Origin of the sequence: Microbacterium sp. NPDC090281 (assembly GCF_044769635.1) — a bacterium.
Classification (GTDB): domain Bacteria; phylum Actinomycetota; class Actinomycetes; order Actinomycetales; family Microbacteriaceae; genus Microbacterium.
This window is the reverse complement of the sequence record NZ_JBIVYH010000001.1, coordinates 1759405-1814289: the sequence shown is the minus strand read 5'-3', so window position 1 is coordinate 1814289 and position 54885 is coordinate 1759405. Positions and strand designations below refer to the sequence as shown.

The 54885-nt window shown below is 67.2% G+C and carries 59 protein-coding genes and 1 tRNA gene (2 of these 60 cut by a window edge); 28 read left to right on the top strand and 32 right to left on the bottom strand.

Going from position 1 to position 54885, the window contains the following annotated elements:
- The 5 genes in view from ACIQTX_RS08780 to ACIQTX_RS08760 are tightly spaced (at most 40 nt apart) and all read right to left on the bottom strand, a layout consistent with a single transcriptional unit that may run on beyond the window.
- A protein-coding gene (locus ACIQTX_RS08780; protein WP_402971320.1) for an ABC transporter ATP-binding protein crosses the window boundary here: on the bottom strand, window positions 1-183 show its 5' portion. 693 nt of this gene lie to the left of the window's left edge; only the first 183 of its 876 coding nucleotides appear in the window; the start codon lies at window positions 181-183; its stop codon lies off the left edge, out of view.
- Window positions 180-1031: an ABC transporter ATP-binding protein gene (locus ACIQTX_RS08775; RefSeq protein ID WP_402971317.1), complete on the bottom strand. Its 852-nt coding sequence runs from the start codon at window positions 1029-1031 to the stop codon at window positions 180-182. The genes ACIQTX_RS08780 and ACIQTX_RS08775 overlap by 4 nt, the downstream gene beginning before the upstream one ends.
- The gene (locus ACIQTX_RS08770) at window positions 1028-2005 is read right to left on the bottom strand and encodes an ABC transporter permease (RefSeq protein WP_402971314.1); all 978 of its coding nucleotides are present in this window, start codon (window positions 2003-2005) and stop codon (window positions 1028-1030) included. Before ACIQTX_RS08770 ends, ACIQTX_RS08775 begins: the two co-directional genes overlap by 4 nt.
- Window positions 1998-2993: an ABC transporter permease gene (locus ACIQTX_RS08765; RefSeq protein ID WP_028503850.1), complete on the bottom strand. Its 996-nt coding sequence runs from the start codon at window positions 2991-2993 to the stop codon at window positions 1998-2000. The genes ACIQTX_RS08770 and ACIQTX_RS08765 overlap by 8 nt, the downstream gene beginning before the upstream one ends.
- 40 nt (window positions 2994-3033) lie before the next feature.
- Entirely contained in the window at window positions 3034-4722 is a 1689-nt protein-coding gene (locus ACIQTX_RS08760) for an ABC transporter substrate-binding protein (protein ID WP_028503849.1), read from the bottom strand.
- A gap of 269 nt (window positions 4723-4991) precedes the next feature.
- Between ACIQTX_RS08760 and ACIQTX_RS08755 the strand changes: the two genes are divergently transcribed.
- Genes ACIQTX_RS08755 through ACIQTX_RS08725 form a run of 7 tightly spaced genes read left to right on the top strand, consistent with a single transcriptional unit; the run spans window position 4992 to window position 12390 of the window.
- A complete protein-coding gene (locus ACIQTX_RS08755; RefSeq protein ID WP_402971309.1) occupies window positions 4992-5708 on the top strand; it encodes an NUDIX hydrolase in 717 nt (238 codons plus the stop codon).
- Window positions 5705-7042 carry a quinolinate synthase NadA gene (gene nadA / locus ACIQTX_RS08750; RefSeq protein ID WP_402971306.1) on the top strand — a complete coding sequence of 446 codons (1338 nt, stop codon included), beginning with the start codon at window positions 5705-5707 and terminating at the stop codon, window positions 7040-7042. Before ACIQTX_RS08755 ends, nadA begins: the two co-directional genes overlap by 4 nt.
- Window positions 7039-8589 carry an L-aspartate oxidase gene (gene nadB, locus ACIQTX_RS08745; protein ID WP_402971303.1) on the top strand — a complete coding sequence of 517 codons (1551 nt, stop codon included), beginning with the start codon at window positions 7039-7041 and terminating at the stop codon, window positions 8587-8589. The genes nadA and nadB overlap by 4 nt, the downstream gene beginning before the upstream one ends.
- Window positions 8589-9440, top strand: coding sequence for a carboxylating nicotinate-nucleotide diphosphorylase (gene nadC, locus ACIQTX_RS08740; protein ID WP_402971300.1), 852 nt, complete (start codon window positions 8589-8591; stop codon window positions 9438-9440). The genes nadB and nadC overlap by 1 nt, the downstream gene beginning before the upstream one ends.
- 34 nt (window positions 9441-9474) lie before the next feature.
- Window positions 9475-10611, top strand: a complete 1137-nt coding sequence (locus ACIQTX_RS08735; protein WP_402971297.1) for a cysteine desulfurase family protein — start codon at window positions 9475-9477, stop codon at window positions 10609-10611.
- A 22-nt stretch (window positions 10612-10633) separates the two neighbouring features.
- Window positions 10634-11581 carry a glycosyltransferase family 2 protein gene (locus tag ACIQTX_RS08730; protein ID WP_402971294.1) on the top strand — a complete coding sequence of 316 codons (948 nt, stop codon included), beginning with the start codon at window positions 10634-10636 and terminating at the stop codon, window positions 11579-11581.
- 35 nt (window positions 11582-11616) lie between these two features.
- Window positions 11617-12390, top strand: coding sequence for an SDR family NAD(P)-dependent oxidoreductase (locus tag ACIQTX_RS08725; protein ID WP_402971291.1), 774 nt, complete (start codon window positions 11617-11619; stop codon window positions 12388-12390).
- 39 nt (window positions 12391-12429) lie between these two features.
- On the opposite strand, the gene ACIQTX_RS08720 is transcribed toward ACIQTX_RS08725, so the two are convergent.
- Window positions 12430-14484 (bottom strand): ABC transporter ATP-binding protein, encoded by a 2055-nt coding sequence (locus tag ACIQTX_RS08720; protein ID WP_402972998.1) that lies wholly within the window; start codon window positions 14482-14484, stop codon window positions 12430-12432.
- A 165-nt stretch (window positions 14485-14649) separates the two neighbouring features.
- Here ACIQTX_RS08720 and ACIQTX_RS08715 point away from each other — a divergent pair, with 165 nt between their 5' ends.
- Entirely contained in the window at window positions 14650-16128 is a 1479-nt protein-coding gene (locus tag ACIQTX_RS08715; protein ID WP_028503841.1) for a DHA2 family efflux MFS transporter permease subunit, read from the top strand.
- 34 nt (window positions 16129-16162) lie between these two features.
- Here ACIQTX_RS08715 and ACIQTX_RS08710 read toward each other — a convergent pair whose 3' ends face one another.
- Entirely contained in the window at window positions 16163-16309 is a 147-nt protein-coding gene (locus ACIQTX_RS08710) for a hypothetical protein (protein ID WP_402971287.1), read from the bottom strand.
- Between the two features lie 95 nt (window positions 16310-16404).
- On the opposite strand from ACIQTX_RS08710, the gene ACIQTX_RS08705 reads away from it, so the two are divergent.
- Window positions 16405-16998 (top strand): 1-acyl-sn-glycerol-3-phosphate acyltransferase, encoded by a 594-nt coding sequence (locus ACIQTX_RS08705; RefSeq protein ID WP_402971284.1) that lies wholly within the window; start codon window positions 16405-16407, stop codon window positions 16996-16998.
- 18 nt (window positions 16999-17016) lie between these two features.
- On the opposite strand, the gene ACIQTX_RS08700 is transcribed toward ACIQTX_RS08705, so the two are convergent.
- Window positions 17017-17220 carry a hypothetical protein gene (locus ACIQTX_RS08700; protein ID WP_402971282.1) on the bottom strand — a complete coding sequence of 68 codons (204 nt, stop codon included), beginning with the start codon at window positions 17218-17220 and terminating at the stop codon, window positions 17017-17019.
- A 69-nt stretch (window positions 17221-17289) separates the two neighbouring features.
- Between ACIQTX_RS08700 and ACIQTX_RS08695 the strand changes: the two genes are divergently transcribed.
- Window positions 17290-17817: a DUF6328 family protein gene (locus ACIQTX_RS08695; RefSeq protein WP_402971279.1), complete on the top strand. Its 528-nt coding sequence runs from the start codon at window positions 17290-17292 to the stop codon at window positions 17815-17817.
- Between the two features lie 27 nt (window positions 17818-17844).
- On the opposite strand, the gene ACIQTX_RS08690 is transcribed toward ACIQTX_RS08695, so the two are convergent.
- Entirely contained in the window at window positions 17845-18390 is a 546-nt protein-coding gene (locus ACIQTX_RS08690; RefSeq protein WP_028503837.1) for a Dps family protein, read from the bottom strand.
- A gap of 91 nt (window positions 18391-18481) precedes the next feature.
- Here ACIQTX_RS08690 and ACIQTX_RS08685 point away from each other — a divergent pair, with 91 nt between their 5' ends.
- The 3 genes from ACIQTX_RS08685 (at window position 18482) to ACIQTX_RS08675 (ending at window position 19850) form a co-directional block, all read left to right on the top strand.
- Window positions 18482-18991, top strand: a complete 510-nt coding sequence (locus ACIQTX_RS08685; protein ID WP_402971276.1) for a GNAT family N-acetyltransferase — start codon at window positions 18482-18484, stop codon at window positions 18989-18991.
- A gap of 107 nt (window positions 18992-19098) precedes the next feature.
- On the top strand, window positions 19099-19398 hold the full coding sequence (locus ACIQTX_RS08680; RefSeq protein ID WP_028503835.1) for a Fe-S cluster assembly protein HesB: 300 nt from the start codon (window positions 19099-19101) through the stop codon (window positions 19396-19398).
- A gap of 107 nt (window positions 19399-19505) precedes the next feature.
- Window positions 19506-19850: a LysR family transcriptional regulator gene (locus tag ACIQTX_RS08675; protein WP_105526633.1), complete on the top strand. Its 345-nt coding sequence runs from the start codon at window positions 19506-19508 to the stop codon at window positions 19848-19850.
- Between the two features lie 38 nt (window positions 19851-19888).
- Here ACIQTX_RS08675 and ACIQTX_RS08670 read toward each other — a convergent pair whose 3' ends face one another.
- The 4 genes from ACIQTX_RS08670 to ACIQTX_RS08655 all read right to left on the bottom strand — a co-directional run bounded on the left by ACIQTX_RS08670 (window position 19889) and on the right by ACIQTX_RS08655 (window position 23416).
- Window positions 19889-20464, bottom strand: a complete 576-nt coding sequence (locus ACIQTX_RS08670) for an alpha/beta fold hydrolase (protein WP_402971271.1) — start codon at window positions 20462-20464, stop codon at window positions 19889-19891.
- 156 nt (window positions 20465-20620) lie between these two features.
- Window positions 20621-21175: a GNAT family N-acetyltransferase gene (locus ACIQTX_RS08665; RefSeq protein ID WP_402971268.1), complete on the bottom strand. Its 555-nt coding sequence runs from the start codon at window positions 21173-21175 to the stop codon at window positions 20621-20623.
- Window positions 21172-22833 (bottom strand): ABC-F family ATP-binding cassette domain-containing protein, encoded by a 1662-nt coding sequence (locus ACIQTX_RS08660; RefSeq protein WP_402971265.1) that lies wholly within the window; start codon window positions 22831-22833, stop codon window positions 21172-21174. Before ACIQTX_RS08660 ends, ACIQTX_RS08665 begins: the two co-directional genes overlap by 4 nt.
- Before the next feature lie 46 nt (window positions 22834-22879).
- Window positions 22880-23416: a hypothetical protein gene (locus tag ACIQTX_RS08655; RefSeq protein ID WP_402971262.1), complete on the bottom strand. Its 537-nt coding sequence runs from the start codon at window positions 23414-23416 to the stop codon at window positions 22880-22882.
- 287 nt (window positions 23417-23703) lie between these two features.
- Between ACIQTX_RS08655 and ACIQTX_RS08650 the strand changes: the two genes are divergently transcribed.
- Window positions 23704-25032 carry a hypothetical protein gene (locus ACIQTX_RS08650; RefSeq protein WP_402971259.1) on the top strand — a complete coding sequence of 443 codons (1329 nt, stop codon included), beginning with the start codon at window positions 23704-23706 and terminating at the stop codon, window positions 25030-25032.
- Between the two features lie 146 nt (window positions 25033-25178).
- Here the strand turns inward: ACIQTX_RS08650 and ychF are convergent, their stop codons facing one another.
- Both ychF and ACIQTX_RS08640 read right to left on the bottom strand, forming a co-directional pair.
- Window positions 25179-26252 (bottom strand): redox-regulated ATPase YchF, encoded by a 1074-nt coding sequence (ychF, locus tag ACIQTX_RS08645; RefSeq protein ID WP_105526640.1) that lies wholly within the window; start codon window positions 26250-26252, stop codon window positions 25179-25181.
- 51 nt (window positions 26253-26303) lie between these two features.
- Window positions 26304-27044 (bottom strand): class I SAM-dependent methyltransferase, encoded by a 741-nt coding sequence (locus ACIQTX_RS08640; protein ID WP_402971256.1) that lies wholly within the window; start codon window positions 27042-27044, stop codon window positions 26304-26306.
- Between the two features lie 59 nt (window positions 27045-27103).
- On the opposite strand from ACIQTX_RS08640, the gene ACIQTX_RS08635 reads away from it, so the two are divergent.
- Window positions 27104-27706: a 3'-5' exonuclease gene (locus tag ACIQTX_RS08635; protein WP_402971253.1), complete on the top strand. Its 603-nt coding sequence runs from the start codon at window positions 27104-27106 to the stop codon at window positions 27704-27706.
- Between the two features lie 64 nt (window positions 27707-27770).
- Window positions 27771-29063 (top strand): DNA recombination protein RmuC, encoded by a 1293-nt coding sequence (rmuC, locus tag ACIQTX_RS08630; protein WP_402971250.1) that lies wholly within the window; start codon window positions 27771-27773, stop codon window positions 29061-29063.
- A gap of 69 nt (window positions 29064-29132) precedes the next feature.
- Here rmuC and ACIQTX_RS08625 read toward each other — a convergent pair whose 3' ends face one another.
- On the bottom strand, window positions 29133-29420 hold the full coding sequence (locus ACIQTX_RS08625) for a hypothetical protein (RefSeq protein ID WP_028503822.1): 288 nt from the start codon (window positions 29418-29420) through the stop codon (window positions 29133-29135).
- 180 nt (window positions 29421-29600) lie between these two features.
- Window positions 29601-30587: a class II fructose-bisphosphatase gene (gene glpX / locus ACIQTX_RS08620; RefSeq protein ID WP_028503821.1), complete on the bottom strand. Its 987-nt coding sequence runs from the start codon at window positions 30585-30587 to the stop codon at window positions 29601-29603.
- A 184-nt stretch (window positions 30588-30771) separates the two neighbouring features.
- Between glpX and fbaA the strand changes: the two genes are divergently transcribed.
- Window positions 30772-31800: a class II fructose-bisphosphate aldolase gene (gene fbaA, locus ACIQTX_RS08615; RefSeq protein WP_028503820.1), complete on the top strand. Its 1029-nt coding sequence runs from the start codon at window positions 30772-30774 to the stop codon at window positions 31798-31800.
- A gap of 96 nt (window positions 31801-31896) precedes the next feature.
- On the opposite strand, the gene ACIQTX_RS08610 is transcribed toward fbaA, so the two are convergent.
- From ACIQTX_RS08610 to ACIQTX_RS08600, 3 genes are all read right to left on the bottom strand, one after another.
- Complete coding sequence (locus ACIQTX_RS08610) at window positions 31897-32457, bottom strand: DUF6264 family protein (protein WP_402971245.1); 561 nt, start codon at window positions 32455-32457, stop codon at window positions 31897-31899.
- A gap of 235 nt (window positions 32458-32692) precedes the next feature.
- Window positions 32693-33484 carry an IclR family transcriptional regulator gene (locus ACIQTX_RS08605; RefSeq protein WP_402971242.1) on the bottom strand — a complete coding sequence of 264 codons (792 nt, stop codon included), beginning with the start codon at window positions 33482-33484 and terminating at the stop codon, window positions 32693-32695.
- A gap of 2 nt (window positions 33485-33486) precedes the next feature.
- On the bottom strand, window positions 33487-34539 hold the full coding sequence (locus ACIQTX_RS08600; protein WP_374954128.1) for a 4-hydroxy-3-methylbut-2-enyl diphosphate reductase: 1053 nt from the start codon (window positions 34537-34539) through the stop codon (window positions 33487-33489).
- A gap of 93 nt (window positions 34540-34632) precedes the next feature.
- On the opposite strand from ACIQTX_RS08600, the gene xseA reads away from it, so the two are divergent.
- Genes xseA through ACIQTX_RS08575 form a run of 5 tightly spaced genes read left to right on the top strand, consistent with a single transcriptional unit; the run spans window position 34633 to window position 38907 of the window.
- Window positions 34633-35910, top strand: coding sequence for an exodeoxyribonuclease VII large subunit (gene xseA, locus ACIQTX_RS08595; protein ID WP_402971239.1), 1278 nt, complete (start codon window positions 34633-34635; stop codon window positions 35908-35910).
- Window positions 35911-35946: 36 nt separating this feature from the next.
- Window positions 35947-36189 (top strand): exodeoxyribonuclease VII small subunit, encoded by a 243-nt coding sequence (locus ACIQTX_RS08590; protein WP_028503815.1) that lies wholly within the window; start codon window positions 35947-35949, stop codon window positions 36187-36189.
- The gene (locus ACIQTX_RS08585) at window positions 36186-36830 is read left to right on the top strand and encodes a DUF4245 family protein (protein ID WP_028503814.1); all 645 of its coding nucleotides are present in this window, start codon (window positions 36186-36188) and stop codon (window positions 36828-36830) included. Before ACIQTX_RS08590 ends, ACIQTX_RS08585 begins: the two co-directional genes overlap by 4 nt.
- Window positions 36827-37516 (top strand): carbonic anhydrase, encoded by a 690-nt coding sequence (locus ACIQTX_RS08580; protein WP_028503813.1) that lies wholly within the window; start codon window positions 36827-36829, stop codon window positions 37514-37516. Before ACIQTX_RS08585 ends, ACIQTX_RS08580 begins: the two co-directional genes overlap by 4 nt.
- On the top strand, window positions 37513-38907 hold the full coding sequence (locus ACIQTX_RS08575; protein WP_402971234.1) for a class II fumarate hydratase: 1395 nt from the start codon (window positions 37513-37515) through the stop codon (window positions 38905-38907). The genes ACIQTX_RS08580 and ACIQTX_RS08575 overlap by 4 nt, the downstream gene beginning before the upstream one ends.
- Window positions 38908-39049: 142 nt before the next feature.
- Here ACIQTX_RS08575 and ACIQTX_RS08570 read toward each other — a convergent pair whose 3' ends face one another.
- From ACIQTX_RS08570 to ACIQTX_RS08560, 3 genes are all read right to left on the bottom strand, one after another.
- Window positions 39050-40432 carry a PhoH family protein gene (locus ACIQTX_RS08570; protein ID WP_028503810.1) on the bottom strand — a complete coding sequence of 461 codons (1383 nt, stop codon included), beginning with the start codon at window positions 40430-40432 and terminating at the stop codon, window positions 39050-39052.
- 158 nt (window positions 40433-40590) lie between these two features.
- Complete coding sequence (locus tag ACIQTX_RS08565; protein WP_402971231.1) at window positions 40591-41721, bottom strand: aminotransferase class V-fold PLP-dependent enzyme; 1131 nt, start codon at window positions 41719-41721, stop codon at window positions 40591-40593.
- 41 nt (window positions 41722-41762) lie between these two features.
- Entirely contained in the window at window positions 41763-42542 is a 780-nt protein-coding gene (locus tag ACIQTX_RS08560; RefSeq protein ID WP_028503808.1) for an isoprenyl transferase, read from the bottom strand.
- A 97-nt stretch (window positions 42543-42639) separates the two neighbouring features.
- On the opposite strand from ACIQTX_RS08560, the gene ACIQTX_RS08555 reads away from it, so the two are divergent.
- Window positions 42640-43371, top strand: a complete 732-nt coding sequence (locus ACIQTX_RS08555; RefSeq protein ID WP_105526653.1) for a hemolysin III family protein — start codon at window positions 42640-42642, stop codon at window positions 43369-43371.
- A gap of 7 nt (window positions 43372-43378) precedes the next feature.
- Here the strand turns inward: ACIQTX_RS08555 and ACIQTX_RS08550 are convergent, their stop codons facing one another.
- Complete coding sequence (locus tag ACIQTX_RS08550; RefSeq protein WP_402971226.1) at window positions 43379-43678, bottom strand: hypothetical protein; 300 nt, start codon at window positions 43676-43678, stop codon at window positions 43379-43381.
- A 67-nt stretch (window positions 43679-43745) separates the two neighbouring features.
- Here ACIQTX_RS08550 and ACIQTX_RS08545 point away from each other — a divergent pair, with 67 nt between their 5' ends.
- Both ACIQTX_RS08545 and greA read left to right on the top strand, forming a co-directional pair.
- Window positions 43746-44132 (top strand): DUF4307 domain-containing protein, encoded by a 387-nt coding sequence (locus tag ACIQTX_RS08545; protein WP_028503805.1) that lies wholly within the window; start codon window positions 43746-43748, stop codon window positions 44130-44132.
- A 97-nt stretch (window positions 44133-44229) separates the two neighbouring features.
- Window positions 44230-44718, top strand: a complete 489-nt coding sequence (greA, locus tag ACIQTX_RS08540; RefSeq protein ID WP_028503804.1) for a transcription elongation factor GreA — start codon at window positions 44230-44232, stop codon at window positions 44716-44718.
- Window positions 44719-44788: 70 nt separating this feature from the next.
- Here greA and ilvA read toward each other — a convergent pair whose 3' ends face one another.
- A complete protein-coding gene (gene ilvA / locus ACIQTX_RS08535) occupies window positions 44789-46018 on the bottom strand; it encodes a threonine ammonia-lyase (RefSeq protein WP_402971222.1) in 1230 nt (409 codons plus the stop codon).
- A complete protein-coding gene (locus tag ACIQTX_RS08530) occupies window positions 46015-47211 on the bottom strand; it encodes an AI-2E family transporter (protein WP_028503802.1) in 1197 nt (398 codons plus the stop codon). Before ACIQTX_RS08530 ends, ilvA begins: the two co-directional genes overlap by 4 nt.
- A gap of 86 nt (window positions 47212-47297) precedes the next feature.
- On the opposite strand from ACIQTX_RS08530, the gene ACIQTX_RS08525 reads away from it, so the two are divergent.
- The gene (locus tag ACIQTX_RS08525) at window positions 47298-48563 is read left to right on the top strand and encodes a winged helix-turn-helix domain-containing protein (RefSeq protein ID WP_402971219.1); all 1266 of its coding nucleotides are present in this window, start codon (window positions 47298-47300) and stop codon (window positions 48561-48563) included.
- On the top strand, window positions 48560-49459 hold the full coding sequence (locus tag ACIQTX_RS08520) for a hypothetical protein (protein ID WP_402971216.1): 900 nt from the start codon (window positions 48560-48562) through the stop codon (window positions 49457-49459). The genes ACIQTX_RS08525 and ACIQTX_RS08520 overlap by 4 nt, the downstream gene beginning before the upstream one ends.
- Window positions 49460-49471: 12 nt before the next feature.
- Here the strand turns inward: ACIQTX_RS08520 and ACIQTX_RS08515 are convergent, their stop codons facing one another.
- The 3 genes from ACIQTX_RS08515 to ACIQTX_RS08505 form a co-directional block, all read right to left on the bottom strand.
- The gene (locus tag ACIQTX_RS08515) at window positions 49472-50038 is read right to left on the bottom strand and encodes a LemA family protein (RefSeq protein WP_021199536.1); all 567 of its coding nucleotides are present in this window, start codon (window positions 50036-50038) and stop codon (window positions 49472-49474) included.
- A gap of 88 nt (window positions 50039-50126) precedes the next feature.
- Window positions 50127-51440 carry a D-arabinono-1,4-lactone oxidase gene (locus tag ACIQTX_RS08510; RefSeq protein WP_402971212.1) on the bottom strand — a complete coding sequence of 438 codons (1314 nt, stop codon included), beginning with the start codon at window positions 51438-51440 and terminating at the stop codon, window positions 50127-50129.
- A complete protein-coding gene (locus tag ACIQTX_RS08505; protein ID WP_402971209.1) occupies window positions 51437-52684 on the bottom strand; it encodes an amino acid deaminase/aldolase in 1248 nt (415 codons plus the stop codon). Before ACIQTX_RS08505 ends, ACIQTX_RS08510 begins: the two co-directional genes overlap by 4 nt.
- Before the next feature lie 86 nt (window positions 52685-52770).
- Between ACIQTX_RS08505 and ACIQTX_RS08500 the strand changes: the two genes are divergently transcribed.
- A tRNA-Leu gene (locus ACIQTX_RS08500) sits at window positions 52771-52846 on the top strand.
- 6 nt (window positions 52847-52852) lie between these two features.
- On the opposite strand, the gene ACIQTX_RS08495 is transcribed toward ACIQTX_RS08500, so the two are convergent.
- The 3 genes from ACIQTX_RS08495 to ACIQTX_RS08485 all read right to left on the bottom strand — a co-directional run.
- Window positions 52853-53518: a DedA family protein gene (locus ACIQTX_RS08495; protein WP_402971206.1), complete on the bottom strand. Its 666-nt coding sequence runs from the start codon at window positions 53516-53518 to the stop codon at window positions 52853-52855.
- 6 nt (window positions 53519-53524) lie between these two features.
- A complete protein-coding gene (locus ACIQTX_RS08490) occupies window positions 53525-54451 on the bottom strand; it encodes a cation-transporting ATPase (protein WP_402971203.1) in 927 nt (308 codons plus the stop codon).
- 293 nt (window positions 54452-54744) lie between these two features.
- Window positions 54745-54885 carry the 3' portion of an NAD(P)/FAD-dependent oxidoreductase gene (locus tag ACIQTX_RS08485; RefSeq protein ID WP_402971200.1) on the bottom strand. 1389 nt of this gene lie beyond the right edge of the window, so the window shows 141 of its 1530 coding nt (coding positions 1390-1530); its start codon lies off the right edge, out of view — the gene reads right to left on this strand; it ends in the stop codon at window positions 54745-54747.

Below are 54885 nucleotides of genomic sequence, written 5' to 3'. Positions count from 1 at the left end.
CCCCGACTCCCCCACCAGAGCGACCGTCTTCCCCGCCTCGATCGTGAACGACACATCCTTCACCGCATGCAACACGCTCGTCTTGAACCCGGAACGCAGATGGAAGTCCTTCACCAGATTCCGCGCCTCCAACGACGCCGTCCCCGGCACCGTCGTCCCGGCGCTATTCGTATTCGCGTTCATCGGACGCCCTCCTGGCTGACACCGGTGCGCACGAAATCGCCCCGCTCGCCCTTGAGCGACGGGAAACTCGACAACAACCGTCGCGTGTACTCATGCTGCGGGGACCGGTAGATCTCCTCCGCCGTCCCCTCCTCCACGATCTGCCCCTGCAACATGATCGCGATCCGGTCACTGATCTCGATCAGCATCGGCAGGTCGTGCGTGATGAAGATCACCGCGAATCCGAGCTTCTCCCGCAACCGCATGATCTCGCGGATGATGCCCCGCTGCACGACCACGTCCAGCGCCGTGGTCGGCTCGTCCATGATCATCACCTGCGGGTCGAGGGCGAGGGCCATCGCGATCATCATCCGCTGCCGCATCCCACCCGAGAGCTCGTGAGGGAAACTCGTCAGCCGGGCAGGATCCACACCCACCAACGTGAGCAGCTCCTCCGCCCGCGCCGTCTTCGCCTTCTTCGACATCCCGGGCCGGTGCGTGTCGAAGATGTCGAAGATCTGCGCCTTCACCGAGATCACCGGGTTCAACGAGTTCATCGCGCCCTGGAACACCATCGAGATCTTGTCCCACCGGAACGCCCGAAGACCCTCGCCGTCCAGGCCGACGATGTCGATGTCATGACCATCCCGGTCATGGAACACGATCTCCCCACCCGTCATCAACGCCGGAGCCTTCAGTAGACGGTTCATCCCGTAGGCGAGCGTCGTCTTTCCGCAGCCCGACTCTCCGGCGAGCCCGAGGATCTCGCCGCGGTTCAGCGTCAGCGACACATCCCGCACGGCTTTGACCGGCGGATCCACCTCATACTCGATCGACACATTCCGCGCCGTCAACACCGGCTCACTCATGCGGTGACTCCCTTGGTCTTGGCAGCCTTGCGCACACGGCGCGCGGCTTCGGGCGCATTGCGCAGCTTCGGGTTGATGACTTCGTCGATGGCGAAGTTGATGAGCGACAGACCTGCGCCGAGGAGTGCGATCATGAGCCCCGGCGGGACGAACCACCACCAGGCTCCGCGGCCGAGGGCCTGCCCCGACTGCGCGTCGTTGAGGATCGAGCCCCAGGTGATCGACGAGTTGGGTCCGAGGCCGAGGTAGGAGAGCCCCGCCTCGCCGAGGATCGCGAAGATGATCGCGAAGAGGAGCTGCGCCGCGAGCAGCGGCAGCAGGTTCGGCATGATCTCGACGAGGATCACTCGGAACGACCGCTCCCCCGCGACCTTCGAGGCATACACGTAGTCACGGGTGCGGAGCGACCGCGTCTGGAGCCGGAGGACGTAGGCGGCCCCGGCCCAGGACGTGATGCCGAGCACGAAGGCGACGAGCTGCCAGCTGCGCTGCGGCACGAACGAGGCGATCACCATGACGAGCGGCAGACCCGGGATCACGATCATCACGTTGGTGAGAAGCGCGAGGCCGTCTTCACGCCACCCACCCAGGTAGCCGGCGAGCACGCCGAACAGGAGCGAGAGGACGATGGCGATGCTGCCTGCCGTGACGCCGATGAGCAGCGAGCCCTGCGCCCCGATCGCGAGCTGGGCGAACATGTCGTTGCCGAGCTTGGTGGTCCCCAGCCAATGCTCCGCCGAGGGCGGCTGGAGCGCGGGGTTCGCCGTGCTGCGCGGATCCTGCGAGAAGATCGGCGCGATGATCGCGAACAGTACTATCGCCACCACAATGCACACACCGATGATGAACTTCGGCGAGGTGCTGGGCAGGATGCGACGGCGCTTGCGTCCCTGTTGCGTGGCCAGCGAGATCGTGCTGGCCGGCGCCGTGACGGGCGGCTCTTGAGTCAGGAGCGGGTTCTTCGTGTCAGACATTCTGGCGAGCCCTCGGGTCGATGAAGCCATAGACGAGGTCCATGATGAAGTTGGCGGCGAGCACCGTGAGCGTGATGACGAGGAACAGCCCCTGCATCAGCGCGTAGTCGTTGTTGGTCACGGCCTGGAACATCAGCTTGCCGATGCCCGGGTAGGTGAACACCTGCTCCATCACGATGGAGCCGGCGACCACGAACCCGAGGGTGATCGAGAAGCCGGCGATCGAGGGGATCGCGGCGTTGCGGGCAGCGTACGTGGTGAGCACGCGGCGGGGCCGCAGACCCTTCGCCTCGGCCGTGAGCACGTAGTCCTCGGCCAGCGTCGACACCATCATGTTGCGCATGCCGAACATCCAGCCACCGACCGAGCTGATCACGATCGTGACGGCCGGAAGGATCGCGTGGGCCACTGCGTCGCTGAAGAACGCCCAGGTCGGCTCAGGGCCGTCCGGGAAGTCGAAGACGTCGTAACCCCCGAAGATCGGGAACCAGCCGAGTCCGACCGCGAAGACGGCGACCAGGATCAGAGCCATCCAGAAGTACGGGATCGACTGCAGCACGGTGGTGGCCGGGATCAGGTGGTCGACCCAGGTGCCGCGCTTCCACCCGGCCCAGGCGCCGAGCACGACGCCGAGGACGAAGGAGATGACGGTCGCGGTCCCGACGAGGATGAGCGTCCACGGCAGGGCTCCCGCGATGAGTTCCGTCACCGGGGTGGGGAACTTCGTGACCGAGACCCCCAGATCGCCTTGGAACATGCGACCCCAGTAGGAGAGGTACTGCTCCCAGAGTGAGGAGTCGTCACCGCCGAGCAGGAGCTTGATGTTGCGGATGGCTGTCTCGGAGACCTCACCGCCGGCCCGCTGCATCTTGGCGATCATGATGTCGGCCGGGTTCCCCGGCATGAGCCGGGGAAGAAGGAAGTTGATGGAGATCGCGGCCCAGAGCGTGAACGCGTAGAACCCGATTCTTCGTGCATAGAACTTCATGTCACTGTTTTCCTGACTTCCTTCTTCCCCGACTCCTTTACTACTTGACCGGCTGCAGCTGCGTCAGGACGTAACCTGCCGCGATCGCACCCCAGGACGGCGGGAAGGCGTAGAGGTCCTCCTCGGTCGGCCAGCCCGTGTAGTCCTTCGTGTTGTAGAAGGTCTGGGTCGCGTTGATGACGAGCGGGATGTAGGGCAGGTCACGGACGATCTCGGTCTGGATCGTGCCGTACAGCTCCTTCTTCGTGGCCTCGTCGTTCGTGCTGACCGCGGCCTGGATCGCTGTGTCCACGACCGGGTTGCTGTACCGGCTGAAGTTCCAGCGGCCTGCCGGAACCTCGGTGCCGACGGGGCTCGTCGACTCGACGGCGGTGCCGCCGAACCAGTCACGGTAGATCTGGAAAGGGTCGGCGACAGACGTGCCGATCACACCACCCATGATCAACTGGAACTCGCCGCCCTGACGTGCGTCGGAGAACTCCTGCCACTGCACGGTCGAGGCCGTGATCTTGATTCCGGCTGCCTCGGCCTGCTCGGCGATCAGCTTCGCAGCGTCGTTGTAGTCGGTCCAGCCGTCGACCGAGGTCAGCGTGAGCTCGAGCGGAACGCCGCCCTTCTCGTAAATGCCGCTGGAGCCCTTGGTGTAGCCGGCCGCCTCGAGGATCGATCCGGCCTCGGCGACGTTGGCCTCCTGCGGGCTGACCTCGTTGGCGGGGTCGGCGACCCACTTCTCGTCACGCGGCAGCAGCGCGAACGTGGGCGAGATGTCGCCGGTGAGCCCGACGAACGCCTTGTCCTTGATGGTGGCGCGATCGATCGCGACGTTGAGCGCCTGGCGCACGGCCACGTCGGTCTGCGGACCGGTGCAGCCGAGGTCGGCGTTCGAGCAGGTGTAGAGCACCGTCGGGTCCTGCGGCGTGTTGATCCAGTCGATCTTGCCGTTGGAGGTGACGTCATCCGGGTTCGGGATGAACATGCCGGTCCAGTCGAGCTTGCCCGCGGCGAGCAGGTCCTGCGCGGTCTGGTTGTTGTCGACGGCGATGTACTGGACCTTCTTGACACCGAGCTTGTCGGCGTCGCGGAAGTTCTTGTTCGCGACGAGGGTGTACGACTCGCTCGTGGTCTTGTCGACGACGTAGGCGCCGGATCCGACCGGGTCTTCATTCGTGAAGTTCGCGAAGTCGGTGACGTCCGCCCAGACATGCTCCGGAAGGATGTAGGTCGAGCCGAGACGCTGGAACTCGGTCGTGTACTGCGCCGACGAGTAGGTCAGAACGACGGTGGTGTCGTCCGTGGCCTCGGCGGAGACCAGTCCGTTGCCCTCGGGGTTGTTGGCCTCGTAGTTGAAGGAGAAAGCGACGTCCTTCGCGGTGAGCGGCTTGCCGTCGCTCCACTTGAGGTCGGGCTTGATGGTGATCGTGATCGCCGTGCCGTCCTCGTTGTACTCGAACGAGTCGCCGATCAGGCCGACCGGCTCGGAGTCCGCCGTCTTGTTGTAGAAGAACAGGGGCTCGTAGATCGGTCCGAGCGCGCCGTGGAGCACGGTCGGTGCGAACGGGTTGTAATTCGCGGCGATCGGGGTCTGGCTGCCGGCCCAGACACGCAGGGCCCGGTCGCCATCGGCGTTGCCGCTATCGCTACCGCCACCACAGGCCGTGAGGCCCAGGGCGAGGACGGATGCTCCGGCAATCGCGGTGAGCGCAATCTTGCGCCTTCCGTTACGGATCATTTCTCTTTTTTCCTCTCGGTGCTGCACTGCAGGAGGGATCGCTCCGGATGGAGCAGAACCCCGGAGGTGGGGTTCTTGGGCCCGGGGAGGCAGCCGGTCGGCCACTCCCGAAGGGGTTTGTTAGGACAGTAACCTAACAAACCCTGCGGCAGCGAACAAGCCTCCCCACGCTCCCGAGATAACGTTTCGGCCTCGACCGGGATTGACGTCATCTGCGCCCACTAAGAGTCCGAATGACACTAAGATCGATCTCGGAGGTTAAGGTACTAATGACTCAAAGCACGGACATCCGGGTCGCCGTCTCGACGGTCATCCTGACGTTGCGACGCACGGAGGACGGGCGCGCCGTGCTCGCGCTGCCGCTCGTGCTGCGCACGCGAGAGCCCTTCGCCGAACAGTGGGCGCTCCCCGGCGGATGGCTCACGGCCACCGAATCTCCCGTCGACGCCTCAGCGCGCACTCTGGCCGAGACCACCGGCCTCGCGCCCAGCTACCTCGAGCAGCTGTACGCCTTCGGAGCCGTCGACCGCTCCCCCACTCGCGTCGTGTCGGTCGTGTACTGGGCGTTGCTGCGACAGGACGACGTGACAGCACAGATCGCCGCCCACCGTGCATCCGGCCACGCCCCGGAGAACGTGCAATGGTTCGACGTCGATCAGCTCCCCCAGTTGGCCTTCGATCACGCCAAGATCATCGAGTACGCGCTGTGGCGGCTGCGCAACAAGGTCGGCTACAGCCGCGTCGCCCAGGGCTTCCTCCCCGAGGAGTTCACTCTCGCCGAGCTGCGCGAGGCCTATGAGGCGATCCTCGGCCGGAACCTCGATCCCGCCAACTTCCGTCGTCAGGTCGAGGCCGCGGGCAATCTGCTCGCCACCGATCGATTCCGCACCGGAAGTCACCGTCCTGCACGTCTGTACCGCGACAACACCGATGTCGAGCTGGCCGATCGCGGCCCGCTCGGTCCCGAAGAAACGAGCACCCGATGAGCATCACCTTCGTACCCGCTCCCGCTGTCCCGCCGTTGGATGCCTCGGTCGATCATGCGATCCAGGCGATCGTCAGCGGCACCTCGACCGATGCCACCTGCGCCACGGACCTCGCCGCGGGGCCATGGGACTTCGACGCACGACCGGGGTACGGTCCCGGCTCATCGATGGGCGACGTCATCCCGACGGGCGCCCCGCGGCAGGGCGAGCTTCCGGTCGAGTACCGGGAGGCCGCGGAAGAAGACCTCGACGAGCGGATCCGCGCGGCGAAGGCGACCCTCGGCGATCGAGTCGTGATCCTCGGCCACTTCTACCAGCGCGAAGAGGTGGTGCAGCATGCGGACTACGTGGGCGACTCCTTCCAGCTCGCGACAGCGGCCAAGGGGCGCGCAGATGCCGAAGCGATCGTGTTCTGCGGTGTGCACTTCATGGCCGAGACCGCCGACCTGCTCTCCAAGCCCGACCAGGCGGTGATCCTGCCCAACCTCGCTGCCGGATGCTCGATGGCGGACATGGCAGACATCGACCAGGTCGAGGAATGCTGGGAGCAGCTCGAAGACGTGCTCGGTGACCTCGACACCGCCGATGCCGATGGCCGCGTGCCCGTGATCCCGGTGACCTACATGAACTCCTCGGCCGCGATCAAGGGCTTCGTCGGACGACACGGCGGGATCGTGTGCACCTCCTCCAACGCCCAGACGGTGCTGGAGTGGGCCTTCGAACGCGGCCAGCGGGTGCTCTTCTTCCCCGACCAGCACCTCGGCCGCAACACCGCGAAGGCGATGGGTGTGCCACTGGAACAGATGCCGATGTGGAACCCGCGGCGAGCGCTCGGGGGATCCTCCGCCGCCGATCTGGTCGATTCCCGCGTGATCCTCTGGCACGGCTTCTGCTCGGTGCACCGGCGGTTCACGGTCGGACAGATCGAGCAGGCTCGCGCCGAGCACCCCGGAGTTCGCGTGATCGTGCACCCGGAATGCCCGATGGAGGTCGTCGACGCCGCAGACGAGGCGGGCTCGACCGAGTACATCCGACGTGCGATCGACTCGGCCACCGAGCCGACCACCTTCGCGATCGGCACCGAGATCAACCTCGTCCGCCGACTCGCGGCCCAGTACCCGCAGCACGAGATCTTCTGCCTCGACCCGGTCGTCTGCCCGTGTTCGACGATGTACCGCATCCATCCCGGCTACCTGGCCTGGGTGCTGGAAGAGCTCGTCGCCGGCCGCACTCCGAACCGGATCACGGTCTCCGCCGACGTCGCCGACCCCGCGCGCGTGGCATTGGAGCGGATGCTCGCAGCGAAGCCTCCGGTGGTCGCAGGCGTGCGATGAACGTCGTCGTCATCGGATCGGGCATCGCCGGGATCACCGCAGCGCTCCACGCGCACGAGGCCGGTCACACGGTGACGATCGTCACCAAGGGCGCCATGGGCGACGGATGCACCAGGCTCGCGCAGGGCGGCGTCGCCGGGATCTACGGGCCGGACGACTCAGCGGCGCAGCATGCGGCCGACACGGTGGATGCCGGCGCTGGACTGTCGGACCCGGATGCCGTGCAGGTGCTCGTGGCGGACGGCGCCGCACGGATCGCCGAGCTGATCGCACGCGGCGTCGCCTTCGATCGGATGCCGGACGGTTCACTGCAACTCGGACGTGAGGCGGCGCACCGGCACGCGCGCATCGTGCACGCGGGAGGGGACGCGACGGGGGCCGCGATCTCCACGGCACTCGTCGCGGCGGTCCGGCGCACGGCGATCACCGTCGTCGAGTACGCCTTCCTGACAGACCTCATCGTGATCGACCACGCGGTGCGCGGCATCCGCACCCTGACCGATGGCGCGATCGCGGAGACCTCGGCCGATGCCGTCGTCCTCGCCAGCGGTGGTGCCGGGCATCTCTACGCGCACACGACCAACCCGGTCGGGACCGCGGGCGACGGCATCGCTGCAGCGCTTCGGGCGGGCGCAGCAGTCGCCGACCTGGAGTTCGTGCAGTTCCACCCGACGATCCTGGCGTCGGGCCCGGCGTTCCTCATCTCCGAGGCCGTGCGCGGCGAAGGGGCGACGCTGCTCGACGACGACAACCGCCGCTTCGTGTTCGACACCCACCCCGACGGCGAACTCGCGCCGCGTGATGTGGTGTCACGAGCGATCGCACGGCGCGCCGCCGCGCAGGGTTCCCCCGTGCGGCTGGATGCCACCATGCTCGGCGCCGAGACTCTCGCACGACGCTTCCCGACCATCGACCGGGTGACGCGGGAACGAGGTTTCGACTGGTCGCGCGAACCGATTCCCGTCACACCGGCTGCGCACTACCTGATGGGCGGTGTCGTCACCGATCTCGACGGCCGGACGACGCTTCCCGGACTCTTCGCTGTCGGCGAGGTCGCTCGCACGGGCGTTCACGGAGCCAACCGGCTCGCATCCAACTCGTTGCTCGAAGGCGCGGTGTTCGGGGCTCGCGCCGCTGCCGCGCTGACCACAGAGCGCTCCGTCCCGCCGCGCTCGTTCGACGACCGAACCCGCTCGACTTCGCCCCTCCCTCCGATCTCCGTACGAGGAACGCAGCGGCGAGAAGCCCTTGGCGTCTTCTCCCGCGCCGACCTGCAACAGCTCATGTGGGATGAGGTCGGACTGCTGCGCACCGACGACGGGCTCGCGCATGCGCTCGACACCGTACGCGCGTGGGCTGCGTCGACCCCCGATCCATCGACCGTGGCCGCGCATGAGGACGCGAACCTGCTGCTCCTCGCCGAAGCGACGGCCGCGGCGGCGCTGAGCCGCACCGAGTCGGTCGGCGCCCACCATCGCATCGACGCCCGCCCGCCAGGCGACACCCCGACGCCGCAGTCCCGTCCATCGATCCTGGAGACCGTCTGATGCTCACGAAAGCCACCCTCACCCGCGTCGTCGGCGCCGCTCTCGAAGAGGATGCTCCCTGGGGCGACCTCACCAGCACGACGCTGCTGCCCGCGGATGCCACCGCCACCGCCGATCTCGTCGCGCGCGAGCCTGGGGTCTTCAGCGGTGGAGAGGTCTTCACCGCGGGCTTCCTGCTCACCGACCCGGCCCTCGCGGTCGACCTCCATGTCGGCGACGGCGATGACTTCGGGGCGGGCGACGTCCTCGCCTCCGTCTCGGGCTCGGCGCGCAGCATCCTCACCGCCGAGCGCGTGGCGCTGAACTTCACACAGCGGATGAGCGGCATCGCGACTCTCACCGCCGCCTACGTCGCCGCGATCGACGGCACGGATGCGCGTATCGCCGACACCCGCAAGACGACCCCGGGTCTGCGCGCCTTCGAACGGCACGCAGTGGCATCGGGCGGTGGCCGCAACCACCGCTACTCACTGTCGGATGCCGTGATGGCCAAGGACAACCACCTCGCCGTGCTCATGCGTTCGGGGCTCGACCTGGCGACGGCGTTGCGCGAAGCACTGTCGCAGCTGCCGCACACGACGCACGTCGTCGTCGAGGTCGACCGTCTCGACCAGATCCCGGCGGTCCTCGACGGAGGCGCCCACACCGTGCTGCTCGACAACTTCTCCCTCGACGATCTCCGTGAGGGAGTGAGGCTGATCGGCGACCGGGCAACGGTCGAGGCATCGGGAGGAGTGAGTCTCGATACCGTCGGCGACATCGCCCGCACCGGCGTCGATGTGATCTCGGTCGGCGCGCTGACCCACTCGGCGCGCGCACTCGACCTGGGCCTGGATCTGCGGATCGACTGAGCACACCCTGAACCTCGACATCCTGAACCTCGACATGCTCTATCTCGACAATGCCGCGACATCCCCGGTGCGACCGGAGGTGCTGGAAGCGATGCGTCCATATCTCACCGGAGTCTTCGGCAACCCGTCCAGCCATCACACGGCAGGCGAAGCCGCGGCGAGCGCTCTCGACGACGCCCGTGCGCGGGTCGCCCGCGTGCTGGGGATGCGAACGGGTGATGTCGTGTTCACCGCAGGGGGCACCGAAGCGAACAACCTCGCGGTGAAGGGCATCGTGCTCGCGGCCTTGGAGGCGGGTCGACGACATCTGGTGATCTCGCCGATCGAGCATGAGTCGATCCTCGAATCGGCCGACTATCTGAGACGCTTCCATGCGGTCGAGGTCACGCTCCTGCCGGTCGACTCCGGTGGCCGGATCGCACCGGAGTCCGTCGCCGAGTCGATCAGGCACGACACCGCCCTGGTCTCGATCGGCCACGCGAACAACGAGATCGGCACGGTCCAGGACGTGGCGGCGCTGGCATCGGTCACTCGTGCCGCCCGCGTGCCGCTGCACCTGGATGCCGTGCAGTCTGCCGGGTGGCTTCCCCTGAGCGGGCTCGGAGCCGATGCCGTGTCGATCGCCGGACACAAGCTCGGCGCTCCGAAGGGCATCGGCGCCCTGGCCGTGCGCGGACGCGTGCCCGTGGAGCCGCTGCTGCACGGCGGCGGTCAGGAACGCGGACGACGCTCCGGCACCGAGAACGTGGCGGGGGCCGTGGGGCTCGCGACCGCCCTGGAGCTCGCAGAACATGGACGGGAAGACGCGAGCGCTCGCGTCGGATCCGCCACGGCGCGGTTCGTCTCCCTGGTGCTCGCCGGCGTCCCCGAGGCCGCACTCACCGGCGACCCCGTGCAGCGCCTTCCCGGGACCGCGAGTTTCACGTTCGCCGGCACCAGCGGAGAGTCCGTGCTCCTCGAGCTGGAGCGCCGCGGGGTCATCTCGTCGAGCGGCTCGGCGTGCGCTGCGGGCAGCGACGAGCCCTCGCACGTTCTCCTCGCCTGCGGCGTGCCCGCTGATGTGGCGCAGACCTCTGTCCGATTCACTTTCGGACACGAGACGCTGCCCGAAGATGCTCCGGAGCGGCTGGCAGCACTCGTCGCGGAATCCGTGCGCGCGGCCCAGGGATGATGCACGGCCATAGACTCGGCTGGTGACCGCCTCCGCCCCGATCGTGACGCTGATCGTTCCAGGGCGTGACATCGCCGCCTTCGCTCCGGCCGCACTCGAATCCCTCCGCGCGCAGACCGAGTCGCGGTGGCATGCGATCCTCATCGACGACGGCTCGACAGATGAGACGGGAGCGATCTTCGACGCGGCCGCAGCCATCGACAGCAGGTTCACGACGATCCACCATGCAGCGTCCCGCGGCCTCGGCGCCGCTCGAAACATCGGGCTCGAGCGGGTCGACACCGGGTATCTCGGGTTCCTCGACGCCGACGACGAGTTGGCTCCGGATGCCCTCGCCCGGATGACGGGAACTCTCGAGGAGACCGGGAGCGACTTCGTCGCCGGCGCCTACGTGCGCTCGCGTGCGCAGGGCGTGGGATACGTCGCCGGCCGCGTGCAGCCCTGGGTGACGGCGGCGACGGCCCCGGAGAGGCTCGGTATCACTCTCGCCGCCCACCCGCAGGCGGTGTCGAACATCGTCGCGTGGTCGAAGGTGAGCCGCACCGCGTTCTGGCACGACCTCCGCTTCCCCGAGGGTGTCGCGTACGAGGATCAGGTGGTCGCACAGCTCATGTACACCAGAGCACGCACCTTCGATGTGATCCCCGACGTCGTGGTGCAGTGGCGCCTCCGGGCCGACGGCACCTCGATCACACAGGGCAAAGCGCAGCTGCCGGTGCTGCGCGACTACCTGGCGGCTCTTCGTGGGGGCATCCGGGTGTTGCACGAAGCCGGGGCGCGCGCGTCGGTCACCGCCCGGATCGAACTGATCCTCGCGATGGACGTCGCGCCGCTTCTCGAGATCGCGAATGACCACCCCGACCCGGCCTACGCGGCCGAGGTCGGCACTTTCATCGCCGAGCTGCGGGCACTCCCCGAGTTCGCTGATGCGGTGCCCGACCCCGCCATCGCCGCCGCGCTCGCGTGGTGACGCTGCTCCCCTGATCGACGGACCCTGGTGAACCCATGAACGATTACATCGCCTCCCTCTTCTCCCTCGAAGGCCGCACCGCGGTCGTGACCGGCGGCAGTTCCGGCATCGGCCGCGGCATCGCCACCGCACTCGCCCGCGCCGGAGCAGCGACAGTCGTCGTCGCCCGCGGCGAGGACCGCATCCGGGAGACCGTCGACGAGCTGCGCGGGCACGGTTGTCGTGTCGCCGGGATCGTCGGAGACCTCAGCACGCGGGACGGAATCCACGCCGTCGCCGATGCAGCCGTCGAGCCCTTCGGCGAACCGGACATCCTGGTGAACTCCGCAGGGATCAACATCCGCCCGCCGTTCGCGGAGATCACCGAATCCGACTGGGATGCGACCATGACGGTCAACGCCCTCGCACCGTTCCTGCTCGGCCAACGGTATGCGCAGGGCATGGCTGCACGCGGGTACGGCCGGCTCATCCACATCAGCTCCCAGCAGGCCCACCGCGCGTTCGTCGGCAGTGGCGTCTACGGTGCCTCGAAAGGCGCGGTCGAATCGTTGATGCGCTCAGAGGCCGAAGCCTGGGGTGGCACCGGAGTGACGAGCAACACGTTGGTTCCCGGGTTCGTGCTCACCCCGCTGAACGCCCGCCTGCAGCAGGATCCGGTGAAGATCGCGGAGCTCGCCGCTCGCACGATGATCGGCCGAAACGGCTTGCCGAGCGACTTCGCCGGCGCCGCCGTCTTCCTCGCAGGCGCGGGCTCAGGCTACGTCACCGGTCACTCGCTGTTCGTCGACGGCGGGCTGTCGGTGCACTGAGCCAGAAACACCTGCACCGGCAGGGCCCAGGGCTCAGGCTCAGGGCTCAGGCGGATAGACCCGCTCGTCGGGACGGGGCTCGGCGAGCAGGGGCACCGCCGCGGTTATCGCGGCTACCGCGTCGGCACCGGCGGAGTCGAGAGGTGCCCGATCGGCACGTCGATCTGCGAGCGGCGCACGGGCGCCACCGGTCGCGGCCTCCTCCAGCGCGACCTCGGTGTCGAGCACGCGTGACGCCGCCACCTGCTGGGCTGCGAGCTCGGCGTAGAGTCCGCCCAGCGCCAAGAGCTCGGGATGTGTGCCGGACTCGACGATCCTGCCCGCTTCGATGACATGGATGATGTCCGCACCCATGACGGTCGAGAGCCGATGCGCGATCGACAGCGTCGTGCGCCCCTTCGCCGCCTCGTCGAGTGCTTCCTGCACGACACGCTCCGAGACGGTGTCGAGCGCGGAGGTGGCCTCGTCGAGAAGGAGTACCGGTGGGTCTTTCAGGAGCACACGGGCGATCGCGATGCGCTGCTTCTCGCCGCCCGAGAGCCGGTATCCGCGCTCACCGACCACGGTGTCGTACCCCTGCTCGAACCCGGCGATGATGTGGTGGATGTTGGCGGCCGTGCACGCCCTGATCAGCTCTTCCTCCGTGGCGTCGGGCTTGGCGTAGCGAAGATTCTCGCGGATCGTCGCGTGGAACAGGTACGTCTCCTGCGACACGATGCCGACGTGGTCGATGATCGACTCCTGCGTGAGCGCGCGCACGTCGGCACCGGCGAACAGCACAGCGCCGCCCTTCGCCTCGTACAGTCGTGGGGCCAGGTAGAGGATCGTGGTCTTGCCCGCACCAGACGGCCCGACGAACGCGACATGCTGCCCCGGCTCCGCCACGAACGAGACCCCGTCGAGCGTCGGGCGGGCGTCGACAGACGCGTCCGGATAGCGGAACACGACGTCGGCGAACTCCAGGCGCCCTCTCGGTCCCGGTGCTTCGTCGACCGTGATCGCGTCCGGTGCATCCTCGATCTCGGGCACCAGGTCGAGGTACTCGAAGATGCGCGCGAACAGGGCAGACGATGTCTGCAGATCGAGCGATACCCGCATGAGCCCCATCAGCGGCATGAGCAGTCGCGCCTGCACCGTGGTGAAGGCGACGACCGTTCCCGCGGTGATCGCCCCGGTGCCCCCGGCGATCAGATAACCGGAGACGAGGTAGATGACCGCCGGCACGCTCGCCATCAGCACCTGGACGACCGCGAAGAATCCCTGCCCGCTCATGGCCCGGCGCACCTGCAACGTCACCTGATTGCGGTTCTCGGCCTGGTAGCGCGCCGACTCGGTGCGCTGGCGGTTGAAGGCCTTCGACAGCAGCATGCCCGAGACGCTCAGGGTCTCCTGCGTGATGGAGGTGAGCTCTGACAGCGACTCCTGCGTCTCCCCCGCGATGCGCGCCCGCACCTGACCGACCCGACGCTGCACGAAGATGAGGAACGGCATCATGATCACCGCGATGAGCGTCAGACGCCAGTCGATCAGGATCATCGCGACGAGCGAGGCGATGACGGTCACGACGTTGCCGAGGATGCTGGTGACGGTGTTGGTCAGCACCCCTGAGACGCCGCCGACGTCGTTCTGCAGCCGGGACTGGATGACTCCGGTCTTGGTGCGCGTGAAGAAGCCGAGTTCCATCGCCTGCAGGTGTTCGAACAGTTTCACGCGCAGGTCGCCGGTGACGCTGTTGCCGACGGTCGAGGTCAGCCACGTCTGCCCGACTCCGAGGACGGCGGAGATCAAGAACAACCCGATCATCGCGGCGACGAGCCAGCCCAGCAGCTCGAGGTGCGGGCCTCCTCCGGCGACCGGGAAGAGCGCGTCGTCGAAGATGCGCTGCACGATTAGAGGAGGGACCACGGCGATGGCTGCACCGATGACGACGAGGATGCCGGTGAAGACGATGCGCCACTTGTAAGGACGGAACAGAGACACCACTCGCGTTCCGAGGCCGCTGATGCGCGGGGCCTCGGCGTTGAGCTTGCGCTGTGCACCCTCGTCGACGCCGCGGAAGCCGCCGCGTTGCCCGCCGCCCATACCGCCACCCATAGTCATGGCGCCAGCGTACTCAGGCGCGACGACATCGAGGGCCGGTGTCTCCGCCGTCAGCGGATATCTGTGAGTTCGGAATGAAATGTCCGTGGTGGCCGTTACGCTGAATGACTCTTGCGAACTCTCGCGATTTCCACTTCTTCTTCGCCCTGGAGGCCGCCCATGTCTGCCGTCGATACCGGCTCCATCTCGACGACCCCCGCACCGGCAGGGGGCGAGATCTCACGCAAGGACATGCGGGTGATCTGGCTGCTGCTCGTCGCCGCCTTCGTCGCCATCCTCAACGAGACCACGATGGGGATCGCGATCCCGCATCTGAACACTGACCTCGGCATCCCGCCCGAGCTCGGCCAGTGGCTCACCAGTGCGTTCATGCTCACCATGGCCGTGGTCATCCCGACGACCGGATTCATCCTGCAGCGGTTCACGACCCGCCAGGTGTTCATCGCCGCGATGATCGCCTTCTCACTCGGCACTCTCGTCGCACTGGTCGCGCCCGGCTTCGGCGTGTTGCTCGTCGGCCGTGTGATCCAGGCGGCAGGTACCGGCATCATGATGCCGCTGCTGATGACGACGATCATGAACGTGGTCCCGCCGCAGTCCCGTGGTCGCATGATGGGCCGTGTCGGTCTCGTCATCTCGCTCGCCCCGGCTATCGGTCCGACCCTCGCCGGTGCGGTGCTCGAGCTCGCCAGCTGGCGCGCACTGTTCGCGATCATCCTCCCGATCTCCCTCATCGCACTCTTCATGGGTGTGAAGTGGATGACCAACCTCGGCGAGACCCGCAAGGTGCCGCTCGATGTGCTCTCGATCCCGCTCGCCGCTCTCGGCTTCGGCGGCATCGTGTTCGGACTCAGCCAGTTCGGCGGCGAGGGTGGATCAGGCGAGACCACCGGCATCATCTCGCTGGTCGTCGGCGCACTGTCGCTCGGACTGTTCGTCTGGCGTCAGCTCGTGCTGCAGCGCATCGACGATGCTCTGCTCGACCTGCGCGTGTTCCGCTCCAGCAACTTCACGCTGTCCGTGATCATCATGTCGATCCTGGCGCTGTCGATGTTCGGCACCCTGACACTGCTTCCGCAGTACCTGCAGAACGTGGCCGGCCTCAACCCGCTCCAGTCCGGCTTGATCCTGCTCCCCGGCTCGCTGCTGATGGGTCTGCTCGGTCCGATCATGGGGCGCGTCTACGATGCGCGCGGCACCCGTCCGCTGCTCATCCCCGGCACGATCATGGTCTCCGCTGCGCTGTTCTACTACTCGACCGTCGGCGAGCACACCGTGTGGTGGGTGCTCATCATCGTGCAGGCAGTCATGTCCGTCGGACTCGCGATGTCGTTCACGCCGCTGTTCTCCGCATCGCTCGGTTCGCTCCAGCGCTCGCTGTACTCGCACGGGTCGGCGGTGCTGAACACGCTGCAGCAGGTCGGCGGCGCTGCCGGTGTGGCGCTGCTGCTGGTGACGTACTCGTCGATCCTGCACGCGGGCGAGCAGGAGGGCCTGTCGACCGCGGTCGCCGGTGCTCCCGGCGCACGCATGGCATTCCTGATCGCGGCGATCATCTCGCTCGCGGCAGTGGCGCTCAGCCCGTTCGTCCGCAAGCCCGCCGACGACGCCGGCGAGGGCTTCCACGGCGGCCACTGACCGCCCGTAGACGGCCTGCGATGGCGTCTGCCTCTTACTCGCTCTTCGGGGCGGGGAACTGGCAGACGCCATTGCTGCAATAGCCGGCGGCGTCGCCCTCGAGCAGGTTCAGGGAGTCCAGGAGCGGCTGCAGCCCGATGGGCGCTTCCTGCTGCACGGAGTCCTGCTGCGTCTTCTTCATCCCTCGATCGTACGCCTGCGCAGAGCGGGTGGCGCCGAACCCGCCCGAGGTACGTCGACAGCGGGCGAACAGCCGTTCTCCCCTACGGTTGATCCATGGTCAAACGAGTTCTCGCCCGCATGTTCTGGGCGTTCAGCAGATGGACGCTCGTGAGCGAGGCTGCACCGACCCGCCCGACAGTGCTCGTGGGGGCGCCCCATACCTCGAACTGGGATTTCGTCCTGATGCTCGCGATCGCGTGGCAGCTCGACATCGACGTGCACTGGCTCGGCAAGAAGAGCCTCTTCCGCGGCTGGCGAGGCCCGATCATGCGGCGCCTCGGCGGCATCCCCGTCGACCGCACTGACCCTGCGCGCGTGGTGAAAGACGTCGTCGGGCAGGTCCATAACGGCACTGTCTTCGGCCTCGTCGTCACGCCCGATGGAACCCGAGGGGGCAATGAGTACTGGAAATCGGGCTTCTACCGGATCGCACGTGAGACGGGCATGCCGGTGACCCTGGGATTCGTCGATCGAACCACCATGACGAGCGGCCTGGGCCCGACGATCGACCTGACCGGCGATGTCGCGGCAGACATGGACCGGATCCGTGCGTTCTACGCCGACAAGGCCGGCGTGCGTCCGGAGCGTCGCACCGAGCCGCGGTTGCGCGAAGAGGGGTCGGAGACGACGGAGCCCGACGCCGCATAAGCGGCACAGCCGGGGCGCTCAGCCCTCCGGCGCGGCGTGCGCGCGAGCGTACTCGAGGTCGTCGTCGCTGAGGGGCTCCACCATGCCGACCACGGCACCGGTGATCACACGGATCTCCTCGCGCACCGCCTCATCGAGATGCGGGGCCTCACTGTCGAGCACCGCTCGGCGTCCCTCGTCAGTGAGTTCGGTCCACCAGTCGCGGATCGGCGGGAGCGTCATCATGCCTTCTTTCGTTCTGCGGGGGCACACGTCTGGACAGCACCCGAGCGAGGAAACCACACTGAGTCCATGACATCAGAACCATCTGGTCGTGAGGACGGTCTCGACGACCGTGCCGACGGGCGGGACGAGACCGCGAACGAGCGCGCGGATCGCAACTGGGACGAGCTGCTGCAGGAGTTGCGCGTCATGCAGACGGGTACGCAGATCCTGACCGGGTTCCTCCTCGCCGTCGCCTTCCAACCGCGATTCACCGACATGGACGAACTCCAGCGCGATCTGTATGTCGTCCTCGTCGCTCTCGCGGCGGTGGCGACCATCCTCGCCCTCGCACCGGTGGGGATGCATCGGGCACTGTTCGGGCGTCGTCGCAAGCCCGACCTCGTCCGCATCGCCGCCCGGATCGTACGCATCGACCTGATCGTGATCGGTGCCCTGACCATCGGCGTGACCACCCTGATCGTCGACTTCACGGTGAACCGCACCGCGGGGATCATCGCTCTCGTCGCAGCGCTCATTCTGGTGGCAGCCCTGTGGGTGGCGCTGCCTCGGGTCATGCGGGGCAAGCCCCTCCCCCGCGGAACCGCGCCGGAATGACGCGGTTCTTCGCGGGAGCGAGGACGCTCAGCGTCCCGCTGGGCTCCGGTTCTCCGCACTGACCATCCAGGCGAACTGCTCGAGCCGCTCGATGATGGCGTGCAGGAGGTCGGCCGAGGTCGGGTCCTCTTCGTCGACGGCGTCGTGCACGTCGCGCACCGTTCCCACCGCAGCTTCGAGGCGCTCGGTGACGAGGTCGATCGTCTCCGTCGTCGACACCTCGCCCGCGGGGAACTCAGGAAGCGACGTGGTCTTCGCGATGGTTGCGCTGCGCCCATCGGGAACGGCATGCAGGGCGCGCATGCGCTCTGCGATCGTGTCGCTGAACGTCCGTGCATCGTCGATGATCTCGTCGAGCTGACGGTGCGTGTCGCGGAAGTTGCGCCCCACGACGTTCCAGTGCGCCTGCTTTCCTTGGATCGCCAGATCCAACAGGTCGACGAGCACCGCCTGCAGGTTGTTCGCCAACGTCGTCGAGGCCGTGAACCCCTTCTCGGCGTTCTGCTGTCTGGTCGTCTTCGCCGCGCCCTTCGTCGAGCCGCCGGTCTTCTTGGTCGTCGTGCTTTCAGCCATGGTGTGACCTCCTGCCGGTGACGCTAGCTCGCACCGCGAACCCGGGCGAGGGGGTTGACACCGAGCGGACGCAACCCGGAATGTGACTCGAGTGAGTGACGCAGACATCGTGAACCAAGACCACCGCACAACACACCCGGAGATCACCATCTCCCCCATCAGCGACGACGACGCCGGCGAGGTGCTGACCGTGCAGCGCGCGGCCTTCGTGTCGGAGGCGGCGATCTACGGAAGCGTCGATATGCCGCCGCTCACGCAGACGCTCACGGAACTGGAGGCGGAGCTCCGATCCGAGTCCGGACTGACCGCGCGCATCCACGGTCGCCTCGTCGGCGCGATCCGCTACGTCGTGAGGGACGGTCTGCTCCTGACCGGCAGGATCGCGATCGCTCCCGACATGCAGGGCGAGGGAATCGGAAAGCTGCTGCTCGAAAGCGCCGAGAAGGAATCGGGGGCGGATGTCGCCGAGCTGTTCACCGGAAGCCTGAGCGAGGCGAACATCCGCCTCTACGAGTCCTGCGGGTACAAGGAGCACGAGCGTGTTCCCGACGGCGACGGTACCGAGCAGGTGTTTCTGCGCAAGCAGCTGCGAGCAGGGTAAGAGCCTCCTCCGAATCCGCGCAAGGGGGTTGAGCCGATCTCCGAGGTCGGGCATCGTAGCCCGGACATGTCGCGACCGTGGCATGCCCCAACCGGAAGGAGAGTCTCGTGCTCACCCTCACCGACAACGCCTCCGCCATCGTGACGACCCTCGTGAGCCGTCAGACCGACGCCCCTGATGCGGGGCTCCGCATCCACTCCACCGAGCCTCAGGGCGCAGAAGGCGGTGCGCGTCTCGCCGTGCTCGTCGCTGCGGACCCGGAGCCCCAGGATCAGGTCGTGGAGATCTCAGGCACCCGCCTCTTCCTCGATGAGTCCGCTGTGGCGGCGCTCGACGACAAGATCCTCGATGCCGGCGTCGACGACGAAGGCTCCGTGTCCTTCGCGGTCATGCCACAGGTCGCCTGACCGAAGAATTCCGGATGCCGCGGCCGACTCGGTCGCGGCATCCGTTTGTGTAGACCGCGTAACCTGGAAAGGCTTCGCAATCTCGTGCGAACCGTCGAAAGGCCACCGTGAAGATCTCCCTGCTCCGCCGTTTCGTCGTCCTTGCAGAGGAGCAGCACTTTCCGCGAGCGGCCGAGAAGCTTGGCATCCCCCTGGCCTCGCTCTACACGTCGATCGACAAGATCGAGGAAGAGATCGGGCACCCGGTCATCCATCGTGAAGGTCAGACGAGACTGACCGCCGTCGGAGAACTCCTCCTGGTGGAGGCGAAGGCCGAGGTCGCTGCAGCTCCGGAGCCGGTTCGCAACGCGCCCGCCCCTGCGGGAGGCAAGGCCAGGGCATCGAAGGGCAAGGGTCGCACCCCCGCAGTGAAGGGGCAGCCGAAGCCGTACAAGAAGCGACAGGGCCGTTAGAGCAACAGGGCCGTTAGAGCAACAGGGCCGCTAGGGACTCAGTCCCAGTCGAGGTACTCCTCGATGACGACCGCGGTCTCGATCGGGTGCGTCATCGGGAACAGGTGATCTGCACCGTCGATGCTCTTCACGCTCGCGCGCTCCGGTGCCGTGGACTGCAGCTGCTCGCCGTTGGCGAACGGAGTGACCAAGTCGCCCGTGCCCTGGATGATCAGAACCGGCATGACCGGTGCGAGCGGGGTCTCGTTCTCTTCCACAGCCAGCAGCGCCAGACCGTTCACGCGATCGGCATGTGCCAGGGCGAAGGCCCGCGCGACGGTGCCACCGAAGCCATGACCGCCGATCCAGGTGTCGCCCAGTCCGACGTGATCGATCACGGCGAGAGCATCTTCGACCCGATCGTCGAGGGAAACCTCTTCATGCTTGGTCTCGGCACGGTGGCCGATCCGCAGCACGTGGAAGCCCGCTTCCTCAGCGAGGTAGTGCGCGACGACGCCGAGAACATCAGCCGCCAGATCGCGCTCCTGGATGAGGACGAGCTTGACGGGCCCGTCACCCTCATCGACGAAGGGGATCGCGCGGCCGTCGGGCTCGAAGATCTGGGTGTCGGTCATCGGCGTCAATCTCCTCGTGCCTTCGGTGTCAGGTACTCAGGCGGAACGTCCACGGCGGACGCCAGCGACCGAACCGCGGCCGGAGCCGCCGTGTTCCAGCGTATCCCGAGCGGGCGGTCAGTGAGACGCGGACGCCGGATCGGCTTCGACCGACGGCTACCAGGCCCGCCCGCGAAGATCGATCGTGCCCGCGGGCCACCGGCGTGGTGGGGAATCGAGCGCGAGTGTCAGAATCGGCGGCCCCGGAGGCTGCGTGCTCGGCAGACCGGCGCGACCCATCGAGTGCTCCGCTGCGGAGACGCGGTGCCACCCGCACGACTCGTAGAAGGCGACCACCTCCTCACGGCACCCGAGATACCCGAACTCGATGCCCCCGGCCTCCGTCATCGATGCGGCTGCGCGCTCCAAGAGCCGCGCACCGGCCCGCCGCCCTCGTGCGTGCGGGGAGATCAGCACCCCACCGACACCCGCGACCACGACCTCCGCCGCACCGACGCCGATCGTCCGCCGCGCCCAACCGACGTGTCCCACCACGTCGTCGCCGAGTCTGGCGATGTGGTGAAAGCCATGGGGTGCATAGCCGTAGGGCTGATCGGGATCCCACACGCCGAACTCGGAGAAGTATTCGGCGTCGAACAGCGCCCGTAGCCGTGCCAGGTCGTTCGGGGTCAAACTCTCGTGCGGGACACTGTCGATGACGAAGCTCGTCATACCTCGCTGACCTGCCCGGCCTCCACCCGCCACTGGCGGTCGGTCTGCACGGTGGCGAGCATCCGCCGATCGTGGGTGACCAGCAGCAGCGTTCCCTCGTAGGACTCGAGCGCCTGTTCGAGCTGTTCGATCGCGGGCAGGTCGAGGTGGTTGGTCGGCTCGTCGAGCACGAGCAGGTTGATGCCGCGTGCCTGCAGCAGTGCCAGACCCGCGCGCGTGCGCTCACCCGGCGAGAGCTCATCGACGGCGCGTGTCACGTGATCGGCTTTGAGCCCGAACTTTGCGAGGAGGGTACGGACCTCGCCCGACGCCATCTCCGGAACGAGCTCCTCGAAGGCGACGGCGAGCGGCTGCGTGCCGACCAGCAGTGCACGGGCCTGGTCGATCTCGCCGATCTGCACACTCGCACCGAGGCTCGCCGTTCCCTCGTCCGGAGCCTGCCGCCCCAGCAGTCCACGCAGCAGCGTCGACTTCCCGGCGCCGTTAGGGCCGGTGATGCCGATCCGCTCCCCCGCGTTCACCTGGAGCGACACGGGCCCGAGCTGGAAGCTCCCCTGCCGGAACACGGCCGAGCTCAGCGTCGACACGACGGAGCTGGAACGCGGCGCCGAGCCGATCGTGAACTCGAGCTGCCACTCCTTGCGCGGCTCCTCGACCTCTTCGAGTCGGGCGATCCTGCTCTCCATCTGGCGCACCTTCTGCGCCTGCTTCTCGCTCGACTCGGCCGAGGCCTTGCGTTTGATCTTGTCGTTGTCGGGCGCCTTCTTCATCGCGTTGCGCACGCCCTGGCTCGACCACTCCCGCTGCGTGCGGGCGCGCGAGACGAGGTCGGCCTTCTTGTCGGCGAACTCGTCGTACTTCTCGCGCTGGTGGCGACGGAGCGTGGCCCGCTCCTCCAGGTACGCGTCGTAGCCGCCGCCGAACACCCGGTTGCTGCCCTGCGCGAGATCGAGTTCCAGCACCCTGGTCACGCAGCGGGCGAGGAACTCGCGGTCGTGGCTCACCACCACGACACCGCCGCGGAGCCCCCGCACGAATGCCTCGAGCCGCTCGATCCCGTCGAGGTCGAGGTCGTTCGTCGGCTCGTCCAGCAGCGCGATGTCGAAGCGCGAGAGCAGCAACGCGGCGAGACCGACGCGAGCCGCCTGCCCGCCTGACAGAGAGGTCATCAGGGCGTCGGCCGGGTCGTCGCCCAGGTCGAGTCCGAGATCGGCGAGCACGACGGGAAGCCGCTCATCGAGGTCGGCGGCACCGCTCGCCAGCCAGCGATCCAGCGCGACCGAGTAGGTGTCGGCGGGGTCTGTGCCGGGAGCAGCAAGACTCGGGTCGCCCAGGGCAGCAGCGGCGGCATCCATGTCTCTGGTCGCAGCCGTGCAGCCCGTGCGACGGCCGATGTAGTCGGCGACGGTCTCACCGACGATCCGCTCGTGCTCCTGCGGAAGCCAGCCGACGAAGGCGTCTGCCGGTGCGAGGCGGATCGTCCCGGCCTGCGGCTCGTCGACACCCGCCAGCAGCTTGAGAAGGGTCGACTTCCCGGCTCCGTTGGCTCCGACGAGGCCGACCACATCACCCGCGGTGACGGTCAGGTCGAGCGAGTCGAACAGCGTGCGGTGGCCGTACCCGCCGGCCAGCCCTTGGGCCACGAGTGTTGCGGTCATCCGTCAATCCTGTCACCCCACGGGGGTGGCACGCGGACGCACTCTCTCAGAGAGCGGCGGCTTTCGCTCTCACGATTCGGCGCGTCAGCACGAGCGCGATGGTGAGAGGCACGGCCGCGACGACGCCGAAGGAGATGTCGATGAGCTGCCAGCCGAGCGGGAGGCCTCGAATCGCACCGGCGATCAGCGCCAGCGGAACGATGCCCGCGCACATGATGAGACCCCAGATGGTGACCCAGACGTTGCGGACCGGATCGATGAGCGGCCCGACGAAGGCGACCGCGATCGCCAGGTGCGCGAATGCCAGCCAGTCCGTTCCGTAAGCGAGGAACGGATAGTCGGTGCCCGTGACGTCGAGTCCTTCGGCGACCCGCTGCACCCAGAGGGCGAGGTCGGGGAAGACCGTGCTCAGACCGGTGCCGTTGAGGATGTCGCGCCCGAGCATCAGTTCTTCGCGTAGTGGGAAGGCGGTGACCCCGCTCACGACGAGGCCGAGGATCACGATGATCAGGCAGATGCGGATGAGGAGTGTGTCTGTTCTCTTCTGCGAAGACAGAGTCACACTTAGCGAGTCATCGCCCATCCGTTGCTCCTGAGGCTAAGCCGAACCGGATTCCGCTCCATAGTGGGGCCCAGTCCCCAACCAGGACCAACTGCGAATCTACACGCGCCGCCCGCACCCGCACGCAGCACAACCGTCTTCCGTGCAGAGCTGGGACACGGTACTTGCCTCCCTGGTAGACACCTATGAATCGCACTGACTGTTGAGGCGGAACTCTCAGGACGTTGATGTGCGTCGGGCGATGCCGCCCACACCCAATAGGCTTGCCGCGTACTTCCGAGGTAGGCAATTCTGAGATCGGAGAGCCGATGAAGGCCCAGGTCCGTCATGTCGGCACTCGTGCCCGACGCACAGCGATCGAGCTGGCCGTCGCGCTTGACAAGATGCGGGATGATGAAGAGTTCGATGGGAACTCCCCGTGGGGAGAGCCGTCCGAGCTTGCCGCCGGGATCGACTCCGATTGGGCCTCGATCGTTCTGCTCGCATTTTGGAACTCCCTCCGCGAGCCCACGGAACCGGTCCGTCCGCATGTGAAGCGGGCGCTGGCGTTACTAAGAAGCACTTCCGATACTGGTAGCTCCAGAGCCCTGAACGACGTCGCCCAACTCATCGCGACATGTTGGCTTAGCCACGAAGAAAACGCGATCGAACTCGCCCCTATCTGGGAATCGAAAGACTCCGACCAAGCCGTATCGATTCTCATCAGCGGCTCAAGCCTGCCCACTGCAATCGACGCGGTGTCGCTGATGTCTAATCCACACAGCAGTCTTCTCGCAATAGCGGAGATCATTTCGAGAAAGACTGATCCTGAAAGCTTGTTCACCACCGAAGAGTTCCCCCATCTGTCGCAACTTCCTGCAGCCGGCGAAGCGGGACCAATCTGGTTGGGTTTATACCTCCGGATATCTCTGATCATTCACCTGGCGCCGCTCGAACCAGACTTAGCACCTATCTCCGAACAATTCTCCACGCAGTTCTACTCAGAGGTCGGCGGCTCGAGAGCGCTGGGATATCCGGAAATCCGATCAATGCTTCTCAACCTCGACGAGGATATCGCGGCATATCCAGTCGTAGAGTCTGCTGGCGTTTGCTGGAGCAGCGCGTATCTGCTCGCGGATTCGATAGCACCCTGGCTTCTCTCTGCAATTCAGCAAACAAATTTACGTGAGCTGGCTATCTCGCAGCCTTTCGAAGACAAGGTTGTCCAACTCATGCGTGCCCATGGGTTCAAGGCTGGGTCAGTCGACGACAAGGGGACGTGGTCGACGCAGTCAGGAAAGGAGCGCCTTCATTGCGGTGAACGCCTCCCGGGTCAGATCGACGTACTTGCGACCCGCGACGACGCCGTTTTCGTTCTTGAGTGCAAATCGATCTTCTCGATGGGCAAAATTCGCAACATCGCGGAGAAACTAGGCCTCGACGGTCACGACTGGCGGACCCGGCTAGGCAAGAAACGAGATTGGTCAAGAAAAGTACTCGAACGTGAAATCGACTTATCCATGATCGTTGTTGAGGGAATCGAGATATACGCGTCCGAACGTGAGTTGACGGTCGAGATTCCCTTACTGACGTTTGAGTCCCTGTCAGAGGTCCTCGACACGGCACATGAGATGCAAGTCGATCATCTTGATACGTAGCATCTCGACAACTCAGCTTCCTTTAGACCCCGCACGCCGTGAACAAGGCGAACGAATGACGGCGAGCCGCCAAGTCGAAATCGCGAACTTCTAGTTCGCTCGAAAACTGCTGCGCACACCAGCGCAACCGATCGCCGCAGCGAACCTCAGTTGTTGAAGCGGAACTCCACCACGTCGCCGTCCTGCATGACGTAGTCCTTGCCTTCGAGGCGTGCCTTGCCCTTGGCGCGGGCCTCGACGACGGAGCCGGTCTCGACCATGTCGTCGAACGAGACGATCTCGGCCTTGATGAAGCCCTTCTCGAAGTCGGTGTGGATCACACCGGCGGCCTGCGGCGCCTTCGAGCCCTTGGGGATCGTCCAGGCGCGGGCTTCCTTCGGGCCTGCGGTGAGGTACGTCTGCAGGCCGAGGGTGTCGAACCCGATGCGGGCGAGCTGATCCAGGCCGGACTCATCCTGGCCGGTCGACGCGAGCAGTTCCGCCGCATCCTCGGGATCGAGGTCGATGAGCTCGGATTCGATCTTCGCGTCGAGGAAGATCGCCTTCGCAGGGGCGACGAGGGCTGCGAGCTCCGCCTTGCGCGCGTCGTTCGTCAGCACGGCCTCGTCGACGTTGAAGACGAAGATGACGGGCTTCGCGGTGAGCAGACCCAGCTCGCGGATCGGTGTCAGGTCGATGCCGGAGGCTGAGAGCAGCACGCCGCGCTCGAGAGCATCCTTCGCGGCATTCGCGGTCTCGAGCACGATGGGCTCGATCTTCTTGCCGCGCACTTCCTTCTCGTACCGCGAGATCGCCTTGTCGACGGTCTCGAGGTCGGCGAGCATGAGCTCCGCGTTGATCGTCTCCATGTCGGAGGCCGGATTCACCGCACCGTCCACATGTACGACGTCATCATCGGCGAATCCGCGAACGACCTGCGCGATGGCGTCGGCCTCACGGATGTTCGCGAGGAACTTGTTGCCGAGCCCCTCGCCCTCGCTCGCGCCGCGCACGATGCCGGCGATGTCGACGAACGACACCGCTGCGGGGAGGATCCGCTCGCTGCCGAAGATCTCCGCGAGCTTCTCCAGGCGCGGGTCAGGCAGGTTCACCACACCGACGTTGGGCTCGATCGTCGCGAACGGATAGTTCGCCGCGAGCACGTCGTTCTTGGTGAGTGCGTTGAAGAGGGTGGACTTGCCGACGTTGGGCAGGCCGACGATGCCGATAGTGAGAGCCACGGGGCACGAGTCTACCTGGCTGGCGCTGGGTGTCCCACGGAAGGCTGTACCTCAGTCACGCACAGCGCGGTACGCCCTCGTCACGTAGGGAAGGTCGATCGTCGCGTCGCCGTGCAGGTCGAGCTCGTCGAAGAGCTCGTCGAGGTCGCGGCGGATGCGCGCCTTCTCCTCGTCCGGAGCGGTGATGATGTAGCTGCGCGATGCCGCCATCCGGTGCAGCACGTCTCGGGTGACGGGCCGCACCCATTCCCAGCGTTCCTGCTCGAGCGGGCCGAACGGAACGGCGACGACCGGGTCTCCCTCGGCGAGCATGATCTCGGCGTGGCTGCCGTGCATGATCTCGGTGAGCCGCCGCACCCATTCGACACGGTCGTCGCGGATGTTCCAGATGAGGCCGAGCACTCCCCCGCTGCGCACCGCGCGACCGATCTCTGCGGACCCCGCGACCGGATCGACCCAGTGCCACGCCTGCCCCAGCACGACCGCATCGACGCTCGCATCCGGCAGCGGCAACTGCTCCGCCGTCCCGACGAACGTGGGGACTCCCGGCACCGCGCCACGGAGGGTCGCGAGCATCTCGGAATCGGGGTCGATCGCGACGACCTCTGCGTCAGGCGCCTGGGCGAGCACCCGGGTGAGCTTGCCCGTTCCGGCGCCGACATCGGCGACACGGCGGGAATCAGCCGGCATCCGCTCGAGCATCCAGGCCACCGCCTCGAAGGGGTACTCGGGCCTGCCGAGCTCGTAATCCCCGGCCTGCGCTCCGAACGACGTCGCCATGTCCTCAGCCATGTCGCCAGCATACGGCGAGTCTCCGACCCGTCTCCGAGCGCGCGGGGGAAAGTGGGGATGTGCCACTGGACTTCACTGCGATCGACTTCGAGACCGCGAACTCCAGTCCGGCCTCCGCCTGCTCCGTCGGACTCGTCCGTGTGCGCGGCGGTGAAGTCGTCGCGACCACCGGATGGCTGATCCAGCCCCCGCCCGGACACGACGAATTTCAGGAATGGAACGTGCGCATCCACGGCATCCAGCCCGAAGACGTGCTTTCCGCTGCTACCTGGGTCGACCAGTTCGACCGCCTGTGTGCCTTCGCCGGAGCAGACGTGCTCGTCGCCCACAACGCCGGCTTCGACCTCAACGTGCTCCGTCGCGCCTCAGAGGCGACAGGGCAGCTCTGCCCGCCCTACCGCTCGCTGTGCAGCCTGCAGGTCGCCCGCAAGACGTACACGCTCGATTCCTACCGTCTGCCGATCGCCGCTGCGGCCGCCGGGTTCGAGGAGTTCTCGCACCACGACGCCCTCGCCGACGCCCGCGCCTGTGCCCAGATCGTCATCGACGCGGCAGCCAGGGCAGGTGCGGCCGATGTCTTCGCGCTCGCAGATGCCTTGAGCCTGCGCGTCACCGCGCCCGTGGCACCCGTCGTGCCGGCGATGGAGCGCGCCGTCGCCTGACCCTCCGCGCCGCGTCTGTGCGCGGCGACCTCGGAATGTCGGATGCCGGCCGCATCATGAACACATGGATGCTCTGGCTGTCGTTCTTCTCCTCGTCGCTCTCGCGGCGGGTGTCGCCGTCGGCTGGTTCCTGCGTGCCGCACGCGGGGCCGCTGATCTCGCACGCACTCAGGCCGAGCTGGCGGCTGCCCGCGATGACCGCGACCGCCAGTACGACCTGTATCGCGACGCCGTCGAACATGCACGAGACGAGCAGCGCGCCGAGGCGCAGCGGGTGCAGCAGCAGAACGCCGTGCTGACGGCGCTGGCACCGGTCAGGGAGAGCCTGCAGCAGATGCAGACCAAGGTCACTGCGATCGAGCGGGAGCGGCACGCGCAGTTCGGCACGCTCGAAGAGCAGCTGCGCCGCGCTCAGGAGTCCGACGAGGCGCTGCGAGCGACCACGGAGTCACTTGCAGGTGCATTGCGCTCCACCGCCACGCGCGGCGTGTGGGGTGAGACCCAGTTGCGCCGCGTGGTCGAGGCTGCGGGTCTCACACGGCACATCGACTTCGACCTGCAGGCCACGATCTCGTCCGACCGCGGACAGGGACGGCCCGACATGGTGATCCGGCTCGCGGGCGGCAGCTCGATCGCCGTCGACGCCAAGGTCCCGCTCGACGCGTACCTCGAGGCCTCCGCCCTCCCTGGCGGCGACGCCAACGAGCCGCAGCGCCGCAGCCTGATGCAGAAGCACGTCAAGGCTGTCCGCGCGCACATCGATGCACTGGCCAAGAAGGCCTACTGGAGCGGTCTCGACGCGAGTCCCGAGTTCGTGATCTGCTTCCTGCCGACCGAGTCTCTGCTGTCAGCGGCCATCGATGAAGACCCGACCCTCCTCGACTACGCCTTCAGCCGACGGGTGGCGCTCGCCTCCCCCGTCAACCTGTGGGCGGTTCTGAAGACAGTGGCCTTCACCTGGACGCAGCAAGAGGTGTCGACCGAGGCACGCACCCTGCTCGCATTGGGAACGCAGCTGTACGACCGCCTGGGCACTCTCGCCGGACACGCCGACGATCTGCGCCGTGCCCTGGAGCGGACGGTCGACAGCTACAACCGATTCGCGGGATCACTCGAGACTCGTGTGCTCGTCACCGCACGTCAGTTCCCCGGCGTCGATGCGTCTGCTCTCGCGACTGCTCCCGCGGTGGCCACGAGTGCAGCCAGACGATTCACCGCACCGGAGCTGATCGCGGCGGAAGACGACGCCCCACGCGACTATGCGGCGGAGGGCAACGCACTCGAGCCGGAGAGCACGCGGCCCGCGACAGCCCGTGCAGATGTGGGCGACGTGCGGCTTCGGTTCGACGAAGAGTGACGCGGTCGGCTGCGGTTCAGAATACGGCCGGCGATGCGCCGATTCCGCGAACGGCCGGCGACGAGTCGATCAGGCGATGCCAGGGACACCGCTGAGCAGCAGGATGACGAGACCGCTGGTGGCGAGGAAGGCCCCGATCATCCACCATGCACTGATCTCGTGACCCTCGTCGCGTCGGACGCGGAAGAGCACGTCGGCGCGGCGCGCGGGGTCGACGACCGGGGCGGCCGGAGCCGTGACCGAAGGCATAGGGGCCACAGACTCGGCATCGGCGCTCACACGGAGAATGCGCCCCGTGTTCGTCGTGACGATCTTCGTCGGGGCGGCCTTCGAACCACTCGTGTGCTGCGTTGCCATCTGTTCGCCCTCCTGTGCCTGCGGTGCCTGGCGGCTCCGTCGACGGCGACAAACCCAGTGACAATTGTGACACGGCGCTCCCGAGAACCGTGGATCGTGCCGCTGCGAGGCGATACCGGCTCGATAACGATGCCGCAGTTCTCGCCGCCGATCGTCAGGCGCCGCGAATCGTGCGAACGATCACAACCACTTCGAGACGAGATGCTCCGAGGCGATGCGGCGGAGGGTTCCGGAAGCACCACGGAGCACGACGCTCTCGGTGTAGACGAAGCCGCGCTCACGGCGCACGCCGGCCACGAGCTGCCCGTCGGTGACGCCGGTGGCGACGAAGATGGTGTTGTTTCCCTGCACCAGGTCGTCGGCCTCGTAAACCTTGTCCATGTCGAGACCTGCATCGATCCCGCGCTGGCGCTCATCGTCGTCACGCGGCCAGAGGCGCCCCTGGATGTGTCCGCCGAGCGCCTTGATGGCACAGGCTGTGACGATGCCCTCCGGGCTGCCGCCGACGCCGACGCACATGTCGGTGCGAGCGTCGTGACGCGCGGCGTTGATGCCGCCGGCCACATCGCCGTCGCTCATCAGGCGAGTGCCGGCGCCCGCATCGCGGATCTCCTGGATCAGCTGCTCGTGACGCGGTCTGTTCAACACGGACACGACGATCTCATCGACCGGCTTGTCGAGCGCACCGGCGAGCTTGCGGATGTTCTCGCCGATGGGCAGGCGGATGTCGACGACCCCGACTCCTGCCGGGCCGGTGACGAGCTTGTCCATGTAGAAGACCGTTGATGCGTCGAGCATCGTGCCGCGGTCTGAGACGGCGATCACCGAGAGGGCGTTCTGTCGGCCCGCAGCGGTGAGGGAAGTGCCGTCGATCGGGTCGACCGCGATGTCGCACAGCGGGCCGCGGCCGGTGCCGACGACCTCGCCGTTGAAGAGCATGGGGGCGTTGTCCTTCTCGCCCTCGCCGATCACGACCCGCCCCTGGAAGTCGACCGTGCCGAGGAACGCGCGCATGGCGTCGACGGCAGCACCGTCGGCTGCCTCCTTCGCGCCGCGCCCGATGAACGGCACCGCGCGGATGGCCGCTGCCTCGGTCGCACGCACCAGCTCCATCGCGAGGTTACGGTCGGGACGAAGAGGGCTCAGATCCGCTGTCAGACTCACCATGCGGTCAGCCTAGTCATCCACGATTCCGAACAGCCCGGTTTTCGGGGAGGATCCGAAGAAGGAATTGCGATTCTTAACAACTGAACAGATGCCGTGGCGCACAGGCGAGTCTCCGGCTTCGGTACCAGCGCGCACGCCCCGATAGAGTGGCAATTGTCCCGGCTTCCCTATCGCAGGAGTTCTCATGCCCGTCGCCACCCCGGATCAGTACGCCGAAATGCTCGACCGCGCGAAGGCCGGCGGCTTCGCGTACCCCGCATTCAACGTCTCCAGCTCGCAGACGATCAACTCCGTCCTCCAGGGCCTCACAGAGGCCGGCTCCGACGGCATCATCCAGGTCACCACGGGTGGCGCCGACTACTTCGCCGGCCAGACCGTGAAGGCTCGCGCGACGGGGGCTCTCGCCTTCGCCCGCTTCGCGACCGAGGTCGCGAAGAACTACCCGGTCACGGTCGCACTGCACACCGACCACTGCCCGAAGGATGCACTTGCCGGCTTCGTCGAGCCGCTGATCGCCGCTTCTGAGGAAGAGGTCAAGGCGGGTCGCAACCCGATCTTCCAGTCCCACATGTGGGACGGCTCGGCAGTTCCCCTCGCGGAGAACATCGAGATCGCGAAGGATCTCCTCCCCCGCATGAAGAACATCAATGCCATCCTCGAGGTCGAGATCGGCGTCGTCGGCGGCGAAGAGGACGGCGTGCAGCACGAGGGTTCCAACGACGCCCTGTACACGACCTTCGCCGACGTCGACCAGGCCGTGCAGGCACTCGGTCTCGGCGAGCAGGGACGCTACATCGCGGCCCTCACCTTCGGCAACGTGCACGGCGTCTACAAGCCCGGCGGCGTGAAGCTGCGTCCTGAGCTCCTCGGCGAGATCCAGGCCCAGGTCGCCGCGAAGTACAACACGGGTGCGAAGCCCCTCGACCTGGTCTTCCACGGCGGCTCGGGTTCCACCGACGAAGAGATCGCCCTCGCGGTCGCCAACGGCGTCATCAAGATGAACATCGACACCGACACCCAGTACGCGTACACGCGTGCGATCGCCGACTACATGTTCAAGAACTACGACGGCGTCCTGAAGGTCGATGGCGAGGTCGGCAACAAGAAGCAGTACGACCCGCGCGCCTGGGGCAAGGTCGCCGAGACGGCTATGGCTGCACGCGTGGTCGAGTCGACCCGTCAGCTCGGTTCCTACGGCCAGTCCAAGAGCTGATCCGTCGCGAGACATGAGGAAGGGCCCGGCATGATTGCCGGGCCCTTCCTGTATGTCTCAGCTGGCCCCCGTCGAGCAGACAGCAACGGGGTGAGGTCAGGGAGTCGTCATCTGCTCGAGATGGGCGATGAAAGCGGGGTCGTTCATCATCGGCACTGCGATGCAGATCGACACCACGATCATGGTCACGACCGCGCCCGTGATCGGGATCCACCAGGTGATACGACCGCGACGCAGACGTCGGATCGAGAGTGCAGCGGTGACAGACCATCCGACGGCGAGCAGCACTGCAGCGATCGTCCCCCATGTCTTGCCCTGGGCGAAGTTCGTGAACTCCCCCTCGATGCCGAGAACCTTCATGGTCTCGTTCATCACGCTGGGCAGGTCGAGGTATGACAAGCCCGTGATGACGATGTTGATCAATCCGTAGGCGAGCATCGCGATCGTCGCGAAGCGGTCGATCGGATGAGACCGCTTCGTGGAAGGGTCGCTCGCCGGCTGCTCCACTCGCGCTGAGCTCGAAGCCGGCGCTGAACTCGTAGCCGGTGCGGCAGCGAGCGGCTCGACCACGATCTCCTCGAGAGGCGGCAGACCTGCGGCTCGTCGCTGCTCCTCGGGGGTCGCGAGTTCGCCGTATTGGGGCCGCTGATCGGTCATCCCGCAATGCTAACGGCACAACCTCGGGCCGGCTCACAGCGTGTGAGGCCCGGAGACGATAGCGGCCCCGGAGAAGTGGGGACTTCTCGGGGCCGCGGATGTGGTGCGCTGGGGACGCTCCTCATCCAGATTGACCGCCAGCGCTGGGGACGCTTGAGGCGATCGGTAGCGTTCATGTATGCCGCTACTCTCTCCATAGTAGGAAAACGCATGCCGAAGCACCAGGGGCCTTACTTCAGATAGTGAACTCTGCTCCGGAGTCTCCGCCGCCGAGCAGGTCTGCCCCCAGTTGCAGCGAGAGCCGTCTGGCGGTGCGCTGGAGAGTCGACACGAGCTCACGGTTGACGACGGCGCGATCCGCGGACAGCGAGATCGCCAGCGACGCGGTGATACCGGGAGCGATCACCGGCACGGCCACACAAGTCGCGCCGATCGCGTACTCCTCCTGATCGATCGCCCACCCCGGCGATCGCTCCAGCTGCGTCAACAGCGTCCGACGATCGCTGATCGTGCGCGGCGTGAGCTCCACCAGTCGGTGCCTGGAGAGGTAGTCCAGCCGGTCGGCCGCCGGCAGGTCCGCGAGGATCTGCTTCCCCAACGCGGTCGCATGAGCGCTGGACTGCAGTCCCACCCACAGCTCTATCCGGGGGTTGCGGACCGCGTCGACGATGTCGACCAGGTGCATCTCCCCGTCGTCGAACCGCGACAGGTACGCCGTCGCACCCACATCTTCCGTCACCTCGCGCAGCGCCGCTCGCACCCGAGCGAGGAAGACGCCCCGTGCGCCGATCTGCTGCTGGAAGGAGGGAAACCGGGTGCCGAGCAGGAGCCCGTCCGGCTCAGAGGTGAGGTAGCCCTCGTGAACGAGGGTGCGGACGAGGTTGTAGGTGGTCCCGGGGGTCAGACCGGTGATCGCCGCGAGCATCTTGGGCGGAAGCGGGCGGGGCGAGTTGGCGACGATGTCGACCAGTCGCAGCGCGCGTTGCACCGACCCGATGAGGGTGGGCTCCGCCTCCGCGGCGCTCAACGCTAAGCGCCTCCTCCAGAAGCACGACCGCCGAGAGCCCGAGCATCACGCTGACCCGCAGAGTCCTGACGGAGTTCCTTGGGCAGTGAGAACATGAGGTCTTCCTCTGCCGTCTTCACCTCTTCGACGTCGCGGTAGCCGGCATCGCCGATCGCATCGAGCACCTCGCGCACCAGCACCTCGGGCACGGATGCACCGCTGGTGACGCCCACGGTCTCGACACCGTCGAGCCACTCCTGCTCGATCTCCTCGGCGTAGTCGACCCGATAGGCGGCCTTCGCCCCGTATTCGAGTGCGACCTCGACCAGACGCACGCTGTTGGACGAGTTGGAAGAGCCGACGACGATCACGAGGTCTGCTCCGGCGGCGACCTTCTTGATCGCGACCTGGCGGTTCTGCGTGGCGTAGCAGATGTCGTCGGACGGCGGGTTGTGCAGGTCGGGGAAGCGCGCGCGCAGGCGGTTGACCGTCTCCATGGTCTCGTCGACCGAGAGGGTGGTCTGCGAGAGCCAGACGACCTTGCTCGGGTCTTTCACGACGACCGTGTCGGCCTCTTCCGGTGAGTTCACGACGGTGACGTGATCGGGAGCCTCACCTGCGGTGCCCTCGACCTCCTCATGCCACTCGTGGCCGATGAGCAGGATCTCGAAGTCGTCTCGTGCGAAGCGCACGGCCTCGCGGTGCACCTTGGTGACGAGCGGGCAGGTGGCATCGATCGCGTGGAGTCCGCGATCGGAGGCTGCGTTGACGACCGCCGGCGAGACACCGTGCGCGCTGAAGACGACGTGCGCTCCTTCTGGGACCTCGTCGACCTCTTCGACGAAGATGGCACCCTTCGTCTCCAGCTCGGTCACGACGTGGATGTTGTGCACGATCTGCTTGCGCACGTAGACGGGGGCGCCATAGCGCTCGAGCGCCTTCTCGACGGCCACGACGGCACGGTCGACACCGGCGCAGTATCCACGCGGTGCGGCGAGCAGAACCCGCTTGTGTCCGGCCACCGGGTTATCCTGAAGCCGCCCGGCCGCCGCACGCACTCGTGGAAGGCGGGGCACGGGGAGATGAACGGCAGTCGAAGTCACCCTTGAATTCTACCGTCGTGCAGCTGTGCGGGGCCGGAGAGGTTCAGGGGTCGGGAACGGGAGCGGATGACAGTCTTCGAAGCGACGACGGGCCAGGGCGAGACGCCGCCGGCCGACTCCGTCGCACCCCGCGATTCCAGTGCCGACGCTCCCACCTCTGTAACGAGGTTGAACGCGACCATCCGCGACTTCATCGCGCGGTGGAACACCGTCTGGGTCGAGGGCGAGATCACCTCCTGGAATGTGCGCGCGGGCAACGTCTTCGCGCGGTTGAAGGACACCCGCTCCGACGCGCAGATCTCCATCCGGGTGTGGTCGAGCGTGCGCGGGCGCATCCCCTCCGATATCGGGGTCGGCGATCATGTCGTGGCCGCGGTCAAGGCCGACTACTTCGTCAAGGCCGGCGACTTCAGCTTCGCGGTCTCTGCGATGAAGCATGTAGGACTGGGCGATCAGCTCGAGCGCCTCGAGAAGCTTCGCGCGCAGCTGCGACAGGAGGGTCTGTTCGACCCCTCCCGCAAGAAACGTCTGCCGTTCCTTCCGCATGTGATCGGACTGATCACCGGCGAACGCTCCGACGCCGAGAAAGACGTGCATCGCAACGCCGAGCTGCGCTGGCCGCAGGTGCGCTTTCGCACCGAGTACGCCGCCGTACAGGGCGAGCGCTGCGTGCCCGACACCCTCGCAGCCCTCGCTCGGCTCGATGCCGACCCCGAGGTCGACGTCATCATCATCGCTCGCGGTGGCGGCGATCCGCAGACCCTCCTCGGCTTCAGTGACGAGAAGCTCGTGCGAGCGGTCGCGGCGGTATCGACTCCCGTCGTCAGCGCGATCGGGCATGAGAACGATCATCCGCTTCTGGACGACGTCGCCGACCTCCGAGCATCGACACCGACCGATGCCGCGAAGCGAGTGGTGCCCGATGTCGGAGAGCAGCGTGCACTCATCGCACAACTGCGCTCCCGCGCGACCACGCGCCTCACACAGCGCCTCTCACACGACATCGCCCAGTTGGATCAGTTGCGCTCGCGCCCTGTCCTGCGCTCCCCCGCCCCGATCATCGATGCACGCGCCCAGGAGACCTGGCTCCTGCTCGCCCGCGGCCGGGACACCGTGAGCAGGCACATCGACGAAGCCGGACGCCGTACCGGCGAGCTTCGCGCGTCGCTTCGAGCACTCTCCCCCGCAGCGACTCTCGCACGCGGCTACGCGATCGCCCACCTCGACGGCGGTGTCATCCTGCGCGACGCCGCCGATGCTCCAGCCGGAAGCGTGCTCACGATCACCCTCGATCGGGGCTCGCTGACCGCCCGCTCCGAGGGCGAGATCGCCGAAGACGTCTGAGCCGAGCGCCGGCGACGCACGACGTAAGATGGAGGAGTGAGCGCCCTGAACGACACCCCCGTGGACACGCTGTCGTTCGAGGCGGCCCGTGACGAGCTGGTCAAGGTCGTCGCGGAGCTCGAACAGGGATCCCCGACCCTCGAGCATTCTCTCGCCCTCTGGGAGCGCGGCGAAGCACTGGCCGCCCGCTGCGAGGAGTGGCTCCTCGGTGCGAAGCGCCGACTGGATGCCGCGCGAGCCGCAGCGTCCGATGCCGATGCACCGGCTGGAGAGTCATGAGCAAGCAGCCCCCCATCATCGCCGAACTCGGCCGCCCCGAGACCGCGGACGAAACAGCCGCCCGCAAGGCAGCCTCCAGCAAGGCGTACCGCTCCAGCCAGACTTTCCGGAACCTCATCGCCGCCCTCCTGGTCACCGTCGCCGTGGTCGCCGTCATCATCTTCGCGGTACCTCGCGGTGAGCCGGTGCAGCCCAAGCCTCTCGACGTCGCCGGGATCGCCGCGGGAGTCGAGTCCTCGATGGACAGCCCTGTCCTCATCCCCGAGCTGGGCGACTTCTGGCGTGCGAACGGCGCGGAGATGCAGGGCGGCGCGACCGTCGTGTGGGAGGTCACTCTCGCCCCCAAGTCCGACAAGGAGCGCGGCTTCATCAAGGTCACGCAGGCCTTCGACGCCGATTCCTCGTGGGCGCCGCAACGACTGAACGGCATCGCTCCGACCGACACGGTGCGCATCGGCGGCCTCGACTGGGACGTCTACAAGCCGGGCAGCGCAGAATCCAACGCCAACGTCACCTACGCCATCGGCACGCAGGCCGGCGACGACTACATCCTGCTCTACGGCTCGCGCTCCGCGGATTCGACCGCCGAACTCGCCGAGTCGCTCATTCCGCAGATCCGCACCATCTCGGAGGCTTCATGACGCACCCGCTCACGCCTGCCGCCGCCTGGCAGCAGATGCAGGAGGGCAACCGTCGCTTCGTCAGCGATGAGCCGCGACACCCCAACCAGGACGTCGCCCGCCGCAAGGATCTGACCGCCGCGCAGCATCCGGTCGCGACGCTGTTCGGATGCTCCGACTCGCGTCTCGCCGCCGAGATCATCTTCGACCTGGGCCTCGGCGACCTGTTCGTGGTGCGCAACGCCGGACAGGTCATCGGCGAGTCGATCGTCGCGAGCCTCGAGTATGCCGTCGCGATGCTCGAGGTGCCGCTGATCGTGGTGCTCGCACATGACTCCTGCGGAGCGGTGCGCGCCGCCATCGACGGCACGGCGATCGACGCCGCTCCCCTGCCTCCGCACATCTGGAAGCTGATCGCACCGATCGTCCCTGCGGCACGGAAGGTCCTGGCCGAGAACGGCGGCACCACCGTCGCCGAAATCGACTCGGAACTCGTCGGCATCGAGCACCTGCGCAACACGGTGAGCGATCTGCTGCAGTCGTCCGAGGTCATCAGCAACGCCGTCGCCGCCGGCCGCCTGGGCATCGTCGGCGCCAACTACCGTCTGGCCGAGGGCACCGCCGTGCCCGTGATCACGGTCGGGATCGACACCGATGACGCCGTTATCCAGGGGACTGACCCCGCAACCAAGGAGGGTTCGGAATGACCGACACCGAGTACCGCATCGAACACGACACCATGGGTGAGGTGCGGGTGCCCGTGAATGCGCTCTACGGAGCGCAGACGCAGCGCGCCGTGGAGAACTTCCCGATCTCGGGTAAGGGGCTGGAATCGACGCAGATCGCCGCCCTGGCCCGGATCAAGAAGGCCGCAGCGCTCGCCAACAAAGAGCTCGGCACCCTCGACGGGGCCATCGCCGACGCGATCGCCCAGGCCGCCGACCAGGTCGCCGCAGGCAGCTTCGATGCCGAGTTCCCGGTCGACACGTACCAGACCGGCTCCGGCACCTCGTCGAACATGAACATGAACGAGGTGCTCGCGACCCTCGCGACGCGCATCCTCGGTGCGACCGTTCACCCCAACGACCATGTCAATGCCTCGCAGTCGTCGAACGACGTGTTCCCGACCTCGGTGCACATCGCGGTCACCCAGGCGCTCATCGACACGCTCATCCCCGCGCTCGACCACCTCGCCGTGGCCCTCGAGGCGAAGGCTGAGCTGTGGAAGGACGCCGTCAAATCCGGCCGCACCCACCTCATGGACGCGACACCGGTGACCCTGGGCCAGGAGTTCGGCGGCTACGCCCGTCAGATCCGCCTGGGCATCGAGCGCGTGCAGTCGGCCCTCCCCCGCGTCGCCGAGGTTCCGCTAGGCGGCACCGCGGTCGGCACCGGCATCAACACGCCTCTCGGCTTCCCGCAGAAGGTCATCGCGCTTCTCGCGGCCGAGACCGAGCTGCCCATCACCGAGGCCAAGGATCACTTCGAGGCGCAGGCCAACCGCGACGGCCTGGTCGAGGCCTCCGGCGCACTGCGCACGATCGCGGTCTCGCTGACCAAGATCAACAACGACCTGCGCTGGATGGGTTCCGGTCCCAACACCGGTCTCGGCGAGCTGCACATCCCCGACCTGCAGCCGGGTTCCTCGATCATGCCCGGCAAGGTCAACCCGGTCGTTCCCGAGGCCGTGCTGATGGTGTGCGCCCGCGTGATCGGCAACGACGCGACGGTCGCCTGGGCCGGGGCTTCCGGTTCCTTCGAGCTGAACGTCGCCATCCCGGTCATGGGCACGGCCGTGCTCGAGTCGATCCGTCTGCTCTCGAACGCCTCGCGCGTGCTCGCCGACAAGACGATCGACGGCCTGCAGGCCAACGTCGAGCGCGCCGCCGCATTCGCGGGCATGAGCCCCTCGATCGTGACGCCGCTGAACAAGCTCATCGGCTACGAGGCCGCGGCGAAGATCGCCAAGCACTCGGTCGCCAAGGGCATCACGGTGCGCGACGCCGTGATCGACCTCGGCTACGTCGAGCGCGGCGACCTCACCCTCGATCAGCTCGACGAGAAGCTCGACCTGCTGTCGATGACGCACCCGGGCTGATCCGCCCACACGCATCGCCGGATGCCGCGAGGACTCGTTCCTCGCGGCATCCTTCGTCTCCGGGCCCGCGCACCCACCGCGCACGCACGAAACAGCGGATGCCGCGGAGCTCTGCCCACGCGGCATCCGCTGTCATCCGTCGTCAGCTGAGCTCTCCACCCTCCAGGAGCTCGGTGACGAGGGCTGCGATCGCCGAGCGCTCGGAACGCGTCAGGGTCACGTGACCGAAGAGGTCGTGTCCCTTCAACGTCTCGATCACGCTGGCGATACCGTCGTGCCGGCCGACGCGGAGATTGTCCCGCTGGCCGACGTCGTGGGTGAGGATGACGCGCGAGTTCTGCCCCATGCGGCTCAACACCGTCAGGAGCACATTGCGTTCGAGCGATTGCGCCTCGTCGACGATCACGAAAGCGTCGTGGAGTGAACGTCCGCGGATGTGGGTCAGCGGGAGCACCTCGAGCAGTCCGCGCTCGATGACCTCCTCGACCACGTTTCCGGAGACGACCGAACCCAGCGTGTCGAACACCGCCTGCCCCCAGGGGCCCATCTTCTCGCCCTGGTCACCGGGGAGGTAGCCGAGCTCCTGCCCACCGACGGCGAACAGGGGCCGGAACACGATGATCTTCTTCTGCTGCTGCCGCTCCAGCACCGCCTCGAGTCCTGCGCAGAGCGCGAGCGCCGACTTGCCGGTGCCGGCGCGGCCGCCGAGGGAGACGATGCCGACCTCCTGATCGAGAAGCAGGTCGATCGCGATTCGCTGCTCTGCCGAACGGCCGTGCATGCCGAAGATGTCGCGGTCTCCGCGCACCAGTCGATACTCGCCGTCGCCGGTGACCCGGCCGAGCGCGGAGCCGCGCTCGGAGTGGATGATCAGTCCGGTGTTCACCGGCAGCCCGCGTGCCTCCTCGCTGATGCCGACCTCGCTCTCGTACAGGTCGCTGATGTCGTCGCCGGTGAGGTTGAGCGTCGAGATGCCGGTCCACCCGGAGTCCACCGCCTGCTCGGCGAGGTACTCCTCGGCGCGCAGGCCGAGAGATGCCGCCTTGACCCGCATGGGCAGATCTTTCGAGACGATCGTGACGTCCTGTCCATCCTGCGCGAGGTGCATGGCCACGGAGAGGATGCGCGTGTCGTTGTCGCTGAGCCTGATGCCCGCCGGGAGAACCGAGGAGTCGGTGTTCGCGAGTTCGACGCGGAGGGTCCCTCCCTCACCGACCTCGACCGGGAAATCCAACCGCCCGTGCTCGATGCGCAGGTCGTCGAGGTGGCGAAGGGCCTGCCGCGCGAAGTAGCCGATCTCCGGATCGTGACGTTTGCCCTCGAGCTCCGAGATCACGACGACAGGAAGGACGACGGAGTGCTCGGCGAACCGGAAGAACGCCTGCGGATCGCTCAGGAGCACGGAGGTGTCGAGCACATAGGTGCGCAGATCCTGATCAGAATCAGCGGAGGTTGCTCGCCTCGATGTCTTACGGGTGGACTGCTGCGCGGTGCTGGTGGACTGCTGCGCTGTACGTGTGGTCACGACCCACTCCCGACCCGGGGAATCCCGGCTATTCGAACGAGTCGACCAGGGGGTCACGAGCCGTCAACCTGAGGCCGACTCGATCGGGCTCCTTGCCCGATGCCTAGAACGTACGACCGCGACGGTGCTTAACCCGATTTCGACACGCCAGCGTTTCGTTACGCGCTCGTGAACGTCTCGTTGCCGAATGCCTGCAGAGTCTCGTCGAGGAGGTCGAAGGTCGCCGCATCCGTGCCCGCATGCGGCGCGATCCGTACCGAGGAGCCGCGAGCCGTGACGATGATCCCGGCGTTCGCGAGGGCGGCGGCCAGCCTTGCGGGCTCCTCCGGGGCGAGCGCGACGATCCCCGCCCGCTGTGAGCGCTCACGCGGCGAGCTCACGTCGATTCCGTGCCGATCGGCGATCTCGATCACGGCGTCGACGTGTTCCGCGACCCGTTCCTCGATGGCGGCGACACCGGCGTCGCGCACGTCGCGCACCCCGATGGCTAGTCGACCGGCGGCGAGTGTGTCCGGCTGACTGATCGTGAAGGCCCGGGCGGATGGCGCGGGCGCCGGGAGTTCGTCGACGAACAGACCGCTGGCCGTCGTGCCGGTGATCCCGGAGAGGACGGGGACGATGCGCTCCCTGGCCTGGGGCGAGAACCACGCGAACGCGCTGCCGCGACCGGCGCGCAGCCACTTGTAGCCATGACCGACCACTACATCGGCCGCCGCGTAGTCGACGTCGATCACGCCGAACGACTGGACGGCATCGACGATGAGCAGACGATCGGGGCCGATGACCTCGCGCAGCGCCGCGAGATCCGCGCGGTACCCGGTGCGGAAGTCGACGTGGCTCACAGCCAGCGCGACCACCTCGTCATCGAGCGCCTCGGCGATGGCATCCGGGGTCACCCGTCCGTCGTGTGGCGTGATCCACCGCGGGGTCACGGCGTGATTCGATGCGGTCGCGGCACGCTCCACCGTCAGGCTGACGCTCGGGAACTCCGCCGTGCTCGCGATCACCGCCCCGGACAGGCCGAACAGCGCATGCATCAGGCCGTTGGTCGATGATGGCTGCAGCGTGACGTCGTCGGCTTCTCCGCCGAGCAACTCGGCGACGAGCTCCTGTGCCTGATCGATGCGCTCGGCGACCAGGGAGAGAGAGGAAGGCCGTCCGCTTCCGAGCAGGTCGGCGTCGGCGAAGACCTCTTCGCGGACCGACGGCGACAGCGGTCCGAAAGCCGCCCAGTTCAGATAGCCGGACTCGTTGTCGAAGGTGTCGACATAGTCCTGGAAAGTGCTCACTGCGTCATTCTGGCACGGGGACAGCTCCCGCAGGTGCCCACTCAGCGACCGTAGCGCCGGTCCCGATCGGCGTAGTCGCGGATCGCGCGCAGGAAGTCGACCTGACGGAGATCCGGCCCCAAAGCCTCGACGAAGTAGAACTCACTGTGCGCACTCTGCCAGAGGAGGAAGTCGCTGAGCCGCTGCTCCCCACTGGTGCGGATCACGAGGTCGGGGTCAGGCTGCCCACCGGTGTAGAGATGTTCGCCGATCATCTCGGGAGTCAGGTGTGCGGCGAGATCCTCCATCGTGCCGCCGGAGGCCTCATGCTTCGTGATGATGCTGCGCACCGCGTCGACGATCTCGTTGCGGCCGCCGTAGCCGACGGCCAGATTCACGTGCAGACCCGTGTGATCCTTCGTGCGCTCCTCGGCGTCGGCGAGCACGCGAGCGAGTTCGTCCGGCAGGATGTCGGCGCGACCGACATGCTTCACGCGCCAGTTCTCCTCCTGGGACACCGCCACTGCGAGTTCGGCGATGATCTCGATGAGGTCGGCGAGCTCACCGGAGTCGCGTTTGCGCAGATTGTCGCTGGAGAGGAGGTACAGCGACACGACGCGCACACCCAGCTCATCGCACCAGCCCAGGAATTCGCGCATCTTCGCGGCGCCGGCCCGATGCCCCTCGGCGGGAGTGTCCAACCCGAGCTGACGCGCCCATCGACGATTGCCGTCGATCATCATCGCGACATGATGCGGCACCGATGCGGAATCGAGGTGGCGGCGCAGCCGGTTGGTGTAGAGCCGATACAGCGGCCCTCGCCCCGGGCTCTCGCGTGACATCACCTCCCTACGCTATCGTGCCGGAGCGTTCGGCACCCTGCGCGGACGCCGAGGATATGTGCCCTGCCGGGTATGCGCATCGGCTTAGAGTGAGCACGTGAGCACTCCTGAGCCCTCCGGCCCCGACGTCCCCCAGCTGCCTCTGCTGGAAGCTGCGGAAGTGGATGCGGCGGTCGATATCAAGCCGACCTGGCGAGGGTGGATCCACGCCGGGACCTTCCCCGTGGCCGTCATCGCGGGGATCGTGCTGATCATCGTGGCCGACGGCGCACCGGCGAAATGGGCCTCCGCCGTGTTCATGCTCACATCGCTGCTGTTGTTCGGCAATTCTGCGCTGTACCACCGCTTCGATTGGCAGCCGAAGGTCAAGGTGCTGCTGAAGCGCATCGACCATGCCAACATCCTGCTGCTCATCGCCGGTACGTACACCCCGCTCGCCGTCCTGGCACTGCCGCCGGAGAAGGGCGTGCTGCTGCTCTGTCTGGTCTGGGGAGGAACGCTGGTGGGCATCCTCTTCCGCGTCTTCTGGATCAACGCCCCGCGCTGGCTGTATGTCGCCCTCTATCTGCTGCTCGGCTGGGCCGCGGTGATGTACATCGTCGACCTCATGAACGCGAACTTCGCGATGATGGTGCTGGTCATCGTGGGCGGACTCCTCTACACGGGAGGCGCGATCGTCTACGCACTCAAGAAGCCCAACCCCTGGCCCGGCCACTTCGGCTTCCACGAGATCTTCCACGTGTGCACGGTGCTCGCGTTCCTGTGCCACTGGACGGCATGCCTGCTCATCGCGCTGGCACCGCTGTCGCCCTCGCTGGGCGCGCCGTAACGGCCGGTCAGCGGGCGGGCTTCTCGCCGTCGACGTCAGGAGCGGCAGTGCCGTCGGATGTCGGCGAACCCTTTTCGGGAGCAGCGGTGTCGCCCCCGGCCCGCGCGGCCTCTTCGGCATCCAGCTCGTCACGAACCTCTTCGCGGTACCGGACACGACGAATGCGGCGGTTCATGTCCCAGATCAGCAGGATCACTGCGATCACGACCACGACGATCGCGGCGAAGCCGACGAAACCCGGAGTGACGGACACCGGATCGACCGTCATGCTCGGTGTCGGCATCGGGGTCTCGGACAGAGCGAGCATGAATCGACCTTTCGTACGCAGGTCGCATAACCTGGTAACACCAGCCTAACGACCGGAAGACCCACCTGTGACGACCGCACAAGAGCTCGACGAACGCTATGGCCGAACCCGACGACGGCGGACGCCATGGATCATCGGCGGCGCGATCGCACTGCTGATCGTCGGTGCCTTCAGCTGGATGACCGTCGCCCAGTCGATGGCATCCGTCGACGCCGACGATCTGGGCTTCGAGCTCGTCGACGAGCACTCCGTGAACATCAGCTTCCAGGTGACCGGCGTGCAGGGCAAGAACGTCGTGTGCGCCGTCGAAGCACTCGATGAGGAGTTCGGCGTCGTCGGCTGGAAGATCGTCGAGATCGAGGCCGGAGACAGCCACTCGCAGGCGCGATCGGTCACCATCCCGACCGTCGCCGAGGCCACCACAGGTTTGGTGAACACCTGCTGGGTCGCCTAGACTCGTGCCAGACAGACGACGCCCTGGCACCGTGCCAGGGCGTCTTGGCATATCCCCCGCAGCACGTCGGAGGGATACCGAAAGAAGGAGCTTCGTCATGTCCACCGACGCTCAGGTTCCCTTCCTCACGCAGGAAGCGTATGACCGGCTCGTCGCCGAGCTGGAGCACCTGTCCACCTTCGGCCGCGACGAGATCGCCAAGCGCATCGAGGCGGCTCGCGAAGAGGGCGACCTCAAGGAGAACGGCGGATACCACGCCGCGAAGGATGAGCAGGGCAAGCAGGAGGCCCGCATCCGCACGCTCGAGGGCCTGCTGAAGACCGCCAAGGTCGGCGAGGCTCCGGCCAGCCGCGGAATCGTCGAGCCCGGCACCGTGGTCACCGCGCTGGTCGCCGGTGGCGAAGAGGTCTTCCTCCTCGGCAGCCGTGAGATCGCCGCAGGCAGCGACCACGACGTATACAGCGAAGCCAGCCCTCTCGGACAGGCCATCCTCGGCCTCAAGGTCGGCGAGAAGTCTTCGTACGAGGCTCCGAACGGCCGCTCGATCAGCGTCGAGATCGTGAACGTCGAGACCTACACGGGCTGAGCCGCCACGCAGAAGCGCCCCCGCATCCTCTCGGACGCGGGGGCGCTTCTGCGTGATCGGGCGGTCGTGCTCAGTCGGCGATGAGGATGGGCTCGAAGCCGGCACGGCGCAGCGTGTCGAGCGTGTGCTCCGAATGCTCGGGGCCACGCGTCTCGACGCTGAGCTCGAGGATGACGTCGCTGATCTGCAGTCCGTGACCATGCCGCGTGTGCATCGCCTCGATCACGTTCGCCCCGGCTTCGGCGACGAGCTCGGACACTCGGGCGAGCTGACCTGGACGGTCGGGCAACGGGATGCGGATGGTGAGGTAGCGGCCGGAGGCCGCGAGCCCGTGCGAGACCACGCGCTGGAGCAGGAGCGGATCGATGTTGCCACCGGACAGCACCGCCATCGTGGTCCCCGTCGCGGACACCTTGCCGGCCAGGATCGCGGCCACGCCGGCGGCTCCTGCGGGTTCGACCACGACCTTCGCCTGCTCCAGCAGGATGAGGATCGCGCGCGCCAGGTCGTCGTCGGAGACCGTGACCACCTCGTCGACGAGATCTTTGATGATCTCGAACGGGATCGCGCCAGGGCGCGCGACCAGGATCCCGTCGGCGATCGTCGGACGTGTGACGATGTCGACAGGTTCGCCCGCCACGAGCGAAGGCGGCACTGCGGCGGCGTTCTCCGCCTGCACACCGATGATGCGGACCGTGCGCCCGAGCTCGGCGGCGCGCGCCTTCACGGCGGCGGCGACACCGGCGATGAGCCCGCCACCCCCGATGCCCAGGACGACGGTGTCGACGTCGGGCGCATCCTCCAGCAGCTCGAGCCCGAGAGTTCCCTGCCCGATCACGACGTCGCGATGGTCGAACGGGTGGATCAGCATGGCACCGGTGCGCTCGGAGAACTCGGCGGCGAGGCGCAGCGAAGTCGCCACCGTCTCACCCTCGAGCACGACCTCTGCGCCATAGCCACGCGTGGCGAGCAGCTTCGGCACCGGAACGCCCAGCGGCATGAAGATCGTGGCGGAGATGCCGAGCTCCTGCGCCGCGAGCGCGACGCCCTGTGCATGGTTTCCAGCCGAGGCCGCGACGACTCCGCGAGAGCGCTCCTCAGCACTCAGCTTCGACAACCGGTACGCCGCACCACGGATCTTGAACGACCCCGTGCGCTGAAGATTCTCCATCTTCAACAGGACGGGGACTCCGAGGATGTCGGAGAGAGCTCGCGACGGCAGCGTCGGCGTGTGCGAGATCACCTCAGCCAGACTCTGAGCTGCTTGTTCGAACTCGGTCAGGCTGGGGACTTCGCTCATCGATTCCTCCGTCTCCGCTCGCGCGGTACTGTGCTCCAGATAAGGTCTCCGCCAGGGCCGGCGCCGGTGCGCCACGACCCGGTGCTGATGGTCACTGCCGCGACGTTCACGAAGGCCGCGAGCGGCACGGCGAAGAGAGCTCCCGGGATGCCGGCGATCATCGCGCCTCCGGCAACCACGAGGACGACGGCGAGCGGATGCACCTTGACCGCTGAGCCCATCAGGATCGGCTGCAGGATGTGTCCCTCGATCTGCTGGACCGCCAGGACGACCACGAGCATCCAGAGCGCGATCCAGGGCCCGTTGTAGACGAGCGCCAGGAACACGGCGACCGCGCCGGTCACCACCGCTCCCACGATCGGGATGAAGGAGCCGAGGAACACCAATACCGCGACCGGCAGCGCGAGAGGCACCTGGAGCAGGAAAGCCCCGAGCCCGATGCCGATCGCATCGATCGTCGCCACGAACATCTGCGTACGCGCGTAGTTCACGATGGTGGTCCAGCCGTTGCGGGCTGCACCGTCGACGGCCGGGCGGGCGTTGCGCGGGAAGATCCGGAGGGTCCACCGCCAGATGCCGGCGCCGTCGGCCAGGAGGCAGATGAGGATGAACAGCGCCAGCACCGCCCCCGTCGCCACATGCCCGACGGTCGTGCCGATCGCCAGCGCTCCCGTCCACAGCGCCTGCGTCTGCTCGGTGAGGAAGTCGAGGCCCTGTTGCACGAAGTTGGCGATCTGGGTGTCGGAGAGGCTCAGCGGCCCCTCGTGCAGCCAGACCTGGAACTGGTCGAAGGCCTCGGTCGAGCGCTTCTGCACGTCTGGCAGCTGCTCTCGAACCTGCCAGACCACGAGCCACATCAGTCCCGTGACGATCGCGGCCGTTCCGATGAGCGAGATCGCTATCGCCAGCCAGCGCGGGAGTCCGCGTCGCAGCATCCACGAGAACGCCGGCCACAGGAGGGCGGTGATGAGGATGCCGACCATGAGCGGGATGACCAGGAGTTTGAGCGTCATCACCAGCCAGATGAAGACGCCGATGGCCGCCGCGATCAGCAGCAGCCGCCAGGCGTAGCTCGCGGTGATCCGAAGGGGCAGGGGCACCGCCTCGTCGGCCTCGGTCGTCACGGTGCGGTCGGTGGAGACCGGGCGCGGACGGAAGAGATCTCGCAGCCGGGGTCGCTGGTCCTCGCTCATCGCCCAAGTCTACGGTCATGCCGTATGCCGTTGGACGCATCCTTTCCCTCGCACCCCGTGTCGGTGGCCGACGATACCCTGGCGATGTGACCGATACCCTCAGTTCCGCCCAGGCTCGCCGCATCGCCCTGGCGGCTCAGGGCTTCACCCGCGCGCGTCCGGCCTCGGTCTCTGGGCGGCACGTGCACCGGGTCATGGACCGGCTCGGCGTGCTCCAGATCGACTCGGTGAACGTCTTCGCGCGCTCTCACTACCTGCCCCTGTTCTCGCGCCTCGGCGCCTACGAGCCCGCACTGCTCGACCGCGTCTTCCTCTCCCGCACCACCCACTACGTGGAATACCTCGCCCACGAAGCGACCTTCATCCCGATCGAGGACTGGCCGCTCTGGCGGTTCCGCATGGAGGACTTCCGCAGGCGTTGGGCAGGAGAGGACTCGTGGACGAGCAGCAACGCGCGAACGGTGCAATGGGTGCAGGATGAGCTGCGCGCCCGTGGTCCTCTGCGCCCGGCCGATCTCCGCGACGACGCGCCTCGCGAACGCGGAACCTGGTGGGACTGGGACGATGCGAAACTCGCCCTCGAGCACTTGTGGCGAACCGGAGACGTCGCGATCAGCGGGCGCCGCGGGTTCGAGCGCACCTACGCCCTGGCTGAGCATGTCATCCCCGATGGCATCCGTTCACAGCAGATCTCCCGTGCCGACGCGATCCTCGAGCTGACGCGCCGTGCGGCCCGCTCGAGCGGCGTGGCGACGCAATCCGACCTCGCCGACTACTACCGGATCCGCGATCGCACAGCTGTTGCCCGATCGATCGCCGATCTCGTCGACACCGGTGAGCTGCTTCCGGTGCAGGTGCGCGGCTGGGACCGCGGCGGCCGGCCGCTCCCCACCTGGCGGCATCGAGACGCCGTCCTCCCCCGCAAAGTCGACACAGCGGCCCTGCTGACGCCTTTCGACCCGGTGGTGTGGTTCCGTGAACGGGCGCTCCGCGCCTTCGAGCTCGACTACCGCATCGAGATCTACGTTCCGGCTGAGAAGCGCCGATACGGCTACTATTCGCTGCCCGTTCTCGTCGGCGACCGCATCGTCGCGCGGGTCGATCTCAAGGCCGATCGTTCGACGTCGACCCTGCAGGTGCAGTCAGCCTGGTGGGAGCCCCAGGCGCGCGCCGGCGACGCCGACCCCATCGCCGCCGAGCTGACTCTCGCCGCGAAGTGGCAGGGCCTCGAGCACGTATCGGTCTCGGGCTGGGGCGACGCCACCGCAGCTCTGCATACGGCGCTGACGGGAGGCGCGGGAGTCGGCCCCTCCGTGCGTCGTCACGTGCATGCACGAGAGGGAATCGGATGAGCAGGCGTCGGTGGTGGCTGATCGGCGGTGCCGCCGGGCTCGTCGTCATCGCCGCCGGACTGTGGTTCTGGCAGTCGACGACCCGTCCACCCACGCCCGAAGACGCAGCGCTCGGATATCTGCACGCCCTGGAATCCGGAGACGCCGATGCCGTGGCTGCGACCGGGATCACCGTGTCGGCGACGGCACTCGACGCCTTCGGCTCAGCAACCGCGCTGATCGAAGAAGCCGTGGTGACGACGGTCCGGGAAGACGGCGACTCGGCGAACGTCGACGTCACGTTCCGCCTCGACGATGAGAAGCGCACCGCGCAGCTGACGCTGATTCCGATCGACGGACGCTGGACCGTCGACGAATCAGGCCTCGGCACGCTGACCGCCCAGTCGACGATCGGCTCCGACGTCGCGATCGGTGCGGCAACCACACCCGTCAGCAAGGAGATCGCGCTGCTGCCGGCGGCCTATACGGTAACTGCCGCACCGTCGGCATTGCTCTCCGGCGAGACCACGGTGCAGTTGCTGCCCGGCGCTGCAGCCACCGCGGCCGTCGACGCCGAACTACGTCCAGAGGCCACCGCGGCCGCACAGACCCAGCTCGACGAGCATCTCGAGACCTGTACTGCGCCCGGCAGCGAGGTGCCAGACGGATGTGGCATCCGAATTCCGTGGGGCACGGAGTTCCGCGAGGTGACCGAGATCGACTACCGCATCGACGAGTCACCCGCGATCACACTGACGCCGACGGGATTCACCGCGCAGGGTGGAGTGCTCGTGGCTACCATGACCGGCATCGGCCAAGACGGCGCCGCCCGCACCGTCACCTACCGGACAGATTCCTGGAGCCTGCGGGGTGAGGCGTCGTTCACCGCCGACGGACTCGTGCTGTCGGCGTGGTGACGGACGGTCTCGTCAGAACTGCACGCGCGGCGGCTCGGAGATGGCGCTGCTGTCGGCCACCTCGAAGAACTCGCGCTCTGAGAAGCCCAGTCCCTTGGCGAACAGGTTGTTCGGGAAGACCTTGATCTTGGTGTTGAGCTCGCGTACGCCGCCGTTGTAGAACCTGCGTGCCGCCTGGATCTTGTCTTCGGTGTCGACCAGAGCCTGCTGCACTTGGAGGAAGTTCGTGCTCGCCTGCAGCTGCGGGTACGCCTCGGCGACCGCGAAGAGGCTGCGCAGCGCCTGCTGGAGGTGTCCCTCGGCGATGCCGGCCTCGCCAGGCCCACCGGCTGACAAAGTCTCGGCGCGCGCACGAGTGACGTTCTCGAAGACGGCCTTCTCGTGGGAGGCATAACCCTTGACCGTCTCGATGAGGTTCGGGATGAGGTCGGCTCGTCGCTTCAACTGCACCGTGATACCGCTCCACGCCTCATCGACGCGGACGTTCAGTTGCACCAGCGAGTTGTACGTGGCCCAGAGATAGATGCCGACGAGCAGGATCACTCCGACAACGATCAGTACCGGCACGAGCCATTCCATCAGAGGCCCACCCTTCCTCGTGTTTCTCTCATCCTAGACGCGCAGTCTGCACGTGGACTGGGCATGCGCGGCAGCCGCCGCGGTCGTATCAGGCGCCGAGGACGCGTTCGAGATACCGGTTCCCGAATCGACGATCCGGATCCAGCCGATCGCGCAACGCGACGAAGTCGTCGAAGCGCGGGTAGCGCTCACGGAACGTCTCCGCGGTGAGAGTGTGAAGCTTTCCCCAGTGCGGGCGGCCACCGAACTCGAGCAGGATCTCTTCCACCGCCCCGAAGTACTCCGTCGGGTCGGCGCGCCAGTAGCGGTGCACCGCGATGTAGGCGCTCGCACGGCCATGCGCTGTCGACAGCCAGCGATCGTCAGCGGCGGCGAAACGCACCTCGATCGGGAACTCGATCCGCCACTTCCGTTGCGCGATGAGTGCGCGCACCGCTTGGAAGGCGGGCACGACGTTCTCGGCCGGAAGCGCGTATTCCATCTCGCGGAATCGCACGGTCCTGCTCTGGATGAGCACGCGATGAGACAGTTCCGTGTACTCCCGATCCCCCGTGAGCTTGACAGCGAGTCGACTGAACGACGGTGTGATCGCGGGGATGACCTGGCCCGTGGCGCACACCGCCCGGTAGACCCCGTTGGAGAGCAGAGTCTCGTCGATCCATCGTCCGACCACGGGAAGCGGCTTTCGCACGGTCGCCTCCGGCAGACGCGTCTGCCGCTTGGTCAGTGCGACTTCCGTGTGCGGGAACCAGTAGAACTCGAAGTGATCGGATGCGGCGACGCGCTCGTCGAGCGTCGCGAGCACATCGTCCAACGGAACCGGCTCATCGATCGCGTGCATCACGAAAGCGGGGACGCACTGGAGGGTCACCTCGACGATGATTCCGAGGGCACCGAGTCCGAGCGCCACCGCGGGGAGAAGGTCGCTCTCATGCTGCTCGTCGATGCGGAGGAACTCTCCGGCGGCAGTGACCATCGTGACGCCGACGACCTGGGTGGCGAGTCCGCCGTACCCGGCACCGGTACCATGCGTGCCGGTGGAGACGGCCCCTGCGATCGATTGCCGGTCGATGTCGCCGAGGTTCTCCATCGCGAGTCCGAACGGGGCGAGAAGTGCGGGGATCCGGTGCAGTCGCGTGCCTGCGAGCAGGGTCACACGCCCGGTGGCGGCATCGGCTGAGACGAGTCCCTGCAGGTCGTCGAGCTCGAGCAGGACGCCCGGTGCGACCGCGATTCCGGTGAAGCTGTGTCCGGCGCCGACGGCCTTGACGGGGAGTCCGTGCTTCACTGCCGCGACCACCGCGCGCTGCACGCCTTCCGGGCTGCGCGGACGCTCCACGCGTACGGGCCGCACCGAGGCCGAGCGACCCCAGTTCTGCCAGGTGCCGCCGATCCGCGTCACAGGAAGGCCTTTCCCTCACCGCGGTAGGTCGGCAGCTCGTCGATGATCTCGTCACCCGACACCAGGTGGTAGCTCTCGATGCGCTCGGCCGGTTCGCCGCTCTTGGCATGGCGGAACCAGACCCGATCTCCCACTCCGAGCGATGTCGCGGCTGGACCCTGGAGCGGTGTCTGCACCTCGCCGGCAGCCTCGCGGGAAAGCGTGTGGAGGCCCTCCGGCCACACCGCGCGCGGCTGGCGTGAGGCGAGCGCAGGGCCGGACGCGATCCACCCTCCGCCGAGAACCGTGGCGATGTCGATGGCCGGACGCCGGACGACGTCGAAGGCGAACGCGGATGCCGGCGCGGGGCGGAAGGAGCGGTAGCCGTCGAACAGGTGGCCGCCGAGGAGCCCGCTGCCTGCACTCGCTTCGGTGAGGGATTCATCGCTCCCGGTGAACTCGAGTGAGCCGGTCCCACCGCCGTTGAGGATCTCGAGCGGAGCGATCGCGCCGACCGCGGCGACGATGGCTGCCCGGCGCTCCCGCAGCTCGTTGCGCGAGCGTGCCTGCACCATGCGGATCAGCGGTGCGTCCGGCCCTGCGTCATCGCCCTGCCCGGCGATCTGAGCGTCGTACATCTGCAGTCCGACGAGCCGGAATCCCGGGCGCGCGACGACCTTTCGGGCGAAGGCTGCCACTTCTCCCGCGCTGAACAATGCCGAACGGCGCACGCCGATATGGCCGAGGAGCGAGGATCGCCAGGAAGCGTCGACATCGATGGCGACCCGGAGCTCCGGACGCGAGCCGGGACCGGCGACGCTGTCGATCAGGTCGAGGTGGACGAGGTCGTCGACCATCAACGTGATGCGCTGCGCCGCCTGCTCATCGGCGAAGAGCCGTTCCAGACCCGCTCGATCCACGGTCGGATACCCGAGCATGATGTCGTCGTGGGTCTCGGCGAGCCAGAGCGCCTCCTCGAGCGTGAAGGCGAGGATCCCGTGGAATCCGGGAAGCTTCAGCACGGCATCGAGCACCGCGCGCACCCGCACCGACTTCGAGGCGACGCGGATGGGGAGGCCGCCCGCGCGCACCAGGAGGTCCATCGCGTTGTAGCGGAGCGCCTCGCGGTCGATCACTGCGACCGGTGCGGGCAGGTGTCCCGTCACGGCGGACAGGCGCGGCCAATAGCGGGCCGGGTCCTCCCATTCGGGGGCGACCGAAGGCGCACCATGGACGGGGCTCAGTTCGTCGATGAGGTCGAGCACTCCCCCACCCTAAGGCCTCCTCGTACTCCGGATCACCCTCGGCGGCACCGCGTCGCATCCGAGTGCGGCGATAGGCTGGCGACGAGGCCCCCGTAGCCCAATGGCAGAGGCAGGCGACTTAAAATCGCTTCAGTCTGGGTTCGAGTCCCAGCGGGGGCACCACTGCGCTCAGTCCTCGACCTCGGCGACTGCCTTCCGCTCCCCCGCGGCCTCTCGGATTCTCCGCACGACCAGGACTACGAAGGCCACTGCTATCGCCGTGTACACGGCGTAGTCGAGGTAGCCGAGGTACTCCTCCAGCTGTTCGTGCTGCGTGCCGAGGGCCGCGCCCACTCCGAGGAGAAGCGCGTTCCAGAGCCCGCTGCCGATGACCGTGTAGACGCTGAACGTCACGAGATTCATGCGGGAAGCGCCCGCGGGGATCGAGATCAGGCTGCGAACACCCGGCACCATCCGTCCGACCAAGACGGTCCAGGCGCCGCTGCGCACGAACCAGTCCGATCCTCGTTCCAGGTCGGAACGACTCACCAGCCGTGTCGCCGCCAGCATTCGTACGGCCCGGTCCATACCGATCGCCGCACCGAGCCAGTAGAGCAACAGGGCACCCAGCCACGACGCGAGGGTGCTCCAGAAGATCAGCCAGCCCAGGTTCAGGGGGCCGCTCTGGCTGAGGTACCCCGCGAACGGCAGGATCACCTCGCTCGGGATCGGTGGGATCAGCACTTCGAGGAAGACCAGCACGCCCACGCCGATGTCGCCGAGCGCCGTCAGGACATCGGCGGCGAACCCGGTGAGCCCGGTGAAGCCGTGCTCGGTCGCAGTGAGGAGAACCATCCGCGCTCAGCGTCCGAAGAGGTCGCCGATGCCGGGGATGCCGAGGTTGCCGAGCTGCTCGCCCCACCCACTCGCCGCATCACCGATCCCGGACACCGCATCCCCTGCGGAGCCCATCAGGTCGCTGGCACCTCCGGCAAGGCCCTCGACATCCAGACCGGAGGCCAGCGACTCGACATCGATACCCTCAGCCAACGCACCGAAGTCGACGCCGATGTTCGCCGCCTGCTCGAGCAGTGGTCCGGCCACCGTGCTGAGCACGGCGCCACCGGCGACCACGCCGAGCAGACCGACCGCCGCGCCACCTGCGGCGACCGCCGCACCGCCGGCACCCGCACCGCGCACCCGCGACAGCAGACCGCGCATCCGCCCCGGCTTCATGGCTTCCGCACGTCCGGCAGCACGCGCGAGGTCGTCGGGCGATGACGACCGCGGGCGCTCGGTAGGTGCGAGCTCTTCTCGCATGCGGGCTTCGACGAGCGTCCGCTGCTCGGGAGTCAACCGGGCGAAGGCTTCGCGGTGGATCTGCTCGACCCGCTGCGGATCTGCCGTCTGCAGCAGGTAGTCATAACGGGCGATGGCCGCCCGATCGGCATCGGTTGCCGTCTGCGAAGCGCGCGGAGCTCCCGGAGCAGGCGGCGCGTACGGATTCGAAGATGATGGTGCCGCACTCGTCGAACGCGCGCGCTCACCGGGCGAGGCGGGCGGCGCATACGGGTCTGCCGGCGCGGGCCGGCCCTGGCTCGACGGCTGCCCTGGGTCACCCTGCCCACGAACGGCGTCGACAGCGCCACGGAGCATGCCTCCCCAGTCGGTCGAGCGGGATCCGTCCTGCGCACGGGATCCGTCAGTCGAGTGACTGTTGCGCCCGGAGCCGGCGTTCTTCTCGAGCGCGTCGGATGCCATTCCGATCAGGCGGGAGAGCTTTCCCATGAGTGCGTCCCTTCGTGGTGCGGACCACCGCGATCCACGACGTCGGAACGACGGCAGGGTTCTCTCGGCAGCCCGCGATGCGGGTGCCAAGGTCTCCTCCACCCTCGCGGGCCAGCGGGCCGGAGCACGATCTCGTGCTCGTAATGACGACTTCGCTGCAGACGGGAGTACTCCCCTTGCTCCGACGACGCTACCGGCTGCACCTATGCGTCGCCTCGGAGTCTCCCTCGATGAAACGACGATCGGCCCCGGCGCAGTGCGCACAGGGCCGATCGTGGTTTTCGATCAGTCGACTACTTCGCCGCAACCTCGACGGGCTCGGCAGCCTTCTTCGCGGGAGCCTTCTTCGCAGCCGGCTTCTTCGCGGCAGGCTTCGCTGCTGCCTCGGTCGACGCTGCTGGAGCAGCCTTGGCCGTGGTCTTCTTCGCGGCCGG

Excerpts from the sequence above, each read along its gene's own strand:
- ACIQTX_RS08755 (WP_402971309.1), top strand. The coding sequence starts at position 4,992 with ATGACTCAAAGCACGGACATCCGGGTCGCCGTCTCGACGGTCATCCTG.
- ACIQTX_RS08660 (WP_402971265.1), bottom strand. The coding sequence starts at position 22,833 with ATGACCGCAACACTCGTGGCCCAAGGGCTGGCCGGCGGGTACGGCCAC.
- ACIQTX_RS08610 (WP_402971245.1), bottom strand. The coding sequence starts at position 32,457 with ATGACCGATCAGCGGCCCCAATACGGCGAACTCGCGACCCCCGAGGAG.
- ACIQTX_RS08580 (WP_028503813.1), top strand. The coding sequence starts at position 36,827 with ATGACGCACCCGCTCACGCCTGCCGCCGCCTGGCAGCAGATGCAGGAG.
- ACIQTX_RS08720 (WP_402972998.1), bottom strand. The coding sequence starts at position 14,484 with ATGGGTGGCGGTATGGGCGGCGGGCAACGCGGCGGCTTCCGCGGCGTC.
- ACIQTX_RS08560 (WP_028503808.1), bottom strand. The coding sequence starts at position 42,542 with ATGTCACGCGAGAGCCCGGGGCGAGGGCCGCTGTATCGGCTCTACACC.
- ACIQTX_RS08735 (WP_402971297.1), top strand. The coding sequence starts at position 9,475 with ATGCTCTATCTCGACAATGCCGCGACATCCCCGGTGCGACCGGAGGTG.
- ACIQTX_RS08765 (WP_028503850.1), bottom strand. The coding sequence starts at position 2,993 with ATGAAGTTCTATGCACGAAGAATCGGGTTCTACGCGTTCACGCTCTGG.
- ACIQTX_RS08770 (WP_402971314.1), bottom strand. The coding sequence starts at position 2,005 with ATGTCTGACACGAAGAACCCGCTCCTGACTCAAGAGCCGCCCGTCACG.
- ACIQTX_RS08715 (WP_028503841.1), top strand. The coding sequence starts at position 14,650 with ATGTCTGCCGTCGATACCGGCTCCATCTCGACGACCCCCGCACCGGCA.
- xseA (WP_402971239.1), top strand. The coding sequence starts at position 34,633 with ATGACAGTCTTCGAAGCGACGACGGGCCAGGGCGAGACGCCGCCGGCC.
- ACIQTX_RS08585 (WP_028503814.1), top strand. The coding sequence starts at position 36,186 with ATGAGCAAGCAGCCCCCCATCATCGCCGAACTCGGCCGCCCCGAGACC.
- glpX (WP_028503821.1), bottom strand. The coding sequence starts at position 30,587 with ATGGTGAGTCTGACAGCGGATCTGAGCCCTCTTCGTCCCGACCGTAAC.
- ACIQTX_RS08700 (WP_402971282.1), bottom strand. The coding sequence starts at position 17,220 with ATGACGCTCCCGCCGATCCGCGACTGGTGGACCGAACTCACTGACGAG.
- ACIQTX_RS08520 (WP_402971216.1), top strand. The coding sequence starts at position 48,560 with ATGAGCAGGCGTCGGTGGTGGCTGATCGGCGGTGCCGCCGGGCTCGTC.
- ilvA (WP_402971222.1), bottom strand. The coding sequence starts at position 46,018 with ATGAGCGAAGTCCCCAGCCTGACCGAGTTCGAACAAGCAGCTCAGAGT.
- ACIQTX_RS08550 (WP_402971226.1), bottom strand. The coding sequence starts at position 43,678 with ATGCTCGCTCTGTCCGAGACCCCGATGCCGACACCGAGCATGACGGTC.
- ACIQTX_RS08690 (WP_028503837.1), bottom strand. The coding sequence starts at position 18,390 with ATGGCTGAAAGCACGACGACCAAGAAGACCGGCGGCTCGACGAAGGGC.
- ACIQTX_RS08725 (WP_402971291.1), top strand. The coding sequence starts at position 11,617 with ATGAACGATTACATCGCCTCCCTCTTCTCCCTCGAAGGCCGCACCGCG.
- greA (WP_028503804.1), top strand. The coding sequence starts at position 44,230 with ATGTCCACCGACGCTCAGGTTCCCTTCCTCACGCAGGAAGCGTATGAC.
- nadB (WP_402971303.1), top strand. The coding sequence starts at position 7,039 with ATGAACGTCGTCGTCATCGGATCGGGCATCGCCGGGATCACCGCAGCG.
- ACIQTX_RS08760 (WP_028503849.1), bottom strand. The coding sequence starts at position 4,722 with ATGATCCGTAACGGAAGGCGCAAGATTGCGCTCACCGCGATTGCCGGA.
- rmuC (WP_402971250.1), top strand. The coding sequence starts at position 27,771 with ATGGATGCTCTGGCTGTCGTTCTTCTCCTCGTCGCTCTCGCGGCGGGT.
- ACIQTX_RS08575 (WP_402971234.1), top strand. The coding sequence starts at position 37,513 with ATGACCGACACCGAGTACCGCATCGAACACGACACCATGGGTGAGGTG.
- ACIQTX_RS08665 (WP_402971268.1), bottom strand. The coding sequence starts at position 21,175 with ATGACGAGCTTCGTCATCGACAGTGTCCCGCACGAGAGTTTGACCCCG.
- ACIQTX_RS08530 (WP_028503802.1), bottom strand. The coding sequence starts at position 47,211 with ATGAGCGAGGACCAGCGACCCCGGCTGCGAGATCTCTTCCGTCCGCGC.
- ACIQTX_RS08495 (WP_402971206.1), bottom strand. The coding sequence starts at position 53,518 with ATGGTTCTCCTCACTGCGACCGAGCACGGCTTCACCGGGCTCACCGGG.
- ACIQTX_RS08710 (WP_402971287.1), bottom strand. The coding sequence starts at position 16,309 with ATGAAGAAGACGCAGCAGGACTCCGTGCAGCAGGAAGCGCCCATCGGG.
- nadA (WP_402971306.1), top strand. The coding sequence starts at position 5,705 with ATGAGCATCACCTTCGTACCCGCTCCCGCTGTCCCGCCGTTGGATGCC.
- ACIQTX_RS08705 (WP_402971284.1), top strand. The coding sequence starts at position 16,405 with ATGGTCAAACGAGTTCTCGCCCGCATGTTCTGGGCGTTCAGCAGATGG.
- ACIQTX_RS08695 (WP_402971279.1), top strand. The coding sequence starts at position 17,290 with ATGACATCAGAACCATCTGGTCGTGAGGACGGTCTCGACGACCGTGCC.
- ACIQTX_RS08775 (WP_402971317.1), bottom strand. The coding sequence starts at position 1,031 with ATGAGTGAGCCGGTGTTGACGGCGCGGAATGTGTCGATCGAGTATGAG.
- ACIQTX_RS08640 (WP_402971256.1), bottom strand. The coding sequence starts at position 27,044 with ATGGCTGAGGACATGGCGACGTCGTTCGGAGCGCAGGCCGGGGATTAC.
- ACIQTX_RS08515 (WP_021199536.1), bottom strand. The coding sequence starts at position 50,038 with ATGGAATGGCTCGTGCCGGTACTGATCGTTGTCGGAGTGATCCTGCTC.
- ACIQTX_RS08650 (WP_402971259.1), top strand. The coding sequence starts at position 23,704 with ATGAAGGCCCAGGTCCGTCATGTCGGCACTCGTGCCCGACGCACAGCG.
- nadC (WP_402971300.1), top strand. The coding sequence starts at position 8,589 with ATGCTCACGAAAGCCACCCTCACCCGCGTCGTCGGCGCCGCTCTCGAA.
- ACIQTX_RS08490 (WP_402971203.1), bottom strand. The coding sequence starts at position 54,451 with ATGGGAAAGCTCTCCCGCCTGATCGGAATGGCATCCGACGCGCTCGAG.
- ACIQTX_RS08670 (WP_402971271.1), bottom strand. The coding sequence starts at position 20,464 with ATGACCGACACCCAGATCTTCGAGCCCGACGGCCGCGCGATCCCCTTC.
- ACIQTX_RS08655 (WP_402971262.1), bottom strand. The coding sequence starts at position 23,416 with ATGGGCGATGACTCGCTAAGTGTGACTCTGTCTTCGCAGAAGAGAACA.
- ACIQTX_RS08625 (WP_028503822.1), bottom strand. The coding sequence starts at position 29,420 with ATGGCAACGCAGCACACGAGTGGTTCGAAGGCCGCCCCGACGAAGATC.
- fbaA (WP_028503820.1), top strand. The coding sequence starts at position 30,772 with ATGCCCGTCGCCACCCCGGATCAGTACGCCGAAATGCTCGACCGCGCG.